The following is a 55,337-nucleotide window of genomic DNA, read 5'->3' as shown; positions in this document are numbered from 1 at the left end:
GAGATGATGTTCTGGCTGCCGTCGTACTTGTCGTCGTTGACACCCATCACGATGGTGATGTCCTCACCGGTCGCCGGCGCCGAGATGACCACCTTCTTGGCCCCGGCCTCCAGATGCCCGCGGGCTTTGGCGGCGTCGGTGAAAATCCCGGTCGACTCCACCACGATGTCCACCCCCAGATCCCCCCAGGGCAGCGCCGCCGGACCCTCCTTGACCGCCAGCGCCTTGATCTTGGTCTCACCCACGATCAGGGTGTCCCCGTCCGCGCGCACGTCATAGGGCAACCGGCCCAGGATCGAATCGAACTTCAACAGATGCGCCAGCGCATCGGTGGAAGTCAGGTCATTGACCGCGACGATCTCCAGATCGGCGTTCTTGCCCGCTGCTTTTTGCGCGTCCAGGGCCCGGAAGAAGTTACGTCCGATACGCCCGAAACCGTTGACGCCGATCCGAATAGTCACTGCTGTACTCCCTCGCCGGTAATCCTGGACAGGTCATGCGGTGAATCCTCAGCCAGCCTAGTGCTGTGACGAACTCCACGTGCAGTACGCGACGCGCGCCCAGCGCGTCGGCGGCGTCCGACGACCCCGAGGTCAGTTGAACTTTCGCGGCAGCAGCCGGTACCGGGTCCGTTCCGGATCGGCCCGGAACCAGTCGAGCGTCTCGCGGATGCCGTCGTCCCAGCCGGTGGCCGTCAGGCCGGCGAGTTCGCGAATCTTGCTGTCGTCCAAGACAAATGATCGTTCGAATTGGTAGAGCAATTCACCGCCCTCGCGGACCAGCGGTACGAATGGACTGAGTAGTCGAACCGTTCTCGCGGTCATGCGTCCGACACCGGGCGTGGTGCCGGCCTGCCGTCCGGCGATGGCAATCAGGGCGCGTCCGGTGGTCGGCGCGGCGACCGGAACGTGGAACACCTCGCCCCCGACACCGGCTCGCTGCCCGAGATCAGCCAGCGCCCTGCCGAAATCGCCGATGTAGGTCGGGGTTATCGGCAGGTCCGGGTCCCCCGGCCACACGGCACGCCGCCCGGTGAGTGCGGCGGCGAAGACGTTGGACGCAACGAGCGACACCACCCGCGGACCGTAGAGCTCACCGGCGCGACCGATGACTGTCTCGGCCTGCCCCCGCACGTGCGCTGCGGAAATCATTTCGGCGACCAGCGCGCGCAGGGCCCCCTTGTAGGCCACCGGGCGGATCGGCGAGTCCTCCCGCATCGGGCCGTCGACCTTGCCGTACATCCACGTGTCGTCCGCGTACACCAACCGGGCACCAACGTGACCAGCCGCATCGATGAGCGAGGTCGCCATGTCCACATACGTCGGCAGCCACGCGTCCATGGGCGGCAGCGCGCAGTGGTAGATGGTGTCGGCGCCACCGCAGACCTCGATCATCTGCCCGGTGTCCGTCGCGTCGGCTGCGATCGCATGCACGCCCGGCGGAGCGCCGCGCCCGCTCCGGCTGACGGCCCGCACGGTGTGGCCTGCCGCCAGCAGTTCGGTGCACACCACCGAACCAGTTGCCCCATTTGCTCCCACGACAACGTGAATACTCATGCGCTCCATCCTCTACATTTGTAGAGGAACATTACTCTACATCTGCAGAGAGGAGCGGGGCATGGTTGAAGATCGACGTACCGTCGTGGCCGGGGGCGCCATCGCCGCGCTGGCGACCAGGGGCGCGCGTGGGCTGACGCATCGGGCAGTTGATCAGCTTGCCGATCTGCCCGAAGGCTCGACGTCGTACTACTTCCGCACCCGTGCCGCCCTGCTCCAGGCATGCGCAGAGCACCTCGTCGCCCGGACGGTGCAGGTGATGGGACCGGCGCTCGAAGAACCGGACCAGATCGACCTGCAGGAACTGGCCGAGCTCGCCGCGCAAGCCGTCTGCGCCTGGACGGCGGAGGACGGGTCACTTGTGCTCGCCCGCCACGAGTTGCTGCTGGAATCCGCCCGGCAGCCCGAGCTACGCCAAACACTGACCGCGGCGAGCGGCTACCTACAGAACTGGCTGGAAGACCGGATCGCCGAACTCGGCATACCAGCGGCGTCCGAACGCGCCGCCGAGCTGATCGCGTGCCTCGACGGCATCGCCCTGGCGGCCGCGGTCGCGGGGCAGGCAGACGACGACGCGCTGGCCCGCAGCGTCACTCGCGTGGTGCGCGGGCTGCTGGCCGAACGGTAGCGGCTAGGCGTCGTCGAGCAGGTCCGGGGTGACGGCGGACTCGGTGTCCGGAATACCTTCCAGCTTGGCCTTGCGGTCGGCCATCGACAGCAGGCGCCGAATCCGGCCTGCCACAGCATCTTTCGTCATCGGCGGGTCGGCCAGCCGGCCCAGTTCCTCGAGCGAGGCCTGCCGGTGCTCGACGCGCAGCCGGCCCGCGGCCGACAGGTGGTCGGGCACCGTGTCACCGAGGATGTCGAGCGCCCGCTCGACCCGCGCCGCGGCCGCGACCGCCGCCCGCGCGGACCGGCGCAGGTTCGCGTCGTCGAAGTTGGCCAGCCGGTTGGCAGTGGCACGCACCTCGCGGCGCATCCGTCGCTCTTCCCAATTGAGCCGGGTGTCCTGGGCGCCCATGCGGGTCAGCAACGCGCCGATGGCCTCGCCGTCGCGCACCACCACGCGGTCGCTGCCGCGGACCTCGCGCGCCTTGGCGCTGACCCCGAGTCGCCGGGCCGCACCGACCAACGCCAGCGCCGCCTCCGGTCCCGGGCAACTGACCTCCAGCGCCGACGACCGACCGGGCTCGGTCAGCGAACCGTGCGCCAGGAACGCGCCGCGCCACGCCGCTTCGGCGTCGCCGACGCTGCCGCCGACCACCTGGGCCGGCAAGCCGCGCACGGGCCGGCCACGCAGATCGAGCAGTCCGGTCTGACGCGCGAGCGCCTCACCGTCCTGCGCGACGCGCACCACGTACCGGGTGCTCTTGCGGATACCGCTGGCCGACAGCACGTGCACGACGGCGTTGTAGCCGTACAGGTCGTAGATGTCCTTGCGCAGCCGCCGGGCGATGCTGCCCAGGTCGACCTCGGCCTCGACGACGACGCGTCCGGCCACGATGTGCAGGCCGCCGGCGAACCGCAGCAGCGACGCCACCTCGGCCCGGCGAGCGGTCACCGAGTTGACGACCAGCCGGCTCAGTTCGTCCTTCACTTCCGAAGTCATCGCCACGAATCGTCACCTCTTGGTCCTTCAGGGGCCGGCTGCTGACGGAGTAATCCGTCGGCCGACCGAGCGGCGGGAGTAGATGGCTCGTATGCGGGCCGGGCCGGTGCGCTGCCATTGAGACGCACCCGCTCCAGAGCAGCCGCAAGCCGTGCCGGGTCATGTAAAGGTGTACCAGGTCGGGATACGTCAGCAAACTCGACCTGAGCCTCGAGAAACGACGCCGCCCGGCGCAGTTGGTCGCGTTCCCGCTCACTGGGGACGCTCGCGGCGTCGACGATGATGTCGTGCACCGTCAGGCCCGGCGCATGCTGCGACAGCACGTGCACGTGACGTTCGGCGGAGAACCCGGCGGTCTCCCCCGGCTCGGCGGCGAGGTTGAGCACCAGGGCCCGGCGCGCCTCGGTCGCCTGCAGCGCGGCCAGCAGCTGGGGCACCAGCACATGCGGGATCACACTGCTGAACCACGAGCCCGGACCGAGCACCACGAGGTCGGCCGACATGATGGCGTCGACGGCCTGCCGGGTGGCCGGCGGATCGCCCGGCAGCAGCCGCACCCGGCGCACCTTGCCCGGGGTCGTCGCGACCGCGACCTGACCACGGATCACGCGGCTCATCCGCGGATCGGCCTCGAGCCCCGACACGTCGGCCTCGATCTGCAACGCGATGGGACACATCGGCAGCACGCGGCCCTTGACCCCCAGGATCCGGCCCAGCTCGTCGAGCGCGGCGACCGGGTCTGCCAGTACCTCGTTGAGGCCGGCGAGCAGGAGATTGCCGATCGGATGCCCGGCCAGCGCACCGCTGCCGTTGAAGCGGTGCTGGATGATGGTGGCCCACAACTGCCCGTGCGGACTGTCGGATGCCAAGGCCGCCAACGCCATTCGCAGATCACCCGGCGGCACGATGTCCAGTTCGGAGCGCAGCCGGCCCGACGAACCGCCGTCGTCGGCGACGGTGACGACGGCGGTGACGTGCGGCGTCAGCCGGCGCGCCGCGGACAGCGTCGCGTACAAGCCGTGCCCGCCGCCGAGCGCCACGATGCGTGCGGGAGCCCGATCTTCCGTCATTCGCGCCCCAGATCCCGGTGCAGCACGCGCACGGTCAGGTGGTCGCCGCCGCGCAACCGGTTGGCCAGCGCTTCGGCGATCGCCACACTGCGATGCTTGCCGCCGGTGCAGCCGATGGCCACGGTCATGTAGCGCTTCCCCTCCCTGCGATAGCCGTCGATCACAACCCCCAGCAGCCGATGGTAGGTGTCCAGGAACTCGGCGGCGCCCTCTTGTCCCAGCACGTAGTCGCGAACCGCCGGATGCTGCCCGGTGTGGGGCCGCAACTCGTCGACCCAATGCGGATTCGGCAGGAACCGGACATCCATCACGGTGTCGGCGTCCATCGGCAGACCATATTTATAGCCGAAACTCTCGACCGTCACGCTCGTCCCGGCGACGGCCTCCCCACTGAAGGCGCGTTCGATGCCGGCCCGCAGCGCCGGTACCGGCAGCGTCGAGGTGTCGATGATCAGGTCGGCCGTGGCACGCACGGACTCCAGCAATCTCCGTTCGGCGGCAATGCCTTCCGCGAGTGTCTGGTTGCCCTGCAGCGGGTGACTGCGCCGGTTCTGTTCGTAGCGGCGCACCAGGATGTCGTCGGACGCCTCCAGGAACAGCACCCGCGGGAAGACGCTGCGAGTCGCCAATTCACGGCGAACGAAATCCAGGTCGCCCGTGAAGCCGCGCGACCGCACGTCCATCACCACAGCCAGCTTGGTGATGCGCGATCCGGCGGCCAGACCCAGCTCGACCATCCGGGTGATCAGCTCCGGGGGCAGGTTGTCGGCGACGTACCAGCCGAGATCCTCGAGCACCTTGGCCGCGGTGCCGCGCCCGGCACCGGACAGACCCGTAACCAGAACCACGTCGATCTCACCGGCAGCACCGTCCATCTGATCGTCCGTCACGACTTCTTCCATCCCCCGCTGCTCGTCCGCTGGTGCTGCGCGCTCACTGCTCTGTCCGATCATTGCCGATATCCGTCGGCGCCGCCCCCGGTTCCGGCTGGGAATCAGAGCGCAGCGCATCGACCACCGCCTGCGCCGTCGCCGCCCCGATGCCCGGCACCGCCGTCAGTTCGTCGACGCCGGCCTCCTTCAACCGTGCCACCGAACCGAAGTGGGTGACCAAGGCCTTGCGCCGGTGCTCACCGAGGCCCGGGATCGCGTCGAGCACCGACGCCGTCATCCGCTTCGACCGTTTGCTGCGGTGATAGCTGATGGCGAACCGGTGGGCTTCGTCACGCACGCGCTGCAGCAGGTACAGGCCCTCGCTGTTGCGCGGCATGATCAACGGGTCCGGATGCTCGGGCACCCACACCTCTTCCAGACGCTTGGCCAGCCCGATGACCGCCACATCGGTGACGCCCAGTTCGTCGAGCACCGCGGCCGCCGCGTTGACCTGCGGCGCGCCGCCGTCGACCACGAACAGGTTGGGTGGATACGCGAATCGCTTTGGCCGCGCCGGGGTTTCGGTGGTTTCGGGGTCTGCCGGCACCTGGGTGTCGGCGACGTGGCGCGCGAAGCGCCGGCGGGTGACCTCGGCGATGGACGCGACGTCGTCGGACCGGCCGTCACCGGCAGCCTCCCGGATCGCATAGTGCCGGTAGTCGGACTTGCGCGGCAACCCGTCCTCGAACACCACCAGCGAGGCCACCACGTCGGTGCCCTGCACGTGGCTGATGTCGACGCACTCGATGCGCAGCGGCGCGTCGTCCAACTCCAGCGAATCCTGAATGCTCTGCAGTGCTTCCGATCTGGCGTTGAAGTCACCGGCGCGCTTGAGCTTGTGCTGCGCCAGCGCGTCCTGCGCGTTGCGTTGCACGGTGTCGGCGAGGGCGCGCTTGTCGCCGCGCTGCGCCACGCGCAGCTGCACCCGCGAGCCCCGCAGACCCGACAGCCAGTCGGCGAGTTCGCCGGCGTTGTCCGGAAGTACCGGCACCAGAACCTCTTTCGGCACCGGGTTGGTGGTCTCGTCGGTCGGCCCGGTGCCGCGCAGTTCGGCCTGATCGCCGTAGAACTGCGTGAGGAACTGGCTCACCAGATAGTCCTCACCGGACTCCCCCGGTTCGCCGGACTTCTCGATGACCCAGCCGCGCTGACCGCGGACCCGGCCGCCCCGGACGTGGAACACCTGCACGGCGGCTTCCAGATCATCGTCGGCGAACGCCACCACGTCGGCGTCGGTGCCGTCACCGAGCACCACGGCCTGCTTCTCCAGTGCCCGCTTGAGTGCCGAGATGTTGTCCCGCAGCCGCGCCGCCCGCTCGAACTCCAATTCCTCGGCGGCCTCGGCCATCTGCTGTTCCATGTCCCGCGCCAGCCGGTCGGTCTTGCCGGCGAGGAAGTCACAGAAGTCCTCGACGATCTTGCGGTGCTCGGCCGCGGTCACGCGGCCGACGCACGGCGCCGAGCACTTGTCGATGTAGCCCAAGAGACAGGGCCGCCCGATCTGGTTGTGCCGCTTGAACACTCCGTTCGAGCAGGTGCGCGCCGGGAACACCCGGGTGAGCAGATCCAGCGTCTCGCGGATGGCCCAGGCGTGCGAGTACGGGCCGAAGTACCGGACGCCCTTGCGCCGCGGGCCGCGGTAGACGAACAGCCGCGGGTACTCCTCGCCCAGGGTGACGGCCAGCACGGGGTACGACTTGTCGTCGCGGTATCGGATGTTGAACCGCGGATCGAATTCCTTGATCCAGTTGTATTCCAGTTGCAGCGCTTCGACTTCGGTCGTGACGACCGTCCACTCGACGCTGCCGGCCGTGGTCACCATCTGCCGGGTCCGCGGCGCGAGGGCCGACAGGTCGGCGAAGTACGAGTTCAGCCGGCTGCGCAGGCTCTTGGCCTTGCCGACGTAGATGACCCGACCGTGCGGATCCCGGAACCGGTACACCCCCGGTTCCAGCGGGATGGTCCCGGGCGCAGGCCGGTACGTCGATGGATCAGGCACTGTTACAGGTTAGTTCGACGGGCTGACAGCATCGATGAGCTCGCAGAACGCCGCGGCCTTGGCCGCGTAGTTCGCGTACAGGTCGTAACTCGCCGCGCCCGGCGACAGCAGCACGGCCGTCACCCCCGGCACGGCGGCCGCGACCTGCACCGCCGCCTGCAGACTGTCGACGGGGTGCACCGACGCGGGCCGCGCCGCGGCGAAGCGGCGGCCGATCGCGGTCCCGTTGGTCGGCCCCTGGATGAGGTGAACGTCACGTGCACCCGAGAGCAGATAGTCGTCGATCTGGTCGTAGTCGAGCTGACGGTCCATGCCACCGACGATGAGCGCCACCCGGTCGTCGGGCCGCATCGAGCGCAGGGCGGCGACCACGCTCTCCCCGGTGGTGGCCAGGGTGTCGTCGATCCACCGCACGTCCCCGGTACGGCGCACGACCTGAAGCCGGTGCGGCAGGGCCTCGAATGTCGTTACCGCGCCGAGGAATTCGTCTTCGGTCACCGGGCGGCCGAGCACCTCCGCCGCCGCGGCGGCAGCCAGGGCGCCGTTGACGACGTTGTGCTCGTAGGCCATGACGTAGTCGCCTTCGGGACGCGTCACGTCCGCCGGGCCGACGGTGCGCACCACCGGCGGCAGCGCGATGCCGAGGCGTTCCAGCGCGGCGAGCACCTGCGGTGTCGTAATCAGCACCTCGCCGCCGCAGGCGAAGATGTTGGCCTTCGCGCCGTGGTAGGCGTCGATGTCGCCGTGCCAGTCCAGGTGATCCTCGAAGAGGTTGGTGATCACCGAGATCCGCGGTGACGCCGTCACCAGTGCGCACTGCTGGCTGGACAGCTCGGCGACCACGACGGCGTCCGGCCCCGGCTCCAGATCCGAGAGCGGAGTGCCGATGTTGCCCGCCACCACGGCGTCCGCGCCGAGCCGGCACAGCAGGTGCGACAGGAACGACGCCGTCGTGCTCTTGCCCTTGGTCCCGGTGACGCCGACGGTCTGCGCGGCGTAGCGGCGCAGGTACCAGTCGGCGGCACTGGACAGTGCGGCGCCGGCGGCGCGCAACTCGGCGAAAACTGGCTGGTGCCAAGGTATTCCGGGGCTGAGGAACACGACGTCGGAGTCCGCCAGCCGGGTCAGGTGTTCGGCGCCGCGCCACAGGTTCAGGTTGGCGATGTCCGTCGGGGCGTCCAGGGTGCCCCGGCCGGCGTCGTCGACGGCGTCGATCCGCGCCGCGCCCGCCGCCGCCGCGGTCCGGGCCAGCGACTGGCCCTCCTTGCCGAAACCCCAGATGCCGACGGCGGCACCCGTGAGTTGCGGGCGTTGTGCCGTCATGGCCGAGCGTCCAGGGCGGCTCGGTAACGCTCGGGCACGTACTGCACCGCCGGGCTGTCGTCGTGGTCGGCGGCGACGCGCGCCAGATCCGCTCGTGCACTGCGGAACTGCTCGACCAGCGGCAGCCCGGCCCAGGCCTCGTCGTCGAGGATCGTCAGCATCGACTCGGCGGCCTCGTAGTACTCACCGACGCACTCGAACGGCTTGTGCGCGCCCACCCCGAGGATGTCCTCGAACTCGGCACGGCTGTCGGTGTCCTCGAACAGGTTTCGCCCGAAGATCGCCTCGACCTCGGCGCGGCCCAGCCGCGGTGCCATCAGCACGAAGACGAACTGGCACTTCGGGCAGTGTCCGCACCAGGTGGCGCCGCGGCGGCCGGCGTCGAGCGCGAACGGCCGGTTGCAGCTGATGAACGCGCGGAAATACTGCGGGCTGGCGGCGAACCGGTCGGCGATCTGCGACTCCGACAGACCGCGCAGCAGCGAGAAGTACCGGTCCGGGTTCAGTCCGTACGCGGCGAGGGTGTCGCGCAACAGCGTCTCGTAGGTGACGCTCTTGGACCACTGGTGGTTGATGTCCTGGCCCATCCATTCGACATTGCCGACATTGGACGAGCGTTCGTTGGACAGCACGACCGGCCCCAGGCCGTTGGCGTCGGCCACGATCAAACCGATGATGCTGTTGATCGCGGTGACCGGGATGTGCCCGTTGTAGGCGCCGGCGGCGTTGACGTCGATGAGGGTGCGGTCGATGGTCCGCATGACGCGCACGTGCGGCAGCCCACTGATCTCGACACACCGGTCGATCGGGTCGAACTTGTTGACGTTGAACAACACCGGCCGCAGCGGCGCGAGCGCTTCGATGGTCACCACCGAGTCCTTGCCGCCGCCGACCGGCACCAGCGGCGCCGCGTCGGGGTTCCAGGTATCGGGTTGCGGCTCGCCGATCTCGGCACGGTCGCCGGTGATCTCCGGGCTCAGTGCGCCGGGCAGGTTGTTGCGGTAGGCGTACTCGCCCAGGCCACCGGCCAGCACCTGCCGCAGATACTCGCGTTCGAAATCGTAAGTCGGGAAGGCGATTTCGATCTGCGGCGGCGCGGCGGCCTTGTAGTAGCTCAGCGAGCAGGTCAGCGTCAGCAGGCGCAGCAGCCGGTCGTCGGGCCGGCCACCGCCCAGGGTGTCGCCGAAATCGATGGTCTCGGCGAAGCTGACATCGTCGGCGGAGTCGGCCCCGCACATGGTGTAGCGCCCGTGGAAGACGCCGCCCTCGATGTCGTAGCCGTCGATGCGGAACGACTTGTAGGACTGTGGGACAAAAGGTTTGGTCACAGTTGCTCCAGGAACGGCGGATGGGCGGGATCAACGGGAACGGCGTGATCGCCGAGTTGTGCGACGGGGTGCGTGCGGTATTGCGGCGAGATCCACCAGGCGCGCCGCACCTGGTCGACGGGCACGGCGGCGCGCCGCGGCAGGGCGCGCACCAGACCGCAGGCCTGCAGTGGCCCGAGGATCGAGACCGGTTCGGTGTTCTCGACGCCGACCAGCGCGGCACCGATGTCAAGTACCAGCGCGCCGACCACGGCCGGGGTGACGTCGGGGCCAGGTGCGATGCCGTCCACGCAGCCCTGTTCGGCGAGCCGGCGCAGCAGCAGGTCCACGGTGCCCAGGCTGGTCGTCCGGGCCGCCATGCGCAGCCACAGCTCGTCCGTCGCGGCCGGTGGGGTCCAGTCGCCGTCCCGCCGGCCGATCCGCACCGGCTCGGCGGCATGGACCTGCGACGGCGTGCCCGTCACCGCGCACCGGCAGCCGTCGGTGATCGTGACGGTCGCGGCGATGAGTCCCGGCCCGGTCGACAACGGAGCCAGCGCGGCGTCCAGATCGGCGGGAGCAGGCATGGTCAGCCCGAAGTAGTCCGCGGGTTCGGCGAGGTGCTGCCAGAGCCACGGGGTGTCGACGGTCCGGCCCTGGTAGATCGGCACGGTCACCGTCGGGTACGCACCAAGGCGGCCGACCAGTTCGGCGGGTGCGATCGCCACGGAGTCGGGCGGCGAAGGCATGCGAAAATCGGTCACTATCAGCAAATTCTATCCCATGGGAGGGAGCACCCAGGTGGGGGTGATCCGGCTCACCGAAGCCGACTGGCGGATGTTCGCGGCGCTGCGGCTGCGCGCGCTGGCCGATTCCGCGGGCACCGACGATGCCGAGTACCGCAACGAGATGAGCTTCACCGGGACGCAGTGGCGCCGGCGGCTGCGCGCGCACGCCCAGTTCGCCGTTGCTCAAGAGGACCAGCTGGTGGGCCTCATCGCGGCGCACCGGGCCAGCCCCAGCTCGGTGTACCTCTACTCGCTGTGGACCGATCCGGTCGTCCGCGGCCGCGGCGTCGCGCGCACCCTGTTGACCGCGGCCATCGACTGGGGCCGCGGCCTCGGCGCGCGAACCGTGACGCTGCGGGTGCACCGCGACAACGCCGCCGCGCTCGCGGTCTACCGCGCCTTCGGGTTCGTCGCCACGGCCGACCCGGCCGAGGGTTCCCCAAGCACCGGCCCGGTGGACGAACTCACGATGTCTTTGACGCTGAACTGAGGTCCGGGCGGTATTTCGCGACCAGCTCCCGGAGGCGGTCCATCGCGTCGACGGCCCGGGCCTTGTCGACGGTCTGGATGGCCATGATCGGGACGTACTCGTCGTCGGGCAGGTCCACCCGCGCCCATCGGGCGCCCAGCGGGAACGACACCCCGACGATGTCGGACCAGGCAATGGTCTTGTCGCTCAACACGTTACGGACGACGATGCCGGCCGGCCCGACGCGCAGCCGGGACCGGGTCGGCAGCAGCACCGCACCGGCCAGGATGACCCCGAGCAGCGCCATGGACACCTGGTCGGCGGTCTGGAAGATCACCCCGGTGGCACCGATCTTCAGCAGCGCCCCCACCGTGACGTGCACGGCGATGATGACGGCGGCCGCCGCGTACGCGACGTACTTCACGCGCTGCGGCCGGACCTCGAGGTCCCAGCTGCCGGTTTCCTTCGTCATCGACGCAGGTCGCGCAGGGTGATCGCGGTGGCAAGGGCCGCCGATGCGGCCTGCTCGCCCTTGTCCTCCGCCGAGCCGGGGAGGCCGGCGCGGTCGATGGCCTGCTCTTCGGTGTTGACCGTCAGCACACCGTTGGCGACCGGTGTCGACTCGTCGAGCGACACCCGTGTCAGACCCTGCGTGACGGCGTCACACACGTAGTCGAAATGCGGTGTGCCGCCGCGGATCACCACGCCCAGCGCGATCACCGCGTCATGGTTCTTGGCCAATTCCTGTGCCACGACCGGGATTTCGATGGCACCGAGCACGCGGACCACGGTCGGTTCGGCGATACCCGATGCGGTGGCGACCCGGAGGGCGCCGTCGAGCAGCGCGTCACAGATCTTGGTGTGCCACGTGCTGGCGACGATGGCCAGCTTGATCCCGGACGCGTCGAGCGCCGGCATGTCCGGCACACCGACACCACTCATTTACCTTCTCCGTCTGTTGCGTCACCGGCGAAATCGTCGAGGCCGATGAGGTCGTGGCCCATCCGGTCCCGCTTGGTCATCAGGTACCGGATGTTGTCGGCGTTGGGGCCGATGGGCAGCGGCACGCGCTCGATGATGTGCAGCCCGTAGCCGTCCAGGCCGACACGCTTGGCCGGGTTGTTGGTCAGCAGCCGCATTGAGCGGATGCCGAGGTCGACCAGGATCTGCGCGCCGATGCCGTAGTCGCGGGCATCGGCGGGCAGGCCGAGCTCGAGGTTGGCATCGACGGTGTCGGCGCCGGCATCCTGCAGCTGGTAGGCCTGCAGCTTGTGCAGCAGGCCGATGCCGCGGCCCTCGTGGCCGCGCATGTACAGCACCACGCCACGGCCCTCGTTGGCCACCATCTCCATGGCGGCGTCGAGCTGGGGGCCGCAATCGCAGCGCCGGGAGCCGAACACGTCACCGGTCAGGCACTCGGAGTGCACGCGCACCAGCACGTCGTCGCCGTTCTCCGGGGAGACATCGCCGCGCACCAGCGCCACGTGCTCGACGTCCTCGTACATGCTGGTGTAGCCCACGGCCCGGAACTCGCCGTGCCGGGTCGGGATGCGGGCCTCGGCGACGCGCTCGATGTGCTTCTCGTGCTTGCGGCGCCACTCGATGAGGTCGGCGATGGAGATCAGCGCCAGGTCGTGGTCGTCGGCGAACACGCGCAGCTCGTCGGTCTGGGCCATGGAGCCCTCGTCCTTCTGGCTGACGATCTCGCAGATCGCGCCGGCGGGCTGCAGACCGGCCAGCCGGGCCAGGTCGACGGCGGCCTCGGTGTGGCCGGGGCGGCGCAGTACGCCACCGTCCTTGGCGCGCAACGGAACTACGTGTCCGGGCTTGGTGAAATCGTCCGCAACGGCATCCGGATCAGCCAAGGCCTGCATGGTCTTTGCCCGGTCGGAAGCCGAAATACCGGTTCCCACACCCTTTTTCGCGTCCACCGTGACGGTATAGGCGGTGCCGTGCTTGTCCTGGTTCACCGCGTACATCGGCAGCAGGCCCAGCTTGTCGCAGATCGCGCCGTCGAGCGGCACACACAGGTAGCCCGAGGTGTAGCGGACCATGAAGGCCACCAGTTCCGGCGTCGCCTTCTCCGCGGCGAAGATCAGATCGCCTTCGTTCTCGCGATCTTCGTCGTCAATGACGACAACAGCCTTGCCCGCCGCGATATCGGCAATCGCCCGCTCGACGGAATCAAGCCTCGTCATCTCCACCACCCTTGCCGTGGCCACATCAGGGCCATGTTGATCACCTACCAGTATGAACCACTGGTACCGGCCGACTTACTCCCGCCGGTCCGCTCAGCGGACAGGGTAGGACCGGGCGCTACTGCGCCGGGGTGAGCAGCCGCTCGACGTATTTGGCGATGACGTCGACTTCCAGGTTCACGGTGGTCCCCACCGGGGCACGGCCCAGCGTCGTCAGCTGCAACGTGGTTGGAATCAGAGAGATCTCGAACCAGTCGCCCTGCTCGTCACGGCCCAGGCCGGACACCGTCAGCGACACCCCGTCGACCGTGATCGAGCCCTTCTCGACCACGTACCGGGCCAGCTGCGGCGGCAGCGCGATGCGCACGACCTCCCAGTGCTCGGACGGTGTGCGCGACAACACAGTGCCGGTGCCGTCCACGTGGCCCTGCACGATGTGCCCGCCGAGCCGGCTGTTGATCGCCGCGGCGCGCTCCAGGTTCACCCGGCCGCCGACCTCGACGCCGGCGAGGCTGGACCGGTTGAGGGTCTCGGCCATCACGTCGGCGGAGAACGCGCCGTCGGGCAACACCTCCACAACCGTCAGGCAGACGCCGTTCACCGCGATCGAGTCACCGTGCCCGGCATCGGTGGTGACCAACGGGCCGCGGATGACGAACCGCGCCGCGTCGGCCAATTGGTCCTTGCTGACGATCTCGCCGAGCTCTTCGACAATGCCGGTGAACATGGACCTCAGCCTAGTCATCGGCGTCCGGCGGGCCGATCGAGGCAACTTGTTAGTCGGGCGCACCTATTACGATGCAGGACATGCAGACGCGCAAACGCTCCGCCATGCTTGTTTCCCTACTCTCCACCGTGATGGCCGGGGTGCTCCTGGTCTCCGGATGCTCGAAGTCCGAGGCCCCCTCGGCGCCGCTGCCCGACGCCGCGGCGCTGCTCAAGCAGTCCGCCGACACCACCCGCGGCCAGCAGAGCGTGCACCTGGTCCTGACGGTCAACGGCAAGATCGCCAAGCTGACGGTCACCAAGCTCACCGGCGACATGACGCTGACCCCGGCCGTCGCCGGCCAGGGCAAGGCCAACCTGTCGGTGGGCGGCATGGGCGTCCAGGACGCCCCGTTCGTCGTCTACGACAACCACCTGTACGCCTCGCTGTCGTCCGGTGGCCCGCTGTCCGACTTCGGCCCCGCCGACGCCATCTACGACATCTCGGCGATCCTGCGCCCGGAGACCGGCCTGGCCAACATCCTGGACAACTTCACCGATGCCAAGGCCGTGGGCCGCGAGGACATCAATGGCGTGAAGACCGTGAAGGTCACCGGCACCGTCAGCGCCGAGGCGGTCAACAAGATCGCCCCGCAGCTCAAGGTCACCAGCTCGCTGCCGGGCACCGCCTGGATCGAAGAGGGTGGCAACCACCAGCTGGCGCAGGCGCAGCTGGAGACCAGCCCGGGCAACAACCTGCAGATGACGCTGACCGACTGGGGTAAGCCGGTCACCGTCAACAAGCCCGACGTTCAGTAATGGCCGGGGGTAGCAACCGCCACGTCGCCATCGCCGCAGGCAGTCTCGCGGTCCTGCTCGGCGCGCTCGACACCTATGTCGTCGTGACGATCATGACCGACATGATGAAGGACCCGCCGGACGGGATCGGCATCCCGATCAACAAGATCCAGCAGGTCACGCCCGTGGTCACGTGGTACCTGCTGGGCTACATCGCGGCGATGCCGCTGCTGGGCCGGGCCTCCGACCGGTTCGGCCGCAAGCTGGTGCTCCAGGCGAGCCTGGCGCTGTTCGCGGTCGGCTCGATCGTCACCGCGGTGGCCGGCATGTTCGCCCCGGCGAACGAGATGGTCGAGCCGCTGATCCAGCTGATCGTCGGCCGGACCATCCAGGGCGTCGCCAGTGGCGCGCTGCTGCCGGTGACGCTCGCGCTGGCCGCCGATCTGTGGGCCGCGCGCAACCGCGCCGGGGTGCTGGGCGGCATCGGTGCCGCGCAGGAGCTGGGCAGCGTGCTGGGCCCGCTGTACGGCGTGGCCGTGGTGTGGCTGCTGCACGACTGGCGGGACGTCTTCTGGATCAACGTGCCGCTGACCCTGGCGGCCATGGTGATGATCCACTTCAGCCTGCCGTCGCGTGTGGAAACCGAGACGCCGGAGAAGATCGACGTCCTCGGCGGCGTGCTGCTGGCCGTCGCGCTCGGACTGGCGACGTGGGGTCTGTACAACCCCAACCCGGACGGCAAGCAGGTGCTCCCGGAAAACGGGCCGCCGTTGCTGATCGCCGCCGTGGTCGTCGCGGTCGCGTTCTTCGTGTGGGAGAAGTTCGCCCGCACCAAACTGATCGACCCGGTGGGCGTGCACTTCCGGCCGTTCCTGGCGGGCCTGGCGTCGTCGCTGTGCGCGGGTGCGGCGCTGATGGTCACGCTGGTGAACGTCGAGCTGTTCAGCCGTGGCGTGCTCGGCATCGATCAGGCGCACGCGATCTTCAAGCTGGCGTGGTTCCTGGGTGCGCTGCCCGTCGGCGCCCTGGTCGGCGGCTGGGTTGCCACCCGGGTCGGCGACCGGATCGTCGCCTTCGTCGGTCTGCTCATCGCGGGGGGCGCATACCTGCTGGTGTCGCACTGGGACATGGATGTGCTCTCGGCGAGCCACGACCTGGGGATCGTGACGCTGCCTACGCTGCCGACCGACCTGATCATCGCCGGCCTTGGCTTGGGTCTGGTCATCGGGCCGCTGACGTCGGCGACGCTGCGCGTGGTCCCGACGGCACAGCACGGCATCGCCTCGGCCGCTGTCGTCGTGTCCCGCATGATCGGCATGCTCATCGGTATGGCGGCACTGACGGCATATGGCCTGTACAAGGTGCAGCAGGCGCTGGCCTCGATGCCGCCGGTGAAGGGCGGCAGCCTTGCCGAGGCCGCGGAGCAGATCACGCGTAATACCAGGACTGCCTACACCATGCAGTACAGCTCGATCTTCCTGATCACCGCCGTCGTCTGCGTGGTGGGCGCGCTGGCCGGTCTGCTGATCGCCGGTCGCCACGAGCAGGCCGAGGAGCCCGAAACCGCTCCCGAGGTCGATCCCGCGCCGGTGGCGTAGGCCGTAACGACAACGGAGCCGCAGAGTCGATCGACTCTGCGGCTCCGTTGTATCTGGCCTGTTGTCCGGGCTAGCAGCGCTCGATGCCGGGACGCATCAGCACAACGTTGTCCGGGATGTACGCCGGGGTCGGCGCGGGGTCCGGGTGTGACCCGTTCGCGTGGGCCGCGAGGCGTTCCAGCGCGACGTCCACGGCCTCGTCGAACTCTTCGACGACGCTCAGCACCGCCCGCAGGGGCCGGCGGAACATCATGTCCCTGATGCCATCTTCACTCGGACGGAAGCTGAGCCAGTCCTGCAGTGCAGTCATGCTCTTATCCTTTGCTCGTGATCACCTTCGCTCTAACGACATCGGTGAGCGCGATATTTCAACCGGATCCAGGTGATCCGGTTCATGGACTCAATTTTACGGATGCGAAATCGTGGCCTCCTGCACGAATGTCGGGCCGTCGATCTCGAAGTGGTAACGATTAGCAAAACTAAAGATGGGCCGCGGTGAGCCCACTCACATTGGGCGCCACGGTGAATCGCACATCTCAGCCACTGTCGGGAATCAGTTCAGGTCTTGGGACCCGCCGCACTGCTCGGCCGAGCCGCTGAAAACGGCACGAAAAGTTCGCTGGAAGCGCCCGAGCAATCAGTTCGGAACCAGGCTGAGCCGCACGTCGGCGCCGACGGTCTCGACGCCGTCGAACCGCCAGCGGCGGGCCTGCGAGATGGTCGGTACGCCGGCGTCGTCGATCGCCGTGATCGGTCCGCCCAGCAGCGTCGGCGCCAGATACGCCAGAATCCGGTCCACGAGTCCCGCCCGGACGAATGCGCCGGCCAGCGTCGGCCCGCCCTCGAGGATCACATCGGTGCGGTCCGACAGCGCCTGTAGCACCTCGAGCGGGTCGTGCGTCCGGATCACCATGGTGCGGGAATCGTCGTTGAGGACGTTGGATTCCGACGAGATTTCGCGTTCCCCGACCACCACCCGCAGCGGCTGACGGGCCGCCAGGGTGCCGTCGGCCAGCCGGGCGGTCAGCGTCGGATCATCGGCCAGTACCGTCCCCGTGCCGACGACGATGGCGTCGGCCGCCGCGCGGTGCCGGTGTACGTCGGTCCGGGCCGCGGGGCCCGTGATCCACTGGCTGGTGCCGTCGGCGGCGGCGCTACGGCCGTCGAGACTGGCCGCGAACTTCCACGTCACATGGGGCCGGCCGGTGCGCTGACGGTGCAGCCACTCGCGCAGCGGCCCGCCACTGACCTCGTCGGCGAGGACACCCGAGGACACCGTCACGCCGGCATCGGTCAGCCGCTGGGCACCGCCCGCGGCCACCGGATTGGGGTCGGCCACGGCGAACACCACGGCCGCCACCCCGGCGTCCAGCAGTGCGTCCACGCACGGGCCGGTGCGGCCCTGGTGGTTGCATGGCTCGAGCGTCACCACGGCGGTGCCGCCCGCGGCCCGGGTCCCGGCCCGTCGCAGCGCCATGACCTCGGCGTGCGCCTCCCCCGGCGGCTGGGTCCCGCCGACACCGGCCACTTCGCCGTCACGGTCCAGGATCACCGCGCCGACCGGCGGGTTCGGGTAGGTGGTGCCCTTGACCGCGTCGGCCTGGCCGATGGCCATCCGCATGGCGGACTCGATGGCCTCCGGCGTCACAGCACCAGATGCGGTGACGCGGCCGCGGCCTGACGCCGCAGGGATTCCACCGCGGCACCCGGATCCGCCGCGTTGTACACCGCGGAGCCCGCGACGAAGCAGTCCACGCCCGCCGCGGCCGCGGCTTCGATGGTGTCGTCGTTGATGCCGCCGTCGATCTCGACGACCAGGGTCAGCTCACCGGAGTCGACGAGGTTACGGACCAGCGCCACTTTCGGCAGCACCTCTGCGATGAACTTCTGGCCGCCGAAACCCGGCTCGACCGACATCACCAGCAGGGTGTCGAAGTCGCGCAGGATTTCCAGGTAGGGCTCGATCGGGGTGCCGGGCTTGACGCTCAGGCCCGCCTTCGCGCCGGCCGCCCGGATGTCGCGGGCGACGGAGATCGGGTCGTCGGTGGCCTCGGCGTGGAACGTCACGTTGTAGGCGCCGGCCTCGGCGTAGGACGGGGCCCAGCGCTTGGGGTCCTCGATCATCAGATGGCAGTCCATCGGGATGTCGGTGACCTTGAGCAGGCTCTCGACGACCGGCAGACCCAGGGTCAGGTTGGGGACGAAATGGTTGTCCATGACGTCGACGTGCAGCCAGTCGGCGCCCTCGACCGCCGCGGTCTCGTCGGCGAGCCGGGCGAAGTCGGCCGAAAGGATGGACGGGGCGATCATTGGTCCTGCCATGGCGGTCAGACTACTTTGAGCGCGGCCGCGAACATCGCATCGGTGCCATGCCGATGTGGCCATAACTGCACATGCGGTCCGGGGCCCAGCCGATCGGCCGGGGCGAACAGCGGGCGGGTATCGATCTGTTCCACCGGCTGACGGCGCACCGCGTCGGCGATCACCCCGACGGTCTCGGCCAGGTGCGGCGAACACGTCGCGTACAGCACGACACCGCCAGGCCGGGTGAGTTTGATTGCCGCAGCGAGCAATTCACGCTGCAGCCGGGCGAGGCCGGGCACGTCCGACGGCTGCCGGCGCCACCGCGCCTCGGGCCGGCGACGCAGCGCGCCCAGACCCGTGCAGGGAGCGTCGACCAGGACGCGGTCGAAGGATCCGGGCTCCAGACCGGAGTCGCGACCGTCGACCCGGAGCACCTCGACACCCATGCCGGTGGTGTTGCGCTCCACCAGATCGGCGCGGTGCTCCGTCGGTTCGACGGCGGTCACCGTGGCGCCGGACTGCGCGGCGATGGCCGCCAGCATCGCGGTCTTGCCGCCGGGACCCGAACACAGGTCGAGCCACCGGCTGTCGTTGCCCTCCAGCGGCACCTCGGTCAGGGCGCGGGCCACGAGCTGGCTGCCCTCGTCCTGCACCTGCGCCAGGCCGTCCCGGATCGGGTCCAGCTGGCCGGGGTCACCGCCGGGCAGGTACACCGCGTACGGCGAGAACCGGCCGACATCGCCGCCGATCGCAGCGGCCAGCTCCTCGGCGCTGATCTCCCCGGGGCGCGCCGCCAGGTGCACGACAGGGCGTTCGTCGTCGCTGGTGAGCATCGCGTCGAGCTCCCCCGCGTCGGCGCCGAGGGCGTCGGCGAAGGACTGCGCCACCCAGCGCGGGTGCGCATGGGTGAACGCGGTGTGGCCGATCGGGTCGGCGGCGGCCGACGGCGCGAGCTCGGCGACCCAGGCGGCCTCGTCCTTACCCGCGATGGCGCGCAGCACACCGTTGACGAAACCTGCACGCACCGAATCGAATTCGATGCCGGCCTGCTCCACGGTCGTGTCCACCGCGGCGTGCGCATCGACGCGGGTGCGGAGCAGCTGATAGGCGCCGAGCCGCAGCAGATCCAGCAGGACCGGGTCGATCCGGTCGGTGGGCCGCCCGGCGGCGCTCTCGATCACCGCGTCCAGCAGCCCGACACAGCGGCAGGTGCCGTAGGTCAGCTCGGTGGCGAAGGCCGCGTCGCGGCCGCTGATGTCGCGCTCGCGCAGGATGGCCGGCAACGCGAGGTTGGCGTAGGCATCGCGCTGCGACACGGCGCGCAGCACGTCGAACGCGGCCCGGCGGGCCGGATCGAGTGGCTTGCGACGCGGGCCGCGCGGTGCCTGCGACCGGCCCGGCTGACGGTCCTGGCGGTCCCGGCCACCCGCGCGTCCCTGGTTGTTCGGCCGGCCCTGCCGTCCGCCGCGTCCGCTCCGTTCGGTCACCGGGCCACCACACCTTCGTCCAGCCGGGCGCCGCGCGCCCAGTCCGCCGCATTCATCAGTTTCTTCCCCGGCGGTTGCACCATGCCCAGGCGCACCGGGGTGCTCCCGGTGCCCACCAGCACGCCCGCCTTCTGCACGCGAATCGCGCCGGGCGCCAACGGTTCTGCCTCGACCGGAATCACCGGTCCGAGTTTCACCCGCAGGTCGCCGATCTCGGTCCAGGCGCCCGGGTTCGGCGTGACCGCGCGGATGCGGCGGTCGACGACGTGTGCGGGCAGGTCCCAGCGCACGCGCGCGTCCTCGACGGTGACCTTGGGCGCGATCGTCACGCCGTCGGTGGGCTGCGGCACCGCGGTCAGCGCGCCGTCCTCGACACCGTCGAGCGTCGTCTCCAGCAGGCCGGCGCCGGCGTCGGCCAGACGCGCCAGCAGGTCACCCGCGGTGTCGATGGGCCGAACGGCCTCGGTCAGCACGCCGTACACGGGCCCGGAATCCAGGGCCCGTTCGATCTGGAACGTGGTGGCGCCGGTCACCTCGTCGCCCGCGGCGATGGCGGCCTGCACCGGGGCGGCACCGCGCCACGCCGGCAGCACCGAGAAGTGCAGGTTGATCCAGCCCAGCCGCGGCACCGCCAGCAGCTCGTCGCGCAGCAGTGCACCGTAGGCGACGACGGCGCAGCAGTCGGGGGCCAGCGCGGCGAGTTCGGCGACGAACTCGGGTTCGTTGGGCTTGGCCGGGCGCAGCACCGGAATGCCTTCGGCCAGAGCAAGTTCCGCTACCGGGGACGGTGCGGGCTTGCCACGGCGACCGGAGGCCGCGTCAGGACGGGTCAGCACCGCGACCACCTCGTGGCGGGGCGACGCGATGAGCCGACGCAATGACGGCAGCGCGGGTTCCGGGGTTCCGGCGAAGACGATACGCACGATCCACCAGGCTACTTGTGCAGCGGCCGAACCTACTCATCCGATGTGCAGCGGATCGATCTGCACCCGCACGGGCGTCTGATCGTGGCGGGCGCTGAGCACGCCGGTCGCCCGGCGCAGGGCCGCCGCCAGCACCAGCCCGCGGTCGCGCGAGACCCGCACCAGCATCCGGTGCACGGGAGCGCCCGGGTCCACGCCGGGCGGACGACGGGCACCGAACGGCAGATCGACCGGGCCCAGTACCTCGGCATCGGGCGGCAGGGCGGCGGCCTCCAGCAGGGCGTCCGCTGCCTCCGGGACGCCGTCGACGGCCGCGAGATGCACCGCGGGCGGCAGCCCGACCTCGGCACGGCCGTCGAGCTCGGCCTCCGCGTGCCCGACCGGGTCCCAGCGGACCAGCGCCTGCACCGTCGGGATCGACGACTCCGCCACCACCGCGACCGTGCCGCCGGCCGCGCGGTCGACCACCATGGCCGATGCCGACATCCACCGGCGCAGCGTGTCCTCGGCCGCGCGCAGATCCTGGCGGCCCAGCAGCGCCCAGCCGTCCAGCAACAGGGCCGCACCGTAGCCGCCATCGGCCCGCGGTTCGGCGCCGGGGGTCGCCACCACGACGGCGGCGCGGGCGGGCACCTCGGTCACGACGGCATCGCCGCCGGAAGTCACGACGGGAACGCCCGGGAAGGCCCGGCCCAGCTCCTCGGCGGTGCGCCGGGCCCCGACCACCACGGCGCGCACCGCGTCCGAGCCGCACCGGCCGCAACGCAGCGCGATGTCCTGACGGCCGCACCACCGGCACACCGCGCCGACGGTGTCGCGGTCCGGCAGCGACAGCGGACCGGTGCAGTGCCGGCACCGGGCGATGGTCCGGCATTTGCCGCAGGCCAGCGCGGGAACGTAGCCGCGGCGCGGCACCTGGACGAGCACGGGCCGGCCGGCGCTCAGCGCCGCTCGCGCCGCCCCCAGCGCCATCGACGGCAACCGCGCGGTGCGGGCCGCGGCGTCGCGTTCGTGGGTGTGCGCGTCGTCGTCGAGCGCGACGACGCGCGGGGCGCTGGCGCGCACCACGCTGCGGCCGGCCACCAGGTCGTGCGCCCACTTGCTGCGGACCAGCGCCTGCGCCTCGGCGGTGCGCGCGAAGCCGCCGATGATTGCGCCACAACGCAATTGGTGCGCCCGCAGCATCGCGACCTCGCGGGCATGCGGATACGGCGCGCGCGGTTCGGCGAGGGAGTCGTCGCCGTCGTCCCACACCACGATGAGCCCGAGATCGGCGACGGGGGCGAACACCGCGCTGCGGGTGCCGATCACGAGCCGGGCCTGACCGCGCAGCACCGACAGCCAGCGCCGGTAGCGCTGCGACGGGCCGAGGCCGGCGGACAACGCCACGACCCGGGACTCGTCGACGAGCGTCAGCGCCGCGGCGTGGACGGCATCGACGTCGCGCTGGTCCGGCACGATCAGCAGTGCCGCGCGGCCGGCGTTGACGACGACGGCCGCCGCCTCGCACAGGCGCCGGGCCCAGTCCTCCCCCGGCAGCGCCTGCCACACCGCGCGCGCGGCCCGGCCCTCGGCGAGCGCCTCGAGGAACTGCTCGCCGCGGCCGTACTGCTGCCAGGCGCCGGCGTCGACGTCGCGCGGCACGAACGGCGCGAGTTCGGGGGGCGGTTGCTTCTCCACCGTGGCGTGCCGCGGCGGAATGGCCAGGCGCAGCACGTCGGGCCGGCTGCCGGCGTACCGGGCGGCGACCGCCTCGGCGAGGCGCTGCACATCCGGGGTCAGCACCCGCTCGGCCGACACCACCCGGTCCAGCCAGCCCAGCTTGCCCGAATGGTCGGTGTCCGAACGCCTTTCGAGGATGAAGGCGTCGACCAGGCGGCCATTGAACCGGACCTTGGCCCGCACGCCCGGCTGCGCATCGTCGGACAGGTCGGCCGGCACCAGGTAGTCGAACTCGCGGTCCAGGTGCGGCACCGACAGCATCGGCAGCACCCGAGCCACGGGCTCGTGCTCGGCCTGCTGTCTGGTGACGGTCACGCAGCCGGTGTAGCAGACGCGGCCGACACCGGCCTGCCGGCGAAGAAGCCGGCCGTGATCAGGAGCAACGACGCGGCGTAGGCCCACCAGATCGGGACCGCCAGCGTCTCGTCGCCGAGCACGAACTTGCTGATGCCGATCATGCCGTCGCTCACGGCGAAGCACAGCGCGCCGAGGGCGGTCCAGCGGGTCGGCAGGTCGGCGAACAGCGCCGTGCACACCATGGCCACCAGTACCGCCATGTACACGGTGACGGGGATGGTCATCTTCTGCGCGACGAGGCTCGGCCAGAACCACACGATGAGCCCGATGCAGACGACGACCAGGACCGCGGCGCCGGCGGTGGCCGCCGGGGTGCGCCGGGCCAACGGCAGGAGGGCGGCCAGGAAGCACAGGTGCGCGATGAGGAACGACCCGAGCCCGAACACGAATCCGAGGGGCCAGCCCGGCACGGCCAGCAGGAAGTCACCACCGGCCGAGAACACCAGTGCGGCGACCAGCCAGTTGCGTTCGCGGACGATCGGATGTCGCGCCGCGGCCGCCGCCAGCAGCAGCGCGGGCAGCGCCTTGACCACGGGCTGCAGGGCGAATTGGCCGATCAGGTCGGCGCCCGACGGCAACCGCAGCGCCGTCGCGATGAGGAAGATGCCGTAGCCGGCGGCCACCACGGCGGCCGCCAGCCACAGCCGCCAACGCGGTGCGTACGGCGAACTCATGTCGGACACTGCGCGTCCCCCACTCGATCCCATTCTGGAAAAGGTACTGGAAGCGGTTCCGTTCCAATTGACCATGGACGGCGGCGTCGAAGCCGCCCGGGCCCGGTTCCGTGAGCTGCCCCGCAAGGCGGTTTTCCCGGAGGTCCGCACCGAGGACCGCGTCATCGATGGCGTGCCGGTCCGCGTCTACTGGCCGGCGGACGTCGAACCGTCGGCGCCGGTGGTGCTGTTCTTCCACGGCGGCGGTTGGGTCGTCGGCGATCTGGACACCTATGACGGCACCGCCCGCCTGCATGCCGCCGGGGCCGGCGCCGTGGTGGTGTCGGTGGACTACCGCCTGGCCCCCGAGCACCCCTTCCCCGCGGCGGTCGACGACGTCTGGGCCGTCACGCAGTGGGTGGCAGTCCACGCCGACGACATCGGCGGTGACCCGAATCGTCTTGCGGTGGCCGGTGATTCGGCCGGTGGCAACCTGGCCGCGGTGGTCGCACAGCTGGCCCGCGACGCCGGCATCACCCTGCGCGCCCAGTTGCTGTGGTACCCCGCGACCACCTGGGACACGTCGCTGCCGTCGTTCACCGAGAACGCCGACGCCCCGGTCCTGGGCCGCGACGCCGTCGGTGGTTTCTCGTTGCTGTACGCCACGGGCGTCGACCTGCGGAATCCGCCGGCCGCCCTGGTCCCGGCACGGGCCGAGTCGCTGGCCGGGCTGGCACCGGCCTACATCGCCGTCGCCGGATATGACCCGCTGCGTGACGACGGCATCCGGTACGGCGAAATGCTCACCGCGGCCGGGGTTTCCGCCGAGGTGCACAACGCCGAGACCCTGGTACACGGCTACCTCGGATACCACGGCGTGGTGCCGGCGACGACCGAGGCGGCCGACCGCGGAATTGCCGCGCTGCGCGCCGCGTTAGCCTGAGGCATGACCTCAGATGTGACGCCGGACACTCGGCCGGGTATCGATCCGATCCTCAAAGCCCTCCTGGACGCCGTGCCACTGGAGTTCACCATCGACGACGGTGTCGAGGTGGCGCGCGCCAAGATCGCCGCGATGCGGCCGCCGGCCGCGATGCTGCCGGGCCTGCGGATCGAGAACCGCGTGCTCGACTGCGGTGCGGCAGGCCAGATTCCGGCCCGCATCTACTGGCCGCCGATCGACGGCGAGACCCGTCCGCTGCCCGTCGTGGTCTTCTATCACGGCGGCGGCTGGGCCATCGGCGATCTGGACTCCCACGACCATGTGGCCCGCGCCCACGCCGTCGGCGCCCGCGCCATCGTGGTGTCGGTCGAGTACCGGCTGGCGCCCGAGCACCCGTTCCCGGCCGCCATCGAGGATTCCTGGGCCGCACTGCAGTGGGTCGGTGCGCACGCCGCCGAACTGGGCGGCGACCCGACGCGCCTCGCCGTGGCGGGCGACTCGGCCGGCGGCAACATCTCCGCGGTGATGGCGCTGCGGGCGCGTGACGCCGGCGGTCCGAAGCTCGCGTTCCAGCTGCTCTGGTACCCCGTTGCGACGGGCGACGTCACGCTGCCGTCGTTCACCGAGAACGCCGACGCCCCCATGCTCAACAGCAATGTGACGGCGGCCTTCCTGTCCTGGTACCTGCCGGGCATGGACCTCAGCGACGCCTCGGCGCTGCCGACCGACCTGGCGCCGGCGAACGCCGAATCGCTGGCAGGTCTGCCGCCGGCGTACATCGGGACCGCCGAGCACGACCCGCTGCGCGACGACGGTGCGCAGTACGCCAAACTGCTTGCCGCAGCCGGTGTTCCGGTCGAGCTGAGCAACGAGTCGACCATGGTGCACGGCTTCGTCAGCCTGGCCCTGGCCTCTCCGGTGGCGACCGACGCCACCAACCGTGGACTCGCGGCTCTGAAAGCCGCCCTCTACGCCTGAGTTTCCGCAAGTATGGACCCATGACAACGCCTGATGTCCAAACGGTGATCGTCGGCGCCGGTTTCTCCGGGATCGGCGCCGGCATCCTGCTCGACCGCGCCGGGCTCGGTGACTACCGGATTCTCGAAGCCGGCTCCGGGCCCGGCGGCACCTGGTTCTGGAACACCTATCCCGGTGTCGCCGTGGATATTCCGTCGTTCTCCTACCAGTTCTCCTTCGAGCAGAGCGCCGACTGGTCGCGCACCTACGCCAAGGGCCACGAGCTCAAGGCGTACGCCGAGCACTGCGTCGACAAGTACGGACTGCGGGACCGCATCCGGTTCGGCACCGAGGTCACCGGCGCCGAGTACGACGAGGACGCCGACCTGTGGCGCGTGCACACCAGCGGCGGCACCGTCACCGCACGGTTCCTGATCAACGGCAGTGGCGTCCTGACGGTGCCCAAGCCGCCGGACATCGACGGCGTCAACGACTTCGCCGGCATCACGCTGCACACCGCACGCTGGGACAGCAGCATCGACCTGCGTGGCAAGCGCGTCGCGATCATCGGCACCGGTGCCTCGGCGGTCCAGGTGATCCCCGAGATCGCCCCGATCGTGGAGCATCTCACGGTGTTTCAGCGGACGCCGATCTGGTGCTTCCCGAAACTCGACCTCCCGCTGCCGGCCCCGGCTCGGTGGGCCATGCGCATTCCCGGCGGCAAGACGCTGCAGCGCCTGGCCAGCCAGGCCTACGTCGAGCTGACCTTCCCGCTGTCGGCGCAGTACTACAGCGTCTTCCCGTTGGCGGACGGCGCGGCCCGGATGGGCCGGTCGTTCCTGCGCCGCGAGGTCCACGACCCGGTGGTGCGGGACAAGCTGACGCCGCGTTACGCCGTGGGCTGCAAACGACCCGGCTTCCACAACAGCTACCTGGCGACCTACAACCGCGAAAACGTCAGCCTGGTAACCGAATCCATCGAGCGCATCACGCCGACCGGGGTACGCACCGCCGACGGCCAGGAGCATGACGTGGACGTGCTGATCCTGGCCACCGGGTTCAAGGTGATGGACGTCGACAGCGTGCCGACGTTCCCCGTCACCGGCGCCGGCGGCCATACCCTCGGCGAGTTCTGGGAGACGCAGCGGCTGCAGGCCTATGAGGGCGTCAGCATCCCCGGTTTCCCGAATTTCTTCACCGTCATGGGGCCGTACGGCTACGTGGGTTCGTCGTATTTCGCGCTGATCGAAGCCCAGACCCACCACATCGTGCGGTGCCTGCAACGCGCGGAAAAGCTTGGCGCCCACCGGGTGGAGGTCTCGCAGGAGGCCAACGACCGCTACTTCGACGAGATGATGCGCAAGCGCCACCGCCAGGTGTTCTGGCAGGACAGCTGCCAGTCGGCCAACAGCTACTACTTCGACAAGAACGGCGACGTGCCACTACGGCCGGCCACCACGGTGGAGGCCTACGTCCGCAGCCGCCGCTTCGACCTCGACGACTACGAGTTCAGCGCCTGACATTCCCGCCGCCGCGGATATGAAAGTGATTTGAAGCCGATAACTTTTCCGCATGCGTTGGCATCGGCACGGTTATAGGCGCTGAATCGTCGGTACAGTCGCGAAGGTGACGACCCGGCCGATGCGATGGCGGGCAGCGACCCTGCTGCTCGTCGCGCTGCTGGGCCTCGGGATCGGCACGCAGCTGGGCATCAAGCCCGCTGCCGCGGCGCATCCCCATGCGGCCCCCGTCCTCGTGGCACCGGGCCACACGCTGCCGTCGGTGACCGCCGAACATCCACACCTGCGCGACAATTCGATCCCGTCGGCCCCGGATCTGATGATCGGCCTCCCCCGGTCGGCCTCCACGCTCCTGGCTCTCGGCCTCGCGGTCGCTGTCTGCGTCGCGATGGTGTGCTGGTGCGCACTGACGCCGGTCACCGGTCGGGGCCCGCCCCGTCAGGCGGCCGTGACTCACACCGGCCGGGCGGTCCTGACCCGGCTCTGCATCTCCCGACGCTGATCGGCCAGCGCAGATCGGCCACATTTCGTGGCTGATCGGTGACTGCTGTCCGATCCCGCTGCCGCACCGCGGCATGACGCGAAAAGTGATGCACCCATGAACAATTCGACCAATCTCACCCTGCCCAGAAAATCCTCCCGACCGGCGTCGGGACCGTGCCGGCTGGCCCGCTACGACCGGCCCGGCACCATGGTCGGCGGCACCCCGGTGCTGCGGATCGCCGCCCCGTTCACCACCGACGACCGCGGCTTCTGGGCCAAGCTCGAAGGCGTCAACCCCGGCGGCATGAAAGACCGGCCCGCCATGTACATGGTCGAACGCGGCCGGGCCCGCGGCGACCTGCTGCCCGGCGCCCGGATCGTGGAATCCACCAGCGGCACACTCGGTCTCGGCCTCGCCTTGGCCGGCACTGTGTACGGGCACCCGGTGACGCTGGTGACCGATCCGGGCATGGAACCGATGATGCTGCGCATGCTGGCCGCGTACGGCGCCGACATCGACCTGGTCACCGAGCCGCACCCGACGGGCGGCTGGCAGCAGGCCCGCCGCGACCGGGTGGCCCAGATTCTGGCCGGCGACCCCACCGCCTGGTACCCCGACCAGTACAACAACCCCGACAACGTCGACGCGTACCGCGATCTGGCCCTCGAATTGCAGTCTCAGCTGGGCTCCATCGACATCCTGGTGTGCTCGGTCGGCACCGGCGGGCATTCGGCCGGGGTGGCAAAAGTGTTGCGCGAGTTCAATCCCGACCTGTCGCTGATCGGCGTCGACACCATCGGGTCGACCATCTTCGGCCAGCCCGCGCAGAGCAGGCTGATGCGCGGCCTGGGGTCGAGCATCTACCCGGACAACGTCGACTACGACGCGTTCTCGGAAGTGCACTGGGTGGCGCCCGCCGAGGCGGTGTGGGCGTGCCGGGCGCTGGCCTCGACCAGCTATGCCAGCAGCGGCTGGAGCGGCGGCGCGGTCGCGCTGGTCGCCGGTTGGGCAGCGCGCCACCATGACGCGGACACCACGATCGCCGCGATCTTTCCCGATGGGCCGCAACGGTATTTCGACACCGTCTACAACGACGACTACTGCCGCCGGCACAACCTGCTCGGCATCGAGCCGCCCGCCGAGCCCGCGGTGATCGCGGACCACGCTGAGCGCGTGGTGGATTCGTGGACACGCTGCACGACGGTGCGCAGGCCCGACGCGGCATCGCGGTGATGGAAGTGCTCACCCAGTTCCGCAGCTTCGGCTGGCCCAGCCGGGTGCTGATGCTCAACCAGTTCGGCATCAACCTCGGCTTCTACATGCTGATGCCGTATCTGGCCGGGTACCTGGCCGGCCCGCTCGGCCTGGCCGGCTGGGCCGTCGGGCTGGTGCTCGGGGTACGGAACTTCTCGCAGCAGGGCATGTTCATCGTCGGTGGGACGCTGGCCGACCGGCTCGGCTACAAACCGCTGATCGTGGCGGGCTGCCTGTTGCGCACGGCCGCGTTCGGCATGCTGGCGGTCGCGCATTCCCTCCCCGCGCTGCTGATCGCCTCGGCGGCAACCGGTTTCGCGGGGGCACTGTTCAATCCCGCAGTGCGGGCCTACCTGGCCGCGGACTCCGGCGAGCGGCGGGTCGCGGCGTTCACGGTGTTCAACGTCTTCTACCAGGGCGGCATCCTCGCCGGCCCGCTGGTGGGACTGGCCCTGATGGCGCTGGACTTCCGGGTGACGGCGGGCATGGCGGCGGTGGTGTTCGCGGTGCTGACCATCGCGCAGCTGTTCGCGCTGCCGAAAGACCATGCTGATCACGCTGTCGCCGAACGGGTCTCGGTCCTGCACGACTGGCGCACTGTCCTGGACAACCGCCCGTTCCTGCTGTTCGCGGCGTCGATGGTGGGCACCTACGTGGTGACGTTCCAGGTGTACCTGGCGCTGCCGCTACATGCCGCGGTGTTGTCGCCGCACCATGAATCGGCCATCGTGGCAGCAGTTTTCGCGGTGTCGGGACTCGTCGCCATCGGTGGCCAGATCCGCATCACGGCCTGGTTCACGACACGCTACGGCCGTGCCCAGTCGCTGACCATCGGCGTGCTGGTGCTCGCGGCGGCGTTCGTCCCGCTGATCGTGGTGCCCGACGACCGGTGGGGACAGCCGGCCGCGGTGGCGGCGCTGTTGGCGACAGCCGCGCTGCTGGCCGTCGGCTCGGCCGCGGTCTATCCGTTCGAGATGGACACCGTGGTGTCACTGGCCGGCGACCGGCTGGTCGCGACGTACTACGGCTTCTACAACACCATCGTCGGCATCGGCATCCTGGTGGGCAATCTCGCCACGGGTGCGCTGATGGAGACGGCGCGTCATGCCGGCCGGCCGGAACTGATCTGGGTGTCGCTCACGGCGATCAGCCTGCTGGTCGCCCTGGCGCTGCACCGAAGCCGTCGACTGGAACCACAGCCGGTCGGCTGATCCAACACAAATGCCCCCGCACTGCGGGGGCATTTGTGTTCGTGACGGGCTTAGACCGAAGCCTTCAGGTCGTCGACCTTGTCGAGCTGCTCCCACGGCAGTTCGATGTCGGTGCGGCCGAAGTGGCCGTACGCGGCGGTCGGCGCGTAGATCGGGCGCAGCAGGTCCAGGTCGCGGATGATGGCGCCGGGACGCAGGTCGAAGACCGAGGTGATGGCCTTCTCGATGCGGGCCGGGTCGAAGTGCTCGGTGCCGAAGGTCTCGACGAACAGACCCACCGGGGCGGCCTTGCCGATGGCGTAGGCGACCTGGACCTCGACGCGGTCGGCCAGGCCGGCGGCGACGACGTTCTTGGCCACCCAGCGCATCGCGTACGCCGCGCTGCGGTCCACCTTTGACGGGTCCTTGCCCGAGAAGGCGCCGCCGCCGTGGCGGGCCCAGCCGCCGTAGGTGTCGACGATGATCTTGCGGCCGGTCAGACCGGCGTCACCCATCGGGCCACCGACGACGAAGTTGCCGGTCGGGTTGACCAGCAGCCGGAAGTCGGAGGTGTCCATGGTGTCGTGGGCCAGGTCGGCCAGCACGGTCTCGACGACGTGGCGACGGATGTCGGGGGCCAGCGTGCCGTCCAGGTCGACGCCCTCGGCGTGCTGGGTCGACAGCACCACGGTGTCCAGGCGCACCGGGACGTTGTCGCGGTACTCGATGGTGACCTGGGTCTTGCCGTCGGGTCGCAGGTAGTCGACGGTCTCGTTCTTGCGGACCTCGGAGAGGCGGCGCGACAGCCGGTGCGCCAGCGCGATCGGCAGTGGCATCAGCTCGGGGGTGTCGTTGATGGCGTAGCCGAACATCAGGCCCTGGTCGCCGGCGCCCTGCGCGTCCAGCGGGTCGCCGGCGCCCTCGACGCGTGCCTCGTGCGCGGTGTCGACGCCGGCGGCGATGTCCGGGGACTGCGCGCCGATGCCGATGTTCACGCCGCAGGTGGCGTAGTCGAAGCCCTTGTCGGAGTGGTCGTAGCCGATCTGGCGGATCCGGTCACGGACGATCAGTGGGATGTCGGCAAACGCCTCTTTGGCGCTGGTGGTCACCTCGCCCACGACGTGCACCTGACCCGTGGTCACCAGGGTCTCCACCGCAACCCGCGACTTGGGATCCTGCGCGAGGAGTGCGTCGAGCACCGAATCGCTGATGGCGTCACAGATCTTGTCCGGATGTCCTTCGGTCACTGACTCGCTGGTAAACAGCCGACCTTCACTCACGTCGCAAATCCCTTCCAAAACTTTGGTCCGCGCATAATATCCACGCCCGGCCAACAACTGTCGTGTACCCCTGCACAGCAAACCCGTCCCGCGATGCGGTCAGGCGTTGTTCATTCGTCCTTGCCACGCAGGAAGGCTGCGATCGCATCGGCGATGCGACTGGCCATCAGGGTCTTGGACCCGTGCTCCAGCGCCGACTCGGCCCCGTCCGCCGCCAGCAACCAGCCGTCGTTGACGTCGACCTCGAAGGCCTTGCCGTTCCCCACCGCGTTGACAACCAGCAGGTCACAGCCTTTACGTTGCAGCTTCGCCCGGGCGTGGAACAGCACGTCGCCGTTGGCGTCGCCGGTCTCGGCGGCGAATCCGACGATGGCGCGCAGGTTGGGCAGCTGACCGTCGGTGCGGGCGCGCACCGCGCCGGCGAGGATGTCGTCGGTCCGGGTCAGTTCGATGACGGGGGCGCCGTCGGTTTCGCCGGGGCCGTGCGTCTTTTTGATCTTGGTGGTCGCTACCTCGGTGGGACGGAAGTCCGCGACCGCGGCGGCCATCACGAGGACGTGTGCATCGGACACGTACTTGAACACCGCGTCCCGCAGCTGGGCTGCCGAGCTGATGTGCACGACGTCGACGCCCGCCGGGTCGGCCAGGCCGACGGTGTTGCCGGCGATCAGGGTGACCTCGGCACCGCGCTGGGCCATCACGCGTGCGACGGCGTAGCCCTGCTTGCCGGAGCTGCGGTTGCCGATGAAGCGCACCGGATCGATGGCCTCGCGGGTTCCGCCGGCGGTGACGACGACCTTGACCCCGGCCAGGTCACGGGGCAGCGCGTCGCCGCGCTCGAGGAGGAGCTGCGCGAACGTGGTGATCTCTTCGGCCTCAGGCAGCCGTCCCGCACCGCTGTCGGCGCCGGTGAGGCGTCCGGAGGCGGGGTCCAGCACCACGACCCCGCGGCGCCGCAAAGTCGCGACATTCTCGACGGTGGCCGGGTGCATCCACATCTCGGTGTGCATCGCCGGGGCGAACAGCACCGGACAGCGCGCGGTGAGCAGCGTGGCGGTCAGCAGATCGTCGCCGCGGCCCGCCACCGCGCGCGCCATCAGGTCGGCGGTGGCCGGTGCGACCACGACCAGGTCGGCCTGCTGGCCGAACCGGACGTGGGGCACCTCGGAGACGTCCTCGAACACTCCCGTGTGCACGGGATTGCCGGACAGTGCCTCAAACGTGGCGGCGCCGACGAACTTGAGCGCCGACTCGGTCGGCACGACGCGGACCGAGTGGCCGGCCTCGCTCAGCTGACGAACCAGGGTGCACGCCTTGTAGGCGGCGATACCTCCGGCGACTCCGACGACGATGCGTTTGCGGTCGGCCATGTTCGGCGCCTACGCGGCCTTACTCGCCCTCGGTGTGCTCGAGCAGGTCGCCGTGGATCTCGCGCATGGCGATCGACAGCGGCTTCTCCTGCAGGCCCGGCTCGACCAGCGGGCCGACGTACTCGAGGATGCCGTCACCGAGCTGGTTGTAGTAGTCGTTGATCTGGCGCGCCCGCTTCGCGGCGTAGATGACCAGCGCGTACTTGCTCGACACGCGATCCAGCAGCTCGTCGATCGGCGGGTTGGTGATACCCAGCGGCGTGTCGTAGGCGATGGCGGCGTCGGAGTCGATGCTCTCGACAGTGGTGCTCACGAAGGATTCTCCCGGCGTTGGTCTGTGTTGATGGCGTCGCTATCAGCGATATCTGTGCGGTAGAGCGCAGACCGCTCAGCGGCCCACCAGCAAGGATACCAATTCTGCACAGGCGGATTCCAACTGACTGTTCACAACAGTCACATCGAAACTGTCCTGAGCGGCCAGTTCGGCCCGCGCGGTGTCCAGGCGGCGGGCCTGCACCTCGGCGCTTTCGGTGCCGCGACCGATGAGACGGCTCTCGAGCGCTTCCCAGCTGGGCGGCGCGAGGAACACCGTCAGTACCTCGGGCATGGCCTCTTTGACGGCCCGGGCGCCGGCCAGATCGACCTCGATGAGGACGGGCCGACCAGCGGCGATGGCTTCCCGGACCGGGCGGGCGGGGGTGCCGGAGCGCTGCAGTCCCCCGTGGATTTCGGCCCATTCGAGCAGCTCGCCGTCATCGATGAGGCGCTGGAACTCGTCGGCCGAGACGAATGTGTAGTCGACACCGTCGACCTCGCCCGGACGCGGCGCACGCGTCGTGGCGGAGACACTGAAATGCAGGTCGGGCACCCGCTCACGCAGGCAGCGCACGACCGTGGATTTGCCCACGGCAGAGGGGCCGGACAGCACAACAACACGGTTCATTGCCGTCCGGCCCCTACTGCTCGTCAGTCTTGCGTCAGATCAGGAAAAGTCGAACTTTTCCAGCAGGGCCTTGCGCTGACGGTCGCCCAGGCCGCGCAGACGGCGGGTCGGAGCGATCTCCAGCTCGGTCATGATCTCCTGCGCCTTGACCTTGCCGACCTTGGGCAGGGCTTCCAGCAGAGCGGAAACCTTCATCTTGCCGAGGACCTCGTCGGTCTCGGCGTCCGTCAGGACCTGCTTGAGGTTGGTGCCGCCGCGCTTGAGCCGGTCTTTCAACTCGGCACGTGCTCGACGTGCGGCAGCAGCCTTCTCCAACGCTGCCGCGCGCTGTTCGTCGGTCAACTGGGGAAGGGCCACGGGGTTCCTCCGATTCTCCGTCAAATAATTTCTGTCACGGCTGGGGTGAACCAGCCAGCGACGACGACCGTACCCACGCTTCCCGACAAGCGCTAACCCCACCCCCCGGGTAACGAAGCTAAAACCCCAGCGTGTAGTGCGAACGGCGGCTCCGGATGGCCGCGAAGTGCAAGCTCGACAAGGCCGGTTTCGGGGTACTGCAGCCACAGATCTGCCTGCGTATCAAGGGTTTTGAGCACTCAGTGGGATGACGGCCGCGCGGCCGGGACCGCGTCCGGCCGTTTTTCGGGCCGCCATCCGGCGTTTATCAGGAAAATTTTCGCAGGTCACGGCGTGTCGGGCGTGTCGGTGCCGGGCTGAACGGGTCGGTGCACTGCCGGGCGCCGCCGACGGCCGATTTGGGCGGTTGGACCGCCCAAATCGAGGGCTTTTTTGCCGGTTCGGCGACCGGTTGCGCACCCCGCAACACGGGCGGCGCACCGCAGCTGAGCGGCGCCACGCAGCCTCCGCAAACTCGGGCTCGGCCCGACGCAACGATGTGGCCGGGCTCGCCCACCTCGACCCGAAGACCGTCTTGTGATGAAACCGTTTCCTGCCCAACGTTTTCCCATCTGGTCATGTGCTCCACAGGCGACGATCAGCGCCCGGTGACCGAACCGTTGCGGCATGCACAGCACACACCTAACGACACCAAAGTGGGCGCACATTAGGCGGTCCTAACTTCAATGGCGAACCCATCACGAGGAGGACTGAGCAGCCATGAAACTCAAACGAGCGTTGACCGCATCCACCCTGGCCGCCGGCATCGGCGTCGCCGGGCTGTTCGGGGTCGGCCTGGCCGGCGCCACTGCCGATCCGGGCTGCCCGCCGAACGCGCCGTGCGGCCAGCACGACAACCGCGGCCCGGGCGACAATCGTGGCCCGGGTGACAACCGCGGCCCGGCGGCACCCGTCGGCCGTGACGACAACTGGCACGACAACCAGGGCCGCGACTGGCAGCACCGCGGCATCGACGATGCCCGCTTCGACCACCAGCCCTTCGACTACAACGGCCAGTGGGTGAACCCGGTATGGGACAACGGCCACAACGCCTGGGGCTTCTGGCTCGGCCCCATCTGGATTCCGCTGTGATCGACGCCCGCTGATCGTTCCAGCAACGAGACGGCCCGCCACATCCTGTGGTGGGCCGTCTCGTCGTATTCGGAACGGCGTGCCAAAATCGCTGCCGCACAACATGTTCACAGGTCTACCGGAACCGTTCCCGCACCACGGCCGCACGCACAGCACACACCTAAGTACAGCTAAGTGCACGCCCATCGAACTCCCATAGCGTCAGCGGCATGAAGATCAAGCAGGCATTGACCGCATCCACTCTGGCCGCCGGCATCGGGGCCGCCGGCCTCTTCGGCATCGGCCTGGCAACCGCGAGCGCCGACTGGTGCGGGCCGGGCGCACCGTGCGGGGGCCATGGCGACCACCGCGACGACCGCGGCGGCTGGCAGCGCGGCGTTGATTGGCATGACGATCGCGACGGCTGGCGCGATGACCGCGGCCGGGACTGGCGTGGCCGCGGCATCGATGACGGCCGCTTCGACCACCAGCCGTTCAGCTACAACGGCCAGTGGGTGAACCCGGTGTTCGAGCCCCGCTTCAGTGCCTGGGGCTTCTGGCTCGGGCCGATCTGGATTCCGCTGTGACCTGAGGCGCATGGCCGGTACGTTCATGCCGATGGCTGTCGCGTACCGGTCGCTGTGCGTCCTGATGCTGCTGTTCGCCACCCTGACGGCGAACATCGCGGCTCCGGCATGGGCCTGCGGTTGCGGCGCCTACATCCCGGACCGCGCGGGCGCCGCCGTCGTCGACGAGCGGGCGATGATCGCCTGGGACGGCCGCAACGAGGACATCCTGATGTCGTTCGGGGTGCGCGGCGCCTCGGATCGGGCCGCCTGGGTGATGCCCGTGCCGTCGGCCGCACACGTGACGTTGGGCGACGCGGGAGTGTTCACCGAGCTGGCTCGTATCACCGCGCCGCGGGTCGAATACCGGGACAGCTGGTGGCCCACCTTCGACTGGCTCACCGAGGGTTCACGAGGCAAGCTCGAGAGTGCGGGTGCGCGACCCGGTGGCGTCAGTGTGCTGGGCAGTCAGCGGATCGGACCGTTCGACGTCACGCGCCTGGCCGGCGACGACCCCGCGGCGCTCGCCGGCTGGCTGGCCGCCAAGGGCTTTCCCCACCCCGACGGCCTCGATGCCAACCTGGCGCCGTACGTCGCGGACCGCTGGGAGATCGTCGCGATCCAGCTCGCCCCCGATGCCGCCGGCGCGACATTGTCGGGGAACCTGCAGCCCCTGCGGCTGTCGTTCGCCTCGGACACCGCCGTGTATCCGATGCGGCTGTCCCGATCGGCGACGGCGCCGCAGCGGGTCGATCTGTACGTGCTGGCCGACCACCGGATGGATCCCCGCGCGGTGCCCGTGCCCGGCAACGCGCCGACGCTGCAATACGCCGGACGCGTCGACACACCGGCGCTCGCCGAGTACCGGGGCCACTACCTGACCCGCTGGACCGACCGCCTCGACGAGCCGCAGCGCATCGACGGCGACTACGTATTTGCCACGGCCGCAACCGATTCCGATTACGCCCAGGTGATCTACCGGACCCGCAACCGCGGCGACGTCACGGGCCTGGCCCTGCTCGCGGCCGCGGTCGCCGGCGCACTGCTGGTCACGGTGCTGTGGACGCGCCGCCGCAGGCGTCAGGCCAAGTAGGCCACAGCGTCGCGGAGCTTCTCCCCCGCGGCCCGCACGGCCGCGACATCCGGCCCGGCCCGCAGCACCTCACGCGACACCGCGGGCAGCAAGGTGCCCGGCCGCGCGCCGCCGAGCCCGGCCAGCGCGTCCGGGCGACCGCCCTGCGCGCCGACGCCGGGCATCAGCACCGGACCGCCGAGCTGCGACAGATCGGGGACCTCGGCCAACGTGGCACCGACGACGACGCCCACCGAGCCGTCGCCCGCGGCATTCACCGCTGCGACATCGTCGACGATCGCCTGCGCCACGGTGCGCTCGCCCGCCACCGCGCGCTGCACCGACGCACCCTCCGGATTGGACGTGGCGGCCAGTACGAACACCCCGCGGCCGTGGGCGGCCGCGACGTCGAGCAGCGGCTGCAGTGAGCCGAAGCCGAGGTACGGCGACGCCGTCACCGCGTCGGCCGCCAGCGGCGAATCGCCCGCCCACGCCTGCGCGTAGGCGGCCATGGTCGAGCCGATGTCACCGCGCTTGGCGTCGGCCAGCACCAGGACGCCGGCCTCCCGCAGCCGGGCGATGGTCCGTTCCAGCACGACGAAGCCCGCCGAACCGTAGGCCTCGAAGAACGCGACCTGCGGCTTGACGATCGCGAAGCCCGCGAACGCCTCGACGCAGATGTCACTGAACGCCGCGACGCCGTCGGCCGACACCGGCAGACCCCACGCCGTCAGGAGCTCCGGGTGCGGGTCGATGCCCAGGCACAGCGGACCCCGCTGTGCCATGGCGGCCCGCAACCGCGAGCCGAAGCTCACTTGGCGCCCAACTGGCTGTGCAGCTCCTGCAGCGACCGCACGCCGATGTCACCGCGGATACCGGCCTCGATGCCCTGCACCGCGGCCGACGCGCCCTGCACCGTCGTCACACACGGGATGCTGGCCGACACCGCGGCCGAGCGAATCTCGTAGCCGTCGATGCGCGGACCCGAGTTGCCGTACGGCGTATTGATCACCATGTCGACCTCGCCGGCCTTGATGGCGTCGACCGCCGACATCGCCGGGCGGTCCGGGCTGGGCTCTTCGAAGTTCTTGCGGACGACCTCGCACGGAATGCCGTTGCGGCGCAGCATCTCCGCGGTGCCCTCGGTGGCCAGCACCCGGAAGCCGAGGTCGGCCAGGCGCTTGACCGGGAACACCAACGAACGCTTGTCGCGGTTGGCCACCGACACGAACACCGTGCCGCCCGAGGGCAGCGAGCCGTAGGCCGCGGTCTGGCTCTTGGCGAAGGCGGTACCGAAATCGCTGTCGATGCCCATGACCTCACCGGTCGACTTCATCTCCGGCCCGAGCAGCGAATCCACCTGCGAGCCATCGGCTTTGCGGAACCGGTGGAACGGCAGGACGGCTTCCTTCACCGCGATCGGCGCGTTGGGCGCGACGCTCGCGCCGTCGCCCTCGGCGACCAGGATGCCCTCGGCCCGCAGCTCAGCGATGGTGGCGCCCAACATGACCCGGGCGCACGCCTTGGCCAGCGGCACCGCGGTGGCCTTCGAGACGAAGGGCACCGTGCGGCTGGCGCGCGGGTTGGCCTCCAGGACATACAGCACGTCGTCCTTGAGCGCGTACTGCACGTTGAGCAGACCGACCACGCCGATGCCGTGGGCGATGGCCTCGGTGGCCTTGCGCACGGCGGCGATGTCGGTGCGGCCCAACGTGACCGGCGGCAGCGCACAGGCCGAGTCGCCGGAGTGGATGCCGGCTTCCTCGATGTGCTCCATCACGCCGCCGATGTACACCTCGGTGCCGTCGCACAGCGCGTCGACGTCGATCTCGATGGCATCTTCCAGGAACCGGTCGACCAGCACGGGGTGCTCGGGCGAGAGCTCGGTGGCCCGCTCGATGTAGCCCTGCAGGGTCTGCTCGTCGTAGACGATCTCCATGCCGCGGCCACCCAGCACGTACGACGGGCGCACCAGCACCGGGTAGCCGATGTCGGAGGCGATCCGGCGGGCCTGCTCGAAACTCGTTGCGGTGCCGAAGCGCGGAGCCGGCAGGCCGGCGGCGCGCAGCACCTCACCGAACTCGCCGCGGTCCTCGGCCAGGTCGATGGCCTTGGGGCTGGTGCCGACGACGGGCACCCCGGCCTTCTCGAGCCGGTCGGCCAGGCCCAGCGGGGTCTGGCCACCGAGCTGCACGATCACGCCGACCACGCCCGGGCCACCGGCGCCGGAGGCCTGCTCGGCGTGGTACACCTCGAGCACGTCCTCGAAGGTGAGCGGCTCGAAGTACAGCCGGTCCGCGGTGTCGTAGTCGGTCGAGACCGTCTCCGGGTTGCAGTTCACCATGACGGTCTCGAAACCGGCCTGGCTCAACGTGGTTGCCGCGTGCACACAGCTGTAGTCGAACTCGATGCCCTGCCCGATGCGGTTGGGGCCCGAGCCCAGGATCAGCACCTTGGGCTTCTCGGTCTGCGGGGCCACCTCGGTCTCGGCCGCGGGGTCCAGCTCGTAGCTGCTGTAGTGGTACGGCGTCTTGGCGTCGAACTCGGCGGCACAGGTGTCGACGGTCTTGTACACCGGCCGGATACCGAGCCGCTCACGCAGCGCGCGTACACCGGCCTCGCCCGCCAATTCCGGCCGCAGCGCGGCGATCTGGCGGTCGGACAGGCCGCTGTGCTTGGCGCGGCGCAGCAGACGCTCGTTGAGCACCGGCGCGTCGACGAGTTCGCCGCGCAGCGCCACCAGGGTGGCGATCTGGTCGACGAACCACGGATCCACACCCGACGCCTCGGCGACGACCTCGACCGAACCACCAAGGCGCAGCGCCTGTTCGATGTCGTAGAGCCGGCCGTCGGTCGCGGTGCGCAGTCCGGTGAGCAGTTCGTCGAGCGTCTTGTCGGGATCGGTTCCGGTCCAGAACCCGGCGCGCTTGGTCTCCAGCGAGCGCATCACCTTGCCGAGCGCCTCGATGAAGTTGCGGCCCAGCGACATCGCCTCGCCCACCGACTTCATGGTGGTGGTCAGCGTCTGGTCGGCGCCGGGGAACTTCTCGAACGCGAACCGCGGTGCCTTGACGACGACGTAGTCCAGGGTCGGCTCGAAACAGGCCGGGGTTTCCTTGGTGATGTCGTTGACGATCTCGTCCAGCGTGTAGCCGATGGCCAGCTTCGCGGCGATCTTCGCGATCGGGAAACCCGTTGCCTTGGAAGCCAATGCGCTCGAGCGCGACACGCGCGGGTTCATCTCGATGACGATGAGGCGGCCGTCGGCCGGGTTGATGGCGAACTGGATGTTGCAGCCACCGGTGTCGACGCCGACCTCGCGCAGGATCGCGATGCCGAGGTCGCGCATGATCTGGTATTCGCGGTCGGTCAGGGTCATCGCCGGCGCGACGGTCACCGAGTCGCCGGTGTGCACGCCCATCGGGTCGAAGTTCTCGATCGAGCAGACGATCACGACGTTGTCGTGGTGATCGCGCATGAGCTCGAGCTCGTATTCCTTCCAGCCGTAGATCGATTCCTCGATCAGCACGTTGGCCGAAGGCGATGCGGCCAGGCCGTCGCCGGCCATCCGCTCGACGTCCTCGTTGGTGTAGGCCATGCCCGAACCCAGGCCGCCCATGGTGAAGGACGGCCGGACCACGACCGGCAGGCCGAGGTCGGCGACGGTCTCGCGGACCTCGTCCATGGTGAAACAGACCCGGCTGCGGGCGGATTCGCCACCGACCTTGGCGACGATGTCCTTGAACTTCTGCCGGTCCTCGCCGCGCTGGATGGCGTCGAAGTCCGCGCCGATCATCTCGACGCCGTACTTCTCGAGCACCCCGTTCTCATGCAGCGCGACCGCGGTGTTGAGCGCGGTCTGCCCGCCGAGGGTGGCCAGCACCGCGTCGATCTTGTTACCGCGCTCGGCCTGCTGCGCAAAAATCTTCTCGACGAACGCCGGGGTGATGGGCTCGACGTAGGTGTTGTCGGCGTACTCCGGGTCGGTCATGATCGTCGCCGGGTTGGAGTTGATCAGGCTGACCTGCAGGCCCTCAGCGCGCAGCACGCGACAGGCCTGGGTGCCCGAGTAGTCGAACTCGCAGGCCTGGCCGATGACGATCGGGCCGGACCCGATCACCAGGACGTGGTTGAGGTCTGAGCGGCGTGGCATTACTTCTCCCCTGCCATGAGATCGGCGAACTTGTCGAACAGGTACTCGGCGTCGTGCGGACCGGCCGCTGCTTCCGGGTGGTACTGCACCGAGAAGGCGCGGCCGTCGAGCAGCGAAACACCTTCCACCACACCGTCGTTGGCGCAGGTGTGGCTCACCACGGCGCGGCCGAACGGGGTGTCGAACTCTTCCCCGGCTTCACCTTCCAGGGCGAAGCCGTGGTTCTGCGCGGTGATCGCGATGCGTCCGGTGGCCCGCTCCACGACCGGGATGTTGATGCCGCGGTGACCGAAGGTCATCTTGTAGGTCGAGCGGCCGAGCGCGCGGCCCAGAATCTGGTTGCCGAAGCAGATGCCGAACAACGGGATTCCGGCCGAGAGCACCTGCTGGGTGAACTCGACCATGTGGTCGGCGGTGGCCGGGTCACCCGGGCCGTTGGACAGGAACACGCCGTCGACCTTGAGGGCGGCGACCTCGTCGAACGTCACCGACGACGGCAGCACATGGCTGCGGATGCCGCGGGCGGCGAAGTTGCGCGGCGTGTTGGTCTTGATCCCGAGGTCGATGGCGGCGATCGAGAAGCGCTCCGCACCAACGGGTTCGACGACGTAGCGGTCGCCGGTGCTGACCTCGCCGGCCAGGTCGGCGCCCAGCATCGACGGCTGGTTGCGGACCCGGTCAACCAGGGTGTCGATGTCGGCCAGGGCCGGACCGGAGAAGACGCCGGCCTTCATCGAGCCGAAGTTGCGCAGGTGCCGCACGATGGCGCGGGTGTCGACGCCGGCGACGCCGACGATGCCCTGGCGCACCAGTTCGTCGTCGAGAGTGCCGGTGGCGCGCCAGTTGGAGGCGCGCGGCGACGGGTCGCGGACGACATAGCCGGCGACCCAGATCTTGTCGTCGCGGCTCTCGTTGTCCTCGCCGTTCCAGCCGGTGTTGCCGATCTGCGGCGCGGTGGCCACCACGATCTGCCGGTGGTAGCTCGGGTCGGTCAGCGTCTCCTGGTAACCCGACATGCCGGTGGAGAACACCGCCTCACCCAGCGTCTGGCCCACTGCGCCGAACGGTGTTCCGGTGAACACTCGGCCGTCCTCCAGCACCAGTACGGCGGTCTGCTCGCTCGTCACTTGCTGTCCTCCTCAACCCATTTGGCCAGTTCGCGACGGTCGTCGCTGCGGAATCCGGTATCGATCTCGGTACCCGACGGCAGCTGCCACCGGATGGCGAGAATCCCGTCGTATGTGAGCACCTTGCCGGCGATGGCCCGCTCGGTGCGGATCGCGGTGATGGATTCGTCGGGAATCCAGATCGGGCTGCCGCCGGTGAGCTGCAGCATGATGCCCTCGGGGTAGCGCGTCAGCACGGCCTTGCTGCGAAACCCGAGCGAGCCCACCGCGATTCGGTCCTGCCAGCTCGGCGCGAAGGTGCTGCCGATGTACATGCCCTTGGTGGCCGGCACGATCGCCGGTCCCACGGTGTCGGGCAGCGCGGGCAGCAGGCCGACGGCGCCGGCCTGCCGCTGCACCCGGTGCACCCAGCCCTTGAGCATCTGCCGGATCGCGAACCCGAGCAGCACCACCAGGACGGCGGCCAGCACCAGGTAGGTGATCAGAGTCCCTGTGTTCACTGCGTCGATTCCCCGGTCGCTGCGCTCCTGCCCGCCGCCGGGCTGACCCCGTCCCGCGCGGTCACCTTGCCGCGCAGCATCGTCAGCGTGACGGTGGCGGGCAGCGTCATCGATTCGTACGGCGTGTTGTCCGAGCGGCTGGCCAGGCCGGTGCCCTGCACCGTCCAGGTCGCGTCGGGGTCCACCACGGTCAGGTTGGCGGGCTCGCCAACCGCCAGCGGGCGGCCCTGGTCGGGCAGGCCGACGATGGCGGCCGGCGCCTCGCTCATCACGCGGGCGACGTCGCGCCAGCTGAGCAGTCCGGGCGCCACCATGGTCTCGACCACCACCGACAGCGCGGTCTGCAGGCCGAGCATGCCGGGGCGGGCGTGGGCGAACTCGCACATCTTCTCGTGCTCGGCGTGCGGCGCGTGATCGGTTGCGACGCAGTCGATCACGCCGTCGGCCAGGGCCTGGCGCAGCGCCTCGGCGTCACTGGCCTCGCGCAGCGGCGGGTTGACGCGGTTGCGGCCGTCGTAGTCCGCGAGGCGGCTGTCGTCGAGCAACAGGTGGTGCGGGGTGACCTCGGCGGTGATCGAAATGCCCTGCGCCTTTGCCCATTTGATCAGCTCGACGGTGCCGGCGGTGGAGGCGTGACAGATGTGCACCCGGGCACCGGCGTCGCGGGCCAGGATCGCGTCTCGGGCGACAATGGATTCCTCGGCCGAGCGCGGCCAGCCGGCCAGTCCCAGCCGGGCGGCGTTCGGCCCTTCGTGCGCGACGGCGCCGACGGTCAGGCGCGGTTCCTCGGCGTGCTGGGCGATCAGGACACCAAGTCCCGCAGCGTATTCCAGCGCCCGGCGCATCACCAGCGGGTCGTCGACGCAGATGCCGTCGTCGGAGAACATCCGGACCTGCCCGGCACCGGCGGCCATCAGGCCCATCTCGGTGAGCTGCTTGCCGTCGAGTCCGACGGTGACGGCGCCGACGGGGTGCACGTCGACCAGGCCGACCTGCTGCCCGCGGTGCCAGACGTGGTCGGTGACCACGACGGTGTCGGCGACGGGGTCGGTGTTGGCCATGGCGAACACCGCGGTGTAACCGCCGAGTGCGGCTGCCGCCGAACCGGTTTCGATGTCCTCGGCGTACTCGCGGCCGGGCTCGCGCAGGTGGGTGTGCAGGTCGACGAAGCCGGGCAGCAGGATCTGGCCGGCGGCGTCGATGACCTCGTCACCCGTCAGGCCGCTACCGATTTCGGCAATCTGACCATCGGCGATCAGCACGTCAATCGGATCACCCTCGCCGTACAGCCGGACCCCGCGAATCACCGTACTCACGCGATCACCTCCCGGCCCGCACCCACGAGAAGCTGGAACAGCACTGCCATACGAACATGCACCCCATTCGAAACCTGTTGCAGTACAGCTGATTGCGACGAGTCGGCGACCGACGAGGCGATCTCCATGCCGCGCAGCATCGGACCGGGGTGCAGCACCACCGTGTCCTCGCTCAACCCGGCCAGGCGCTTCTCGGACAGCCCGTAGCGCACCGAGTACTCGCGCGCCGACGGGAAGAACGCGCCGTTCATCCGCTCGGCCTGTACCCGCAGCATCAGGACCGCGTCGGCGGCCGGCAGTTCGGCGTCCAGGTCGTGCGAGACCGTCACCGGCCAGCCGGCGACCCCGACGGGCAGCAGCGTCGGCGGCGCCACCAGCACCACCTCGGCACCCAGCGTCGAGAGCAGCGAGACGTTGGAGCGCGCCACCCGGCTGTGCAGGATGTCGCCGACGATCACCACGCGCCGGCCCTCGAGGCCACCGAGGCGCTGGCGGATGGTCAGCGCGTCGAGCAGTGCCTGCGTCGGGTGTTCGTGAGTGCCGTCGCCGGCGTTGATCACCGACGGCCCGCCGGAATTTCCCCCGAGTCGCTGCGCTCCTGCCCCCGAGGAACGCTCTTCACGGGTCCAGGCCGCAAGCTGTTGTGCCGCACCGGAAGCCGGGTGCCGGATGATCAGCGCGTCGGCGCCCGCGGCGCGCAGGGTCAGCGCCGTGTCGCGCAGCGACTCGCCCTTGGCGACCGACGAGCCGGAGGCGCTGACGTTGATGACGTCGGCGCTCATCCACTTGCCGGCCACCTCGAACGACACCCGGGTGCGGGTGGAGTTCTCGTAGAACATCGTGATGACGGTGCGGCCGCGCAACGTCGGGAGCTTCTTGACGTCGCGGCCCAGCAGCGCTTCCCGGAACTTGTCGGCGTCATCGAGGATGGCCGTCGCCGCATCGCGACTCAGGTCCGAGGCGGACAGCAGATGCTTCACCTGGTGGGTCCTCCGTAGGGGGCAATGGAGACGTGGTCGTCTCCGCCGTCGGTCTCTGACAGCCGCACCTTGACGTTCTCACTGCGCGACGTCGGGACGTTCTTGCCGACGTAGTCGGCGCGGATGGGCAGCTCGCGGTGGCCGCGGTCGACGAGGACGGCGAGCTGCACCATGCGGGGGCGGCCGATGTCGCGCAGCGCGTCCAGGGCCGAGCGCACGGAGCGGCCGGAGTACAGCACGTCGTCGACGAGGATCACCGTCGCGTCGTCGATGCCGCCCTCGGGGATCGAGGTCGAGGCCAGCGCGCGCGGCGGTTTGAAGTTCAGGTCGTCGCGGTAGAGCGTGATGTCGAGCGCACCGGCCGGCAGCTCGACGCCGGAGAATTCCTTGACCTTCTCGGCGATGCGGGCGGCCAGGGTGACGCCGCGGGTCGGGATGCCGAGCAGCACCACGCGCGGGGCGTCGGGCGCGTCGAGCGCGGTCTTTTCGATGATCTGATGCGCGATGCGCGAGATGGTCCGGCCGACGTCGGCAGCGGACAGCAATTCCCGGTCGGTGGAGTCACCCACGAGACACCGGACCTCCTTCTCCGCCTCTCTGGACGGATCGTTAAAGGACGTCTAACTAGCCGCGTAGCTTAGCAGGCCGCCACGGCGTCACCGTCACGCATGTCGCCGCGCGCATCGTCGAGCTCGGTGCCGCGGGTTTCGGGCAACACCAGCGTGCAGACGATGCTGACCAGCACGAAGACGGCGATCAGCAGCCCAACGGCCCAGCTCCCGAGGGCGGCGACGAGCGGACCGGCGACCAGCGGCGGCAGCGCGCCGCCGACGATCCCGGCGAGATTGAAGGCCATGCCGGCGCCTGTGTAGCGGTAGCGGGTGGCGAACGTCTCAGGCAGGAACGCCCCGATGGGCCCGTAGGCGAGCCCGAAGATGCAGAAGATGCCGGCGATCGCCACCGCGAAGGCCACCGGCGAGCCGGAGTCGATGAGCGGCATGACGAGGAATGCCCACGGCAGTGCCAGCCCGAAGCCGACCAGGATGACGCGGCGCCGCCCGTACCGGTCGCACAGCACCGCCGAGATCGCCGAGAACACCATGAGCGACACCCCGGCCAGGACCCCGACCGACAGGATCAGCGTCCGCGGATGGTGGATGCGGGTGCTGGCGTAACTCATCAGGTAGGTGCCGCCGAGGAAGCTCATGGTGAAGATGCCGACCATGCAGCCGGCACCGAGCAGCACCTGCTTGCTCTGCCGGCGCACCAGCTCTCCGAACGGAGCGCGGGGCACGGTGCCCCGCTTCTGCTCGGCGACGAACACCGGCGTCTCGTCGATGGTCAACCGCACGTACAGCGCCACGGCCAGCAGCACGGCGCTGAACAGGAACGGCAGCCGCCAGCCCCAGTCCAGGAACACCGGGCTCTTCTCCCCGATCGTCACGTTGGCGATCAGCACCACCAGGTTGCTGACGGCCAGACCCGCGCCGGCGCCCAACTGCGTGAACATGCCGTACATGCCGCGTTTTCCGGCCGGGGCGTACTCGGCACTGAGCAGTGCCGAGCCGGCCCACTCCCCGCCGACCGCGAAGCCCTGGAACACCCGCAGCGTCAGCAGGATGATCGGCGCGGCCAGGCCGATCGACGCCGTGCTGGGCACCAGGCCGACACCGACGGTCGACAACCCCATGATGAGCAGCGTCGCGACGAGAGTCTTCTTGCGGCCCAGCCGATCTCCGAAATGCCCGAAGACGGCTGCGCCGATCGGGCGGGCCAGGAATGCGACCGCGAACGTGGCCAGCGACGAGATGGTCGCCATGGCGGGCGGCAGGTTGGGGAAGAACACCTGCGGGAAGATCAGCGCCGCGGCCGTCCCGTAGATGTAGAAGTCGTAGAACTCGATCGCGGTGCCGATGAAACTGGCGAACGCCACCTTGTTCATCGGTGTGCTCGGGGTCGACACGTCTGCAGCCACGTCAGGCAGTATCGCCTACCTTCCCGATGGTTCGGACGGTACCGCGACCATCCCACCCCCACCGGTTAACGTGACGGGGTGAATCTCGACGCGAACACCGAATCGGTCAGCGCGGCGATCGACACCGGCCTGCTGGCCGGCGCGGTCACGCTGGTGTGGCAGGACGGCGCGGTGCGGCAGGTCAACACGCTCGGCCACCGCGACGTGGAAGCCAAGCTGCCGATGGAGCGCGACACCGTCTTCCGCATCGCGTCGATGTCCAAGCCGATCACCGTCGCGGCGGCCATGACGCTGGTCGACGAGGGCCGGCTGGCCCTGACCGATCCCATCGCGAACTGGATTCCCGAACTCGCGAACCCGCGCGTGATGACGAGCCTCGACGGACCCTTGGACCGGTCCGTGCCCGCCCGGCGGCCCATCACCGTCGAGGATCTGATGACCCACCGCGGCGGTCTGGCCTACGGATTCACCGTGCCGCCGCCACTGGGCCGGGCCTACAACAAGCTGCAGTCGCTGCAGGACCCCGACCGCTGGCTGGCCGAGCTGGGACAGCTGCCGCTGGCGCACCAGCCCGGTGACGCGCTGACCTACAGCCAGTCGACCGACGTGCTGGGCTTCCTGCTGTCGCGCATCGAGGGCAAGCCGCTGCCAGATGTGTTGGCGGAGCGCATCTTCAAACCGCTGAACATGGTCGACACCGGATTCGCGGTGACGCACTCGGGCCGGCGCCGCGCGGCGACCATGTACCAGCTGGCCGCCGACGGAGACGCCCTGCGCCTGCAGCCCGGGAAGATGGGCCCGCCGCAGGTGATGCCGCCGACCTTCTGCGCCGGCGGCGGCGGACTCTGGTCGACCGTCGATGACTACCTGACGTTCGCGCGGATGCTGCTGGCCGGCGGCGAGGTCGACGGAGTGCGGGTGCTGTCGGAGGAATCCGTGCGGTCCATGCGGACCGACAGGTTGACCGCCGAACAGAAGTCGCAGAACTTCCTGGGCGCGCCGTTCTGGATCGGCCGCGGCTTCGGACTGAACCTGTCGCTCGTCACCGACGAGGCCAAGGCGACGCCCTTCTTCGGCCCCGGCGGCCCCGGCACGTTCAGTTGGCCGGGCGCCTTCGGCACGTGGTGGCAGGCCGACCCGAACGCGAACCTGATCCTGATCTACCTGATCCAGAATCAGCCGGAGCTCAGCGTGGATGCCGCGGCAGCTGTCGCCGGCAATGCCTCGCAGGCCAAACTCCGTTCGGCGCGACCGAAATTCGTGAAGCGGACGTACCAGGCGCTGGGCTTGTAACTAGCCGGCCCTGGCGGCGGTGAGCCGCTGCATATCGGCCATGCCCTGCTCCTGGGCATCGTGCATCCAGGCCGGCAGTGGTGCCCGCAGCTCGGGCACCACCTCGTTTTCGAGCAACCCCTGCAACTTGGCCTGCTTGCCGCTGCGGCCCGCCTGGTTGTCGAGTTCCTGTGCACCCGAGGGCGATTCGTAGTCGTAGAGCTCGTAGTCGATGCGGCGGGTGCGGTCGGCCTCCATGCCGCCGGGCTGCCAGTACGAGTAGCGGCCGAACTTCGCGTCGGGCGTCCGCACGGCGACGATGTGGCTGGGCGCCGATGTCGGTATCTCGGTGGGCACCGCGCCGCCACCGAACATCTTCTGCACCGCAGGCGATTTCATCAGCGTCGCCATCTCTTCGACCGACATGTCGTCGGTGGCATGAGCCACCCACCGGCGGCCCGCCGCACCCGGATCGGCCGCGATCGTGGCGATGTCGCCCCGCGCCTGCAGGTACGCGAATCGGCTGTCCGAGCGCCAGCCGTTGCCACCGGCCGCAATGGTGAGCAGCAGCGGCGCGATGTCGACGCTGGAGGTCAGCTGTCCACGGCGCTCGCCCGGTTTGGGAGTGAGGTGACCGGCCGGGTCGTGGATGTAGAGCGGCACCCGGATCGACTCCTCGTAGATCGCCGCGCCCTTGCCGCGCAGGCCGTGCGAGCCGGCGTACTCGCCGTGGTCGGAGGTGAACACAACGACGGTGTCGCGCTCCACATCGGGGCGCGAGGCGAGCGTGTCCAGCACCCGGCCGATCTGGACGTCCACCTGCTGGTGCAGCCACAGGTAGTTGTCGAGGCACCGGGCCCACTGCGCGGCCATCTCGGGACCCGAATACGGCACCGGACCGGTCATCAGCGGCGACATGAAGTTCATGTAGTCGATCTGCAGCTGCGGTTTGCCGCGCCGGCGCAGGTCGTCGGCGTTCTCGAAGTTGACGGGTGTCCCGGAGAACACGTGCGGAACATCGTCCGGCAGTGGGTTTCTCGGCCACCAGCAGATGTCGTGCGGGTTCACCAGGGACACCGTGGTGCACCACGGGCCGCTGCCCGCGTGGTCGGCGAACCAGCCGTCGAACTGGTCGACGATGGTGTGGTCGACCTTGAGCCCCTGGTTCGGGCCACCGTTGGGCGACGGGTATGTGCCGCCGGAGAAGCCGTGCGCGTCGAGGCCGTCGGGTGTGGTGTCGGAGATGTGGCCCAGGTGCCATTTCCCCCACCACCAGGTCCGGTAGCCCTGGTCACGCAGCATGGTGCCCCAGGTCGGGAAGCGCGGCGCCAGGGTGGATTCGGTGGGGCCTTCCCCGGTGTACAGGCAGCCCGTCTGGTGCGAGTAGAGCCCGGTGGTCAGGACACCGCGCGACGGCGTGCACATGTTGGACGCCGAGTAGTGGGACTCGAAGGACACGCTGCGCTGCCGCAGCCGGTCCAGGTTGGGCAGTAGTTCGCCGAGTCGCTTGGTGTCGGGAAACCATTGGGGCGCCCGCATCTGGTCGACGATGATCACCAGGATGTTGGGTCTGCCCGCCACATGCTCGCGGCCGCCCCGCGACAGTAGCTGGTAACCACCGACCCCCGCCGCGGCCACCCCCGCCACCGCCGCCGTGCCTTTGAGAACTGTGCGCCGGTCGATATCCGCCATGGGGCCAGCCTAGGAGCCAATGCTGTCAGTGCGCATAGGCTTTCGCACATGGCACAACCGACCGTGTTGATCAGCGGCGCCGGGGTCGCCGGACCCGCCCTGACGCACTGGCTGGCACGTGACGGCTACCGGGTGGTGATCGTCGAGGCGGCGCCGAACATCCGCCCGGGCGGGCAGACGGTCGACCTGCGCGGCGCGGGCCGCGAGGTGGTCACCCGAATGGGCTTGTTGCCGGCGATGACCGAGCGCTGCTTGTTTCAGCGCGGCATCGCCTGGGTGCGCGCCGACGGCACCCGGCGTGCGGAGATGCCGGTCGAGGCGTTCGGCGGCAACGGGATCGTCTCCGCACTCGAGATTCTGCGCGGCGACCTGGCCGATGTGCTCTACCAGGCGACCAGCGACGTGGCCGAATACCGCTTCGGCACGCGGGTTTCCGTGCTCGAGGAAGACGAGTCCGGGGTACGGGCCACGCTGACCGACGGCTCCGTGGTGGAGGCCGACCTCGTCGTCGGCGCTGACGGCCCGCATTCCGCGGTCCGGCAGTTGGCATTCGGGCCGGAAGAGCGGTTCATCCGCCGACTCGGCGGCTACAACGCCTGGTTCACCGCACCGGACATGATCGGCCTGGACGGCTGGTACCTGATGTTCCAGGCCACCGGCGGGCTCAACGCCTCGCTGCGGCCGTCGCACGATGAGTCGAGCGCCAAGGCCGGTCTGGCCTTCCGGTCCGAGCCGATCGAGTATGACCGTCGCGACCTGGACGCGCAGCGGGCACTGCTGGCCGAGCGGTTCCGCGACGCCGGCTGGTACTGCGACGAATTACTGCGTGCCGCAGCACAATCCGACGATTTCTATTTCGACGATTTCGTGCAGGTACACATGGACACCTGGTCAGCCGGCCGGGTCACGCTGTGTGGCGACGCCGGCTACTGTGCGTCGCCGCTGTCCGGCATGGGCACCAGCCTGGCGCTGGTCGGAGCGTACGTGTTGGCCGGTGAACTCGGGCCGGCGGCGGCCTTCGACGCCGCCGGGATCGCGGCGGCGTTGCGGCGCTACGAGGCGGTCATGCGGCCGTACGTCGACCGGTGTCAGGACCTGCCCGGCGGCCTCGACGGATATGCGCCGATGACCGAACGTCAGATCGCCGGTGCGGCATCCGCCATGAAGTGGGTGCAGCGCTGGCCGCTGCGGCTGTACGCCGGTCGCAAATGGTTCTCCACCGCCGAGTCGATCGACCTGCCGGACTATCGGTCGTGAGTCGGGGCGTGCCCGGTCCATTTGATGTAGGCCCGGCGGAACTCCCGCGGGTCGGTGAACCCGACCTCGGCGGCGATGGCGTGAATGGGCATCGCGGTCTCGCGCACCAGATATCGCGCGCGTTCACTGCGCACCTTGTCACGCAGCGCGATGAACTGCTGACCGTCGGCACTGAGGCGGCGCCGCAGGGTGCGTTCGGTGACGTTGAGCCGCTTGGCGACCTGGGCCATGGTCAGTGGGTCCCGCACGCTCTCGCGCAGCATCGTCTCGACCGTCTGCACCACGTCGGTCGGCTGCTCGCCCTGGGTCACCATGTCGCGGCAGGCGGCGACGGCGACCGCGTGCGTCGTCGGATCGGCTCGCGGTAGCCGCTGCGACCACAGCGGGTCGGGGAACGCCAGCCGGTTGGCGTCGGCGTTGAACAGGACCGGGCAGCCGAAGAATTCCCGGTACCGCTGCGCATACACCGGCGGCGGGTAACTGACCTGGACGTACTCCGGCGTCTGCTGCGGCAGCTCGAGCACGGTCCGGACGGTGACCAGCACGCTGCAGAACAGCTCCTCACACAGGAACGGCAGCAGCTCCGGTTCCGGGGAGCGTTCGTAGGCGCGCAATGCGAAGGTGTCACCGATGAGCTCGGCGCCGACGTCCATCAGACTGCCGGCGCTCTGGTGCAGTTCCAGGCCCACTTGCATTGCCGCGCCGAGGTTTTCGGCGGAACGGATGGCCAGTCCGAGCACGCCGAACGACACGAACATGTCGCGGGCCCCGACGTCGATGCCGAGGCCCCGGTCCGGCATGGCGCGCACCGCATGCCGCAGCACGAGGGCCGCCTGCCGGAACGACACCCGCGTCTCGGGCGAATTGAGCGTCGCTGCCGTCAGGCCCGCCGCGGCCAGCCACCGTTCCGTGGGCAGACCCGCGCGGTCGGCGACGTCGATGACGTTGACGAGCACCGACGTCGGGATCAACGCCGCGCTTTGCCTGTCCACCCCACCTCCAACACGTGTCCGGTTTTCCCCCCATTGTGGTCACCGATGCCCTCGTGCGCACCCATCGACATGCGGTTAGCTCCCGATCCATGGTGTGGTCAATGCCGGTCGATCTGTCGAAGCCGCCTTCCGTCGAGGGGTCGTGGGCACGTCCGGAGATCTACTGGCCGGCATTGACCGCCGCCACCGCGCACCTGGAGACGCCACTCGCCGCCGTCGATCTCGCTGCGCTGCACCACAACGCGCACGATCTGCGCCGCCGCGCGGCAGGGACTCCGATCCGGGTGGCGTCCAAATCGGTGCGGTCGCGGACCATCCTGGACGCCGTCACGGCCCTCGACGGCTACGCGGGGGTACTGGCGTTCACGTTGCCCGAAGCCCTCTGGCTGGCCGCAGGCGACGCCGAGCACCCAGCGCACGACGACGTCGTCGTCGGCTACCCGACCGCCGACCGCGCCGCGATCGCCCGGTTGGCGTCGTCGCCCGAGCTGGCGACGCGCGTGACGCTCATGGTCGACTCCCTCGCCCAGCTCGACCTGGTGGACAGCGTCGCCGCGCCGTCGACGCGCCCAGTACTGCGCGTCTGCCTGGACCTCGACGCCTCATGGCAGGCGCCGGTACTCGGCCACCTCGGGGTGCGCCGCTCCCCCGTCCACACCGCGGCGCAGGCCCGCACCCTGGCCGCCGCCATCGCCGGCCGTCCGGGCTTCACTCTGGTAGGTCTGATGTCCTACGAGGCCCAGATCGCGGGTGTGGGTGACGATGTCCGCGGCCAGGCCGCGCGGTCACAGCTGGTCCGGTGGATGCAGCGGCGCTCCAAGGACGAACTGCTCGAGCGCCGCGGTCTCGCGGTGGCCGCAGTCCGGCAGGTGGCCGAGCTCGAATTCGTCAACGGCGGCGGCACCGGGTCCATGGAATTCACCGCGTCGGATCCGGCGGTCACCGAGATCGCGGCGGGCAGTGGACTTTTCGGCCCGCACCTGTTCGACACCTACCAGGGCTTCACCCCGGCCCCGGCCGCGGCGTTCGCGCTGTCGGTCGTGCGCAAACCCACGCCGCAGATCGCGACGGTGCTGGGCGGCGGCTGGATCGCCTCCGGGCCACCGGCCCGGGACCGGGTGCCGCTGCCGGTCTGGCCGCCGGGGCTGAGTCTGCTGTCCGCCGAGATGGCCGGCGAAGTGCAGACACCCGTGACCGGAAAAGCCGCTGCCGCACTGAAAGTCGGTGACCGCGTGTGGTTCCGGCACTGCAAGGCCGGTGAGCTCAGCGAGCACGTCGATGCGTTCGCCATGGTCGATGCCGGCAGGACCGTCGGCACAGCACTCACCTACCGAGGCGAAGGGAAGACGTTCCTGTGACGTGGACCAACTGGGGACGCTGCGAGACCGCCAACCCGACGGAAGTACTGCGGCCCAACACGATTGAGGCAGTGTGTGACGCCGTCGTCCGGGCGACGGCGACCGGGCGGCTGATCAAGGTCGTCGGGTCCGGACACAGCTTCACCGGCATCGCCGTCGCACCCGACATCCAGCTGGACCTGGGCGCCCTGGCCGGCGTGATCAGCGTCGACCGGGAGCGCAAGCAGGTCACCGTCGGCGGCGGAACTCCGCTGTGGCAGCTGACGCAACTACTTGCGCGCCACGGACTCGCGCTCGAGAACATGGGCGACATCGACCGCCAGACCATCTCGGGCGCGATCTCCACCGGCACCCACGGCACCGGCCTGGCCTTCGGCGGCCTGGCGACCCAGGTGGTCGGTCTGACCCTCGTCTCGGGCACCGGCGAGCTCGTCCGGATCGACGAGGAGCAGAGCAGCGAGTTGCTGCCGGCGGCGCGCGTCGGGCTGGGCGCGCTGGGCATCATCGTCGAGGTGACGCTGCAGTGCGTGTCCGGTTTCGCGATCCATGCCATCGAACGCGTAGAACCGGTCGACGATGTGGTCGCAACATTCGATGAACGCTGTACGCACACAGACCATTTCGAGTTCTTCTGGTTCCCGCACACCGATACCGCGTTCACGAAGGCCAATATCCGGCTGCCCGCCTACACCCCGCTGGAGTCCACCAACCGGGTGTCGCAGTGGGTCGAGGAGGAACTGATCGAGAACGGTGTGCTGGGGGCGATCTGCGCCGTCGGCAGCGCGCTGCCGTCCACCGTCCCCACGCTGAACCGCACCGTCACCCGGTTCCTGTCCGACCGGGAGCACACGCAACGCTCCGATCGCGTCTTCACCTCGCCGCGGCGGGTGCGGTTCCGCGAGATGGAGTACGCCGTGCCCTACGAGTCGATGGGCGCGGCATTCGACGAGGTGCGCAGCCTGATCGCCGAACGCGATTGGCGCATCGGCTTTCCCATCGAGGTCCGCGCCGCCGCCGAGGACGAGAACTGGCTGTCCACCGCGTACGGCCGCCGCAGCGCGTACATCGCGGTACACCGCTATGTACGCGACGATCCGACGGAGTACTTCCGCGCGGTCGAGCAGATCATGCGCCGCTACGACGGGCGTCCGCACTGGGGCAAGATGCATGGCCGCACCGCGGCGGACCTGCGCGACACCTACCCGCGGTTCGACGACTTCCTCGCGGTCCGCGAAAAGCTCGACCCCAGAAGAACGTTCGCCAACGACTACCTACACCAAGTACTCGGAGAATGAGGGCACGCATGACCACGATTCACGCCTTCGGCGATGACGCGCTCGGTGACCACGACGCCGTCGGCCTGGCCCGGTTGGTACGCGACCGGCAGGTCAGCCCGGACGAACTGGCCGCCGCCGCCACCGCCCGTGCACAACTCGTCGACCCCGAACTCCGGGCGGTGGCGTGCGACCTGCCGCCCCGGCACGGCATCGATCCGGATGCCGAATTCTTCGGCGTACCAACCTTCATCAAGGACAACACCGACGTCGCCGGCCTGCCGACCACGCACGGCTCGGAGGCGTTCGCGGCCCGGCCCGCGAAGCGGGACGGCGCGTACGCGACACAGTTGCTCAGCACGGGCCTGACGCTGCTGGGCAAGACCCGGATGCCTGAATTCGGTTTCAACGCCACCACGGAGTACATGACCGAGCCGCCGGTCCGGAACCCCTGGAACACCGAATACTCCGTCGGCGCCTCGTCGGGCGGTTCGGCGGCCGTGGTCGCCGCGGGCGTCGTGCCCATCGCGCACGCCAACGACGGCGGCGGCTCCATCCGCATCCCCGCCGCCTGCGCGGGCCTGGTCGGGCTCAAGC

53 protein-coding genes (1 of these 53 only partly in view) are annotated in these 55,337 nt (G+C 69.6%); 18 read left to right on the top strand and 35 right to left on the bottom strand.

Annotation, left to right across the window (positions count from 1 at the left end; translation table 11 throughout):
• Positions 1-461, bottom strand: a 461-nt coding sequence (locus tag BR47_RS0122550; protein WP_020101593.1) for a glyceraldehyde 3-phosphate dehydrogenase NAD-binding domain-containing protein, incomplete at its 3' end; no start/stop codon positions are given.
• 132 nt (positions 462-593) lie between these two features.
• On the bottom strand, positions 594-1,556 hold the full coding sequence (locus tag BR47_RS0122545) for an NAD-dependent epimerase/dehydratase family protein (protein WP_029120848.1): 963 nt from the start codon (positions 1,554-1,556) through the stop codon (positions 594-596).
• A 61-nt stretch (positions 1,557-1,617) separates the two neighbouring features.
• On the opposite strand from BR47_RS0122545, the gene BR47_RS0122540 reads away from it, so the two are divergent.
• Complete coding sequence (locus BR47_RS0122540) at positions 1,618-2,184, top strand: TetR/AcrR family transcriptional regulator (protein ID WP_029120847.1); 567 nt, start codon at positions 1,618-1,620, stop codon at positions 2,182-2,184.
• A 3-nt stretch (positions 2,185-2,187) separates the two neighbouring features.
• Here the strand turns inward: BR47_RS0122540 and whiA are convergent, their stop codons facing one another.
• Genes whiA through BR47_RS0122505 form a run of 7 tightly spaced genes read right to left on the bottom strand, consistent with a single transcriptional unit; the run spans position 2,188 to position 10,545 of the window.
• Positions 2,188-3,165, bottom strand: coding sequence for a DNA-binding protein WhiA (whiA, locus tag BR47_RS0122535; protein ID WP_029105256.1), 978 nt, complete (start codon positions 3,163-3,165; stop codon positions 2,188-2,190).
• Positions 3,162-4,235 (bottom strand): gluconeogenesis factor YvcK family protein, encoded by a 1,074-nt coding sequence (locus BR47_RS0122530; RefSeq protein ID WP_020101595.1) that lies wholly within the window; start codon positions 4,233-4,235, stop codon positions 3,162-3,164. Before BR47_RS0122530 ends, whiA begins: the two co-directional genes overlap by 4 nt.
• Positions 4,232-5,137 carry an RNase adapter RapZ gene (gene rapZ / locus BR47_RS0122525; protein ID WP_029120846.1) on the bottom strand — a complete coding sequence of 302 codons (906 nt, stop codon included), beginning with the start codon at positions 5,135-5,137 and terminating at the stop codon, positions 4,232-4,234. The genes BR47_RS0122530 and rapZ overlap by 4 nt, the downstream gene beginning before the upstream one ends.
• Before the next feature lie 31 nt (positions 5,138-5,168).
• Positions 5,169-7,166 carry an excinuclease ABC subunit UvrC gene (gene uvrC, locus BR47_RS0122520; protein WP_029120845.1) on the bottom strand — a complete coding sequence of 666 codons (1,998 nt, stop codon included), beginning with the start codon at positions 7,164-7,166 and terminating at the stop codon, positions 5,169-5,171.
• A gap of 9 nt (positions 7,167-7,175) precedes the next feature.
• On the bottom strand, positions 7,176-8,489 hold the full coding sequence (gene murD, locus BR47_RS0122515; protein ID WP_029120844.1) for a UDP-N-acetylmuramoyl-L-alanine--D-glutamate ligase: 1,314 nt from the start codon (positions 8,487-8,489) through the stop codon (positions 7,176-7,178).
• A complete protein-coding gene (locus tag BR47_RS0122510; protein ID WP_029120843.1) occupies positions 8,486-9,817 on the bottom strand; it encodes a MurL-like N-terminal domain-containing in 1,332 nt (443 codons plus the stop codon). Before BR47_RS0122510 ends, murD begins: the two co-directional genes overlap by 4 nt.
• Positions 9,814-10,545 carry a hypothetical protein gene (locus BR47_RS0122505; protein ID WP_029120842.1) on the bottom strand — a complete coding sequence of 244 codons (732 nt, stop codon included), beginning with the start codon at positions 10,543-10,545 and terminating at the stop codon, positions 9,814-9,816. The genes BR47_RS0122510 and BR47_RS0122505 overlap by 4 nt, the downstream gene beginning before the upstream one ends.
• Before the next feature lie 34 nt (positions 10,546-10,579).
• Here BR47_RS0122505 and BR47_RS0122500 point away from each other — a divergent pair, with 34 nt between their 5' ends.
• A complete protein-coding gene (locus tag BR47_RS0122500) occupies positions 10,580-11,074 on the top strand; it encodes a GNAT family N-acetyltransferase (RefSeq protein WP_029120841.1) in 495 nt (164 codons plus the stop codon).
• Here the strand turns inward: BR47_RS0122500 and BR47_RS0122495 are convergent.
• From BR47_RS0122495 to BR47_RS0122480, 4 genes are all read right to left on the bottom strand, one after another.
• Complete coding sequence (locus BR47_RS0122495; RefSeq protein ID WP_029120840.1) at positions 11,049-11,525, bottom strand: PH domain-containing protein; 477 nt, start codon at positions 11,523-11,525, stop codon at positions 11,049-11,051. The two genes, BR47_RS0122500 and BR47_RS0122495, sit on opposite strands and share 26 nt — an antisense overlap.
• Positions 11,522-11,995, bottom strand: coding sequence for a 6,7-dimethyl-8-ribityllumazine synthase (gene ribH, locus BR47_RS0122490; protein WP_029120839.1), 474 nt, complete (start codon positions 11,993-11,995; stop codon positions 11,522-11,524). The genes BR47_RS0122495 and ribH overlap by 4 nt, the downstream gene beginning before the upstream one ends.
• Positions 11,992-13,251, bottom strand: a complete 1,260-nt coding sequence (locus BR47_RS0122485) for a bifunctional 3,4-dihydroxy-2-butanone-4-phosphate synthase/GTP cyclohydrolase II (RefSeq protein WP_029105258.1) — start codon at positions 13,249-13,251, stop codon at positions 11,992-11,994. Before BR47_RS0122485 ends, ribH begins: the two co-directional genes overlap by 4 nt.
• Before the next feature lie 118 nt (positions 13,252-13,369).
• Positions 13,370-13,978 carry a riboflavin synthase gene (locus BR47_RS0122480; RefSeq protein ID WP_029120838.1) on the bottom strand — a complete coding sequence of 203 codons (609 nt, stop codon included), beginning with the start codon at positions 13,976-13,978 and terminating at the stop codon, positions 13,370-13,372.
• An 80-nt stretch (positions 13,979-14,058) separates the two neighbouring features.
• Between BR47_RS0122480 and BR47_RS0122475 the strand changes: the two genes are divergently transcribed.
• Together BR47_RS0122475 and BR47_RS0122470 are read left to right on the top strand one after the other, a co-directional pair.
• A complete protein-coding gene (locus BR47_RS0122475) occupies positions 14,059-14,775 on the top strand; it encodes an LppX_LprAFG lipoprotein (protein WP_029105259.1) in 717 nt (238 codons plus the stop codon).
• Entirely contained in the window at positions 14,775-16,352 is a 1,578-nt protein-coding gene (locus tag BR47_RS0122470) for an MFS transporter (RefSeq protein WP_029120837.1), read from the top strand. Before BR47_RS0122475 ends, BR47_RS0122470 begins: the two co-directional genes overlap by 1 nt.
• A gap of 70 nt (positions 16,353-16,422) precedes the next feature.
• Here the strand turns inward: BR47_RS0122470 and BR47_RS0122465 are convergent, their stop codons facing one another.
• The 7 genes from BR47_RS0122465 to BR47_RS0122435 form a co-directional block, all read right to left on the bottom strand.
• Positions 16,423-16,662, bottom strand: a complete 240-nt coding sequence (locus tag BR47_RS0122465; RefSeq protein WP_020101608.1) for a hypothetical protein — start codon at positions 16,660-16,662, stop codon at positions 16,423-16,425.
• Positions 16,663-16,989: 327 nt separating this feature from the next.
• Positions 16,990-18,000, bottom strand: coding sequence for a bifunctional diaminohydroxyphosphoribosylaminopyrimidine deaminase/5-amino-6-(5-phosphoribosylamino)uracil reductase RibD (gene ribD / locus BR47_RS0122460; protein WP_020101609.1), 1,011 nt, complete (start codon positions 17,998-18,000; stop codon positions 16,990-16,992).
• Positions 17,997-18,674: a ribulose-phosphate 3-epimerase gene (gene rpe, locus BR47_RS0122455; RefSeq protein ID WP_029105260.1), complete on the bottom strand. Its 678-nt coding sequence runs from the start codon at positions 18,672-18,674 to the stop codon at positions 17,997-17,999. Before rpe ends, ribD begins: the two co-directional genes overlap by 4 nt.
• 5 nt (positions 18,675-18,679) lie before the next feature.
• The gene (locus BR47_RS0122450; protein ID WP_020101611.1) at positions 18,680-20,143 is read right to left on the bottom strand and encodes an RsmB/NOP family class I SAM-dependent RNA methyltransferase; all 1,464 of its coding nucleotides are present in this window, start codon (positions 20,141-20,143) and stop codon (positions 18,680-18,682) included.
• The gene (gene fmt, locus BR47_RS0122445) at positions 20,140-21,066 is read right to left on the bottom strand and encodes a methionyl-tRNA formyltransferase (RefSeq protein ID WP_029105261.1); all 927 of its coding nucleotides are present in this window, start codon (positions 21,064-21,066) and stop codon (positions 20,140-20,142) included. Before fmt ends, BR47_RS0122450 begins: the two co-directional genes overlap by 4 nt.
• Positions 21,067-21,102: 36 nt before the next feature.
• Positions 21,103-23,103: a primosomal protein N' gene (locus BR47_RS0122440; RefSeq protein ID WP_029120836.1), complete on the bottom strand. Its 2,001-nt coding sequence runs from the start codon at positions 23,101-23,103 to the stop codon at positions 21,103-21,105.
• Positions 23,100-23,819: a lysoplasmalogenase gene (locus BR47_RS0122435; RefSeq protein ID WP_029120835.1), complete on the bottom strand. Its 720-nt coding sequence runs from the start codon at positions 23,817-23,819 to the stop codon at positions 23,100-23,102. Before BR47_RS0122435 ends, BR47_RS0122440 begins: the two co-directional genes overlap by 4 nt.
• Between BR47_RS0122435 and BR47_RS0122430 the strand changes: the two genes are divergently transcribed.
• The 6 genes from BR47_RS0122430 to BR47_RS0122405 all read left to right on the top strand — a co-directional run bounded on the left by BR47_RS0122430 (position 23,818) and on the right by BR47_RS0122405 (position 30,167).
• On the top strand, positions 23,818-24,741 hold the full coding sequence (locus tag BR47_RS0122430; RefSeq protein WP_029120834.1) for an alpha/beta hydrolase: 924 nt from the start codon (positions 23,818-23,820) through the stop codon (positions 24,739-24,741). The genes BR47_RS0122435 and BR47_RS0122430 overlap by 2 nt on opposite strands.
• Before the next feature lie 3 nt (positions 24,742-24,744).
• The gene (locus tag BR47_RS0122425; protein WP_029120833.1) at positions 24,745-25,719 is read left to right on the top strand and encodes an alpha/beta hydrolase; all 975 of its coding nucleotides are present in this window, start codon (positions 24,745-24,747) and stop codon (positions 25,717-25,719) included.
• 20 nt (positions 25,720-25,739) lie between these two features.
• Positions 25,740-27,218: a flavin-containing monooxygenase gene (locus BR47_RS0122420; protein ID WP_081831364.1), complete on the top strand. Its 1,479-nt coding sequence runs from the start codon at positions 25,740-25,742 to the stop codon at positions 27,216-27,218.
• A 106-nt stretch (positions 27,219-27,324) separates the two neighbouring features.
• Positions 27,325-27,720, top strand: coding sequence for a putative copper homeostasis (lipo)protein LpqS (gene lpqS, locus BR47_RS31170; protein ID WP_141772257.1), 396 nt, complete (start codon positions 27,325-27,327; stop codon positions 27,718-27,720).
• 189 nt (positions 27,721-27,909) lie between these two features.
• Positions 27,910-28,935, top strand: coding sequence for a PLP-dependent cysteine synthase family protein (locus tag BR47_RS0122410; protein WP_225433670.1), 1,026 nt, complete (start codon positions 27,910-27,912; stop codon positions 28,933-28,935).
• On the top strand, positions 28,935-30,167 hold the full coding sequence (locus tag BR47_RS0122405) for an MFS transporter (RefSeq protein ID WP_029105264.1): 1,233 nt from the start codon (positions 28,935-28,937) through the stop codon (positions 30,165-30,167). The genes BR47_RS0122410 and BR47_RS0122405 overlap by 1 nt, the downstream gene beginning before the upstream one ends.
• A 50-nt stretch (positions 30,168-30,217) precedes the next feature.
• On the opposite strand, the gene metK is transcribed toward BR47_RS0122405, so the two are convergent.
• The 5 genes from metK to mihF all read right to left on the bottom strand — a co-directional run bounded on the left by metK (position 30,218) and on the right by mihF (position 34,096).
• Complete coding sequence (gene metK / locus BR47_RS0122400) at positions 30,218-31,426, bottom strand: methionine adenosyltransferase (protein WP_029105265.1); 1,209 nt, start codon at positions 31,424-31,426, stop codon at positions 30,218-30,220.
• 110 nt (positions 31,427-31,536) lie between these two features.
• Complete coding sequence (gene coaBC / locus BR47_RS0122395) at positions 31,537-32,796, bottom strand: bifunctional phosphopantothenoylcysteine decarboxylase/phosphopantothenate--cysteine ligase CoaBC (protein ID WP_029120831.1); 1,260 nt, start codon at positions 32,794-32,796, stop codon at positions 31,537-31,539.
• A gap of 19 nt (positions 32,797-32,815) precedes the next feature.
• Positions 32,816-33,109, bottom strand: a complete 294-nt coding sequence (rpoZ, locus tag BR47_RS0122390) for a DNA-directed RNA polymerase subunit omega (protein ID WP_020101623.1) — start codon at positions 33,107-33,109, stop codon at positions 32,816-32,818.
• A 75-nt stretch (positions 33,110-33,184) separates the two neighbouring features.
• Positions 33,185-33,739: a guanylate kinase gene (gene gmk / locus BR47_RS0122385; protein ID WP_090562820.1), complete on the bottom strand. Its 555-nt coding sequence runs from the start codon at positions 33,737-33,739 to the stop codon at positions 33,185-33,187.
• A 39-nt stretch (positions 33,740-33,778) separates the two neighbouring features.
• Positions 33,779-34,096: an integration host factor, actinobacterial type gene (gene mihF, locus BR47_RS0122380; RefSeq protein ID WP_011894593.1), complete on the bottom strand. Its 318-nt coding sequence runs from the start codon at positions 34,094-34,096 to the stop codon at positions 33,779-33,781.
• Between the two features lie 759 nt (positions 34,097-34,855).
• Here mihF and BR47_RS0122375 point away from each other — a divergent pair.
• The 3 genes from BR47_RS0122375 (at position 34,856) to BR47_RS0122365 (ending at position 36,865) form a co-directional block, all read left to right on the top strand.
• On the top strand, positions 34,856-35,227 hold the full coding sequence (locus BR47_RS0122375; RefSeq protein WP_029120829.1) for a hypothetical protein: 372 nt from the start codon (positions 34,856-34,858) through the stop codon (positions 35,225-35,227).
• 209 nt (positions 35,228-35,436) lie between these two features.
• Positions 35,437-35,793 (top strand): hypothetical protein, encoded by a 357-nt coding sequence (locus tag BR47_RS0122370; RefSeq protein WP_029120828.1) that lies wholly within the window; start codon positions 35,437-35,439, stop codon positions 35,791-35,793.
• A 31-nt stretch (positions 35,794-35,824) separates the two neighbouring features.
• Positions 35,825-36,865, top strand: coding sequence for a DUF2330 domain-containing protein (locus BR47_RS0122365; protein WP_036427669.1), 1,041 nt, complete (start codon positions 35,825-35,827; stop codon positions 36,863-36,865).
• On the opposite strand, the gene pyrF is transcribed toward BR47_RS0122365, so the two are convergent.
• The 8 genes from pyrF to BR47_RS0122325 all read right to left on the bottom strand — a co-directional run bounded on the left by pyrF (position 36,853) and on the right by BR47_RS0122325 (position 46,862).
• Positions 36,853-37,659 (bottom strand): orotidine-5'-phosphate decarboxylase, encoded by an 807-nt coding sequence (pyrF, locus tag BR47_RS0122360; protein WP_029120826.1) that lies wholly within the window; start codon positions 37,657-37,659, stop codon positions 36,853-36,855. The two genes, BR47_RS0122365 and pyrF, sit on opposite strands and share 13 nt — an antisense overlap.
• The gene (gene carB / locus BR47_RS0122355) at positions 37,656-40,997 is read right to left on the bottom strand and encodes a carbamoyl-phosphate synthase large subunit (RefSeq protein WP_029120825.1); all 3,342 of its coding nucleotides are present in this window, start codon (positions 40,995-40,997) and stop codon (positions 37,656-37,658) included. Before carB ends, pyrF begins: the two co-directional genes overlap by 4 nt.
• Positions 40,997-42,124 (bottom strand): glutamine-hydrolyzing carbamoyl-phosphate synthase small subunit, encoded by a 1,128-nt coding sequence (carA, locus tag BR47_RS0122350; RefSeq protein ID WP_029120824.1) that lies wholly within the window; start codon positions 42,122-42,124, stop codon positions 40,997-40,999. Before carA ends, carB begins: the two co-directional genes overlap by 1 nt.
• On the bottom strand, positions 42,121-42,624 hold the full coding sequence (locus BR47_RS0122345) for a PH-like domain-containing protein (protein ID WP_029120823.1): 504 nt from the start codon (positions 42,622-42,624) through the stop codon (positions 42,121-42,123). The genes carA and BR47_RS0122345 overlap by 4 nt, the downstream gene beginning before the upstream one ends.
• Positions 42,621-43,940, bottom strand: coding sequence for a dihydroorotase (locus BR47_RS0122340; RefSeq protein WP_029120822.1), 1,320 nt, complete (start codon positions 43,938-43,940; stop codon positions 42,621-42,623). Before BR47_RS0122340 ends, BR47_RS0122345 begins: the two co-directional genes overlap by 4 nt.
• Positions 43,937-44,920, bottom strand: coding sequence for an aspartate carbamoyltransferase catalytic subunit (locus BR47_RS0122335; RefSeq protein ID WP_029120821.1), 984 nt, complete (start codon positions 44,918-44,920; stop codon positions 43,937-43,939). The genes BR47_RS0122340 and BR47_RS0122335 overlap by 4 nt, the downstream gene beginning before the upstream one ends.
• Positions 44,917-45,489 (bottom strand): bifunctional pyr operon transcriptional regulator/uracil phosphoribosyltransferase PyrR, encoded by a 573-nt coding sequence (pyrR, locus tag BR47_RS0122330; protein WP_020101634.1) that lies wholly within the window; start codon positions 45,487-45,489, stop codon positions 44,917-44,919. The genes BR47_RS0122335 and pyrR overlap by 4 nt, the downstream gene beginning before the upstream one ends.
• 68 nt (positions 45,490-45,557) lie before the next feature.
• The gene (locus BR47_RS0122325) at positions 45,558-46,862 is read right to left on the bottom strand and encodes an MFS transporter (RefSeq protein WP_036427662.1); all 1,305 of its coding nucleotides are present in this window, start codon (positions 46,860-46,862) and stop codon (positions 45,558-45,560) included.
• Between the two features lie 111 nt (positions 46,863-46,973).
• On the opposite strand from BR47_RS0122325, the gene BR47_RS0122320 reads away from it, so the two are divergent.
• Entirely contained in the window at positions 46,974-48,188 is a 1,215-nt protein-coding gene (locus tag BR47_RS0122320) for a serine hydrolase domain-containing protein (RefSeq protein ID WP_029120819.1), read from the top strand.
• Here the strand turns inward: BR47_RS0122320 and BR47_RS0122315 are convergent, their stop codons facing one another.
• On the bottom strand, positions 48,189-49,859 hold the full coding sequence (locus tag BR47_RS0122315; protein WP_029120818.1) for a sulfatase-like hydrolase/transferase: 1,671 nt from the start codon (positions 49,857-49,859) through the stop codon (positions 48,189-48,191). It lies immediately after the preceding gene.
• Between the two features lie 48 nt (positions 49,860-49,907).
• On the opposite strand from BR47_RS0122315, the gene BR47_RS0122310 reads away from it, so the two are divergent.
• Entirely contained in the window at positions 49,908-51,116 is a 1,209-nt protein-coding gene (locus BR47_RS0122310) for an FAD-dependent monooxygenase (protein WP_029120817.1), read from the top strand.
• Here BR47_RS0122310 and BR47_RS0122305 read toward each other — a convergent pair.
• The gene (locus BR47_RS0122305) at positions 51,104-52,108 is read right to left on the bottom strand and encodes an AraC family transcriptional regulator (protein ID WP_231506757.1); all 1,005 of its coding nucleotides are present in this window, start codon (positions 52,106-52,108) and stop codon (positions 51,104-51,106) included. The genes BR47_RS0122310 and BR47_RS0122305 overlap by 13 nt on opposite strands.
• A 101-nt stretch (positions 52,109-52,209) precedes the next feature.
• On the opposite strand from BR47_RS0122305, the gene BR47_RS0122300 reads away from it, so the two are divergent.
• The 3 genes in view from BR47_RS0122300 to BR47_RS0122290 are tightly spaced (at most 8 nt apart) and all read left to right on the top strand, a layout consistent with a single transcriptional unit that may run on beyond the window.
• Positions 52,210-53,466, top strand: coding sequence for an alanine racemase (locus tag BR47_RS0122300; RefSeq protein ID WP_029120815.1), 1,257 nt, complete (start codon positions 52,210-52,212; stop codon positions 53,464-53,466).
• Entirely contained in the window at positions 53,463-54,761 is a 1,299-nt protein-coding gene (locus BR47_RS0122295; protein ID WP_029120814.1) for a D-arabinono-1,4-lactone oxidase, read from the top strand. Before BR47_RS0122300 ends, BR47_RS0122295 begins: the two co-directional genes overlap by 4 nt.
• Positions 54,762-54,769: 8 nt before the next feature.
• Positions 54,770-55,337: the start of an amidase gene (locus tag BR47_RS0122290; RefSeq protein ID WP_029120813.1), read on the top strand. Its footprint extends 869 nt past the window's final position; 568 of the gene's 1,437 nt are visible here — the first part of the coding sequence; the start codon lies at positions 54,770-54,772; the stop codon falls past the right edge of the window.

This window comes from Mycobacterium sp. UNC410CL29Cvi84 (assembly GCF_000686745.1).
In the GTDB taxonomy this organism is placed as follows: domain Bacteria; phylum Actinomycetota; class Actinomycetes; order Mycobacteriales; family Mycobacteriaceae; genus Mycobacterium; species Mycobacterium mucogenicum_B.
Note: the sequence above shows the minus strand (reverse complement) of the source record. Positions and strands in the feature narration are given on the sequence as shown.

Bases quoted from the DNA above. Each gene is read 5' to 3' on its own strand.
- BR47_RS0122420 (WP_081831364.1), top strand. From the start codon at position 25,740: ATGACAACGCCTGATGTCCAAACGGTGATCGTCGGCGCCGGTTTCTCC.
- BR47_RS0122325 (WP_036427662.1), bottom strand. From the start codon at position 46,862: ATGAACAAGGTGGCGTTCGCCAGTTTCATCGGCACCGCGATCGAGTTC.
- BR47_RS0122310 (WP_029120817.1), top strand. From the start codon at position 49,908: ATGGCACAACCGACCGTGTTGATCAGCGGCGCCGGGGTCGCCGGACCC.
- BR47_RS0122425 (WP_029120833.1), top strand. From the start codon at position 24,745: ATGACCTCAGATGTGACGCCGGACACTCGGCCGGGTATCGATCCGATC.
- BR47_RS0122480 (WP_029120838.1), bottom strand. From the start codon at position 13,978: ATGTTCACCGGCATTGTCGAAGAGCTCGGCGAGATCGTCAGCAAGGAC.
- rpe (WP_029105260.1), bottom strand. From the start codon at position 18,674: ATGGCAGGACCAATGATCGCCCCGTCCATCCTTTCGGCCGACTTCGCC.
- rapZ (WP_029120846.1), bottom strand. From the start codon at position 5,137: ATGGAAGAAGTCGTGACGGACGATCAGATGGACGGTGCTGCCGGTGAG.
- BR47_RS0122300 (WP_029120815.1), top strand. From the start codon at position 52,210: ATGCCGGTCGATCTGTCGAAGCCGCCTTCCGTCGAGGGGTCGTGGGCA.
- BR47_RS0122410 (WP_225433670.1), top strand. From the start codon at position 27,910: ATGGTCGGCGGCACCCCGGTGCTGCGGATCGCCGCCCCGTTCACCACC.
- ribH (WP_029120839.1), bottom strand. From the start codon at position 11,995: ATGAGTGGTGTCGGTGTGCCGGACATGCCGGCGCTCGACGCGTCCGGG.
- BR47_RS0122500 (WP_029120841.1), top strand. From the start codon at position 10,580: ATGGGAGGGAGCACCCAGGTGGGGGTGATCCGGCTCACCGAAGCCGAC.
- gmk (WP_090562820.1), bottom strand. From the start codon at position 33,739: ATGAACCGTGTTGTTGTGCTGTCCGGCCCCTCTGCCGTGGGCAAATCC.
- whiA (WP_029105256.1), bottom strand. From the start codon at position 3,165: ATGACTTCGGAAGTGAAGGACGAACTGAGCCGGCTGGTCGTCAACTCG.
- BR47_RS0122545 (WP_029120848.1), bottom strand. From the start codon at position 1,556: ATGAGTATTCACGTTGTCGTGGGAGCAAATGGGGCAACTGGTTCGGTG.
- BR47_RS0122470 (WP_029120837.1), top strand. From the start codon at position 14,775: ATGGCCGGGGGTAGCAACCGCCACGTCGCCATCGCCGCAGGCAGTCTC.
- BR47_RS0122485 (WP_029105258.1), bottom strand. From the start codon at position 13,251: ATGACGAGGCTTGATTCCGTCGAGCGGGCGATTGCCGATATCGCGGCG.
- BR47_RS0122315 (WP_029120818.1), bottom strand. From the start codon at position 49,859: ATGGCGGATATCGACCGGCGCACAGTTCTCAAAGGCACGGCGGCGGTG.
- BR47_RS0122505 (WP_029120842.1), bottom strand. From the start codon at position 10,545: ATGCCTTCGCCGCCCGACTCCGTGGCGATCGCACCCGCCGAACTGGTC.
- carB (WP_029120825.1), bottom strand. From the start codon at position 40,997: ATGCCACGCCGCTCAGACCTCAACCACGTCCTGGTGATCGGGTCCGGC.
- BR47_RS0122465 (WP_020101608.1), bottom strand. From the start codon at position 16,662: ATGACTGCACTGCAGGACTGGCTCAGCTTCCGTCCGAGTGAAGATGGC.
- BR47_RS0122375 (WP_029120829.1), top strand. From the start codon at position 34,856: ATGAAACTCAAACGAGCGTTGACCGCATCCACCCTGGCCGCCGGCATC.
- coaBC (WP_029120831.1), bottom strand. From the start codon at position 32,796: ATGGCCGACCGCAAACGCATCGTCGTCGGAGTCGCCGGAGGTATCGCC.
- BR47_RS0122370 (WP_029120828.1), top strand. From the start codon at position 35,437: ATGAAGATCAAGCAGGCATTGACCGCATCCACTCTGGCCGCCGGCATC.
- BR47_RS0122530 (WP_020101595.1), bottom strand. From the start codon at position 4,235: ATGACGGAAGATCGGGCTCCCGCACGCATCGTGGCGCTCGGCGGCGGG.
- BR47_RS0122475 (WP_029105259.1), top strand. From the start codon at position 14,059: ATGCAGACGCGCAAACGCTCCGCCATGCTTGTTTCCCTACTCTCCACC.
- BR47_RS0122365 (WP_036427669.1), top strand. From the start codon at position 35,825: ATGGCTGTCGCGTACCGGTCGCTGTGCGTCCTGATGCTGCTGTTCGCC.
- BR47_RS0122540 (WP_029120847.1), top strand. From the start codon at position 1,618: ATGGTTGAAGATCGACGTACCGTCGTGGCCGGGGGCGCCATCGCCGCG.
- BR47_RS0122495 (WP_029120840.1), bottom strand. From the start codon at position 11,525: ATGACGAAGGAAACCGGCAGCTGGGACCTCGAGGTCCGGCCGCAGCGC.
- BR47_RS0122405 (WP_029105264.1), top strand. From the start codon at position 28,935: ATGGAAGTGCTCACCCAGTTCCGCAGCTTCGGCTGGCCCAGCCGGGTG.
- murD (WP_029120844.1), bottom strand. From the start codon at position 8,489: ATGACGGCACAACGCCCGCAACTCACGGGTGCCGCCGTCGGCATCTGG.
- BR47_RS0122430 (WP_029120834.1), top strand. From the start codon at position 23,818: ATGTCGGACACTGCGCGTCCCCCACTCGATCCCATTCTGGAAAAGGTA.
- BR47_RS0122435 (WP_029120835.1), bottom strand. From the start codon at position 23,819: ATGAGTTCGCCGTACGCACCGCGTTGGCGGCTGTGGCTGGCGGCCGCC.